This window comes from Streptomyces sp. NPDC031426 (assembly GCF_055581585.1).
This window is the reverse complement of the sequence record NZ_JBVIJE010000013.1, coordinates 56,280-113,950: the sequence shown is the minus strand read 5'-3', so window position 1 is coordinate 113,950 and position 57,671 is coordinate 56,280. Positions and strand designations below refer to the sequence as shown.

General features: G+C 70.2%; 45 protein-coding genes and 4 pseudogenes (2 of these 49 cut by a window edge). 19 read left to right on the top strand and 30 right to left on the bottom strand.

From position 1 onward, the window contains the following. On the top strand, positions 1–1,579 hold the 3' portion of the coding sequence (locus ACZ5NH_RS26505; RefSeq protein WP_468778631.1) for an alpha/beta hydrolase. The gene continues 62 nt to the left of window position 1, outside the view; only the last 1,579 of its 1,641 coding nucleotides appear in the window; its start codon lies off the left edge, out of view; the stop codon is at positions 1,577–1,579. 11 nt (positions 1,580–1,590) lie between these two features. On the opposite strand, the gene hemQ is transcribed toward ACZ5NH_RS26505, so the two are convergent. Together hemQ and hemG are read right to left on the bottom strand one after the other, a co-directional pair. Continuing rightward, positions 1,591–2,322 carry a hydrogen peroxide-dependent heme synthase gene (gene hemQ, locus ACZ5NH_RS26500; RefSeq protein WP_388624371.1) on the bottom strand — a complete coding sequence of 244 codons (732 nt, stop codon included), beginning with the start codon at positions 2,320–2,322 and terminating at the stop codon, positions 1,591–1,593. Between the two features lie 5 nt (positions 2,323–2,327). Then, on the bottom strand, positions 2,328–3,851 hold the full coding sequence (hemG, locus tag ACZ5NH_RS26495; protein WP_468778628.1) for a protoporphyrinogen oxidase: 1,524 nt from the start codon (positions 3,849–3,851) through the stop codon (positions 2,328–2,330). 139 nt (positions 3,852–3,990) lie between these two features. Here hemG and ACZ5NH_RS26490 point away from each other — a divergent pair, with 139 nt between their 5' ends. Continuing rightward, a complete protein-coding gene (locus ACZ5NH_RS26490; RefSeq protein WP_468778626.1) occupies positions 3,991–4,968 on the top strand; it encodes a DUF4349 domain-containing protein in 978 nt (325 codons plus the stop codon). A 27-nt stretch (positions 4,969–4,995) separates the two neighbouring features. Continuing rightward, on the top strand, positions 4,996–6,390 hold the full coding sequence (locus tag ACZ5NH_RS26485) for an FAD-dependent oxidoreductase (RefSeq protein ID WP_468778625.1): 1,395 nt from the start codon (positions 4,996–4,998) through the stop codon (positions 6,388–6,390). Here the strand turns inward: ACZ5NH_RS26485 and ACZ5NH_RS26480 are convergent. After that, entirely contained in the window at positions 6,387–6,656 is a 270-nt protein-coding gene (locus ACZ5NH_RS26480) for a hypothetical protein (RefSeq protein WP_388624380.1), read from the bottom strand. The genes ACZ5NH_RS26485 and ACZ5NH_RS26480 overlap by 4 nt on opposite strands. 91 nt (positions 6,657–6,747) lie before the next feature. Here ACZ5NH_RS26480 and ACZ5NH_RS26475 point away from each other — a divergent pair, with 91 nt between their 5' ends. After that, positions 6,748–7,572 carry a rhomboid family intramembrane serine protease gene (locus ACZ5NH_RS26475; RefSeq protein WP_451557099.1) on the top strand — a complete coding sequence of 275 codons (825 nt, stop codon included), beginning with the start codon at positions 6,748–6,750 and terminating at the stop codon, positions 7,570–7,572. A gap of 10 nt (positions 7,573–7,582) precedes the next feature. Here the strand turns inward: ACZ5NH_RS26475 and hemE are convergent, their stop codons facing one another. Continuing rightward, complete coding sequence (hemE, locus tag ACZ5NH_RS26470) at positions 7,583–8,623, bottom strand: uroporphyrinogen decarboxylase (RefSeq protein WP_451557101.1); 1,041 nt, start codon at positions 8,621–8,623, stop codon at positions 7,583–7,585. Between the two features lie 159 nt (positions 8,624–8,782). On the opposite strand from hemE, the gene ACZ5NH_RS26465 reads away from it, so the two are divergent. The 5 genes from ACZ5NH_RS26465 (at position 8,783) to ACZ5NH_RS26445 (ending at position 15,390) form a co-directional block, all read left to right on the top strand. Beyond that, complete coding sequence (locus ACZ5NH_RS26465; RefSeq protein ID WP_468778623.1) at positions 8,783–9,460, top strand: DUF3000 domain-containing protein; 678 nt, start codon at positions 8,783–8,785, stop codon at positions 9,458–9,460. A gap of 280 nt (positions 9,461–9,740) precedes the next feature. Then, a complete protein-coding gene (locus ACZ5NH_RS26460) occupies positions 9,741–10,397 on the top strand; it encodes a response regulator transcription factor (protein WP_055709811.1) in 657 nt (218 codons plus the stop codon). A 182-nt stretch (positions 10,398–10,579) separates the two neighbouring features. After that, positions 10,580–11,872 (top strand): ribonuclease D, encoded by a 1,293-nt coding sequence (locus tag ACZ5NH_RS26455; protein WP_468778621.1) that lies wholly within the window; start codon positions 10,580–10,582, stop codon positions 11,870–11,872. Between the two features lie 174 nt (positions 11,873–12,046). After that, entirely contained in the window at positions 12,047–13,264 is a 1,218-nt protein-coding gene (locus ACZ5NH_RS26450; protein ID WP_388624388.1) for a thiolase family protein, read from the top strand. Next, positions 13,261–15,390 (top strand): 3-hydroxyacyl-CoA dehydrogenase NAD-binding domain-containing protein, encoded by a 2,130-nt coding sequence (locus ACZ5NH_RS26445; protein WP_468778619.1) that lies wholly within the window; start codon positions 13,261–13,263, stop codon positions 15,388–15,390. The genes ACZ5NH_RS26450 and ACZ5NH_RS26445 overlap by 4 nt, the downstream gene beginning before the upstream one ends. A gap of 61 nt (positions 15,391–15,451) precedes the next feature. Here the strand turns inward: ACZ5NH_RS26445 and ACZ5NH_RS26440 are convergent, their stop codons facing one another. The 3 genes and pseudogenes from ACZ5NH_RS26440 to ACZ5NH_RS26430 form a co-directional block, all read right to left on the bottom strand. Continuing rightward, positions 15,452–15,844, bottom strand: coding sequence for a hypothetical protein (locus ACZ5NH_RS26440; protein WP_451552483.1), 393 nt, complete (start codon positions 15,842–15,844; stop codon positions 15,452–15,454). A gap of 10 nt (positions 15,845–15,854) precedes the next feature. Next, positions 15,855–16,296: pseudogene (locus tag ACZ5NH_RS26435) on the bottom strand (hypothetical protein). 195 nt (positions 16,297–16,491) lie between these two features. Next, positions 16,492–16,908: pseudogene (locus tag ACZ5NH_RS26430) on the bottom strand (CapA family protein); the annotation flags it as partial. A gap of 169 nt (positions 16,909–17,077) precedes the next feature. Here ACZ5NH_RS26430 and ACZ5NH_RS26425 point away from each other — a divergent pair. Both ACZ5NH_RS26425 and ACZ5NH_RS26420 read left to right on the top strand, forming a co-directional pair. Beyond that, entirely contained in the window at positions 17,078–18,043 is a 966-nt protein-coding gene (locus ACZ5NH_RS26425; RefSeq protein ID WP_468778618.1) for a hypothetical protein, read from the top strand. A 46-nt stretch (positions 18,044–18,089) separates the two neighbouring features. Further along, positions 18,090–18,488, top strand: coding sequence for a PIN domain-containing protein (locus tag ACZ5NH_RS26420; protein WP_468778616.1), 399 nt, complete (start codon positions 18,090–18,092; stop codon positions 18,486–18,488). Between the two features lie 147 nt (positions 18,489–18,635). On the opposite strand, the gene ACZ5NH_RS26415 is transcribed toward ACZ5NH_RS26420, so the two are convergent. The 9 genes from ACZ5NH_RS26415 to ngcE form a co-directional block, all read right to left on the bottom strand. Beyond that, positions 18,636–20,159, bottom strand: a complete 1,524-nt coding sequence (locus ACZ5NH_RS26415; protein ID WP_388624402.1) for an amino acid permease — start codon at positions 20,157–20,159, stop codon at positions 18,636–18,638. 155 nt (positions 20,160–20,314) lie between these two features. After that, positions 20,315–22,243, bottom strand: a complete 1,929-nt coding sequence (gene dxs / locus ACZ5NH_RS26410; protein ID WP_468778614.1) for a 1-deoxy-D-xylulose-5-phosphate synthase — start codon at positions 22,241–22,243, stop codon at positions 20,315–20,317. A 135-nt stretch (positions 22,244–22,378) separates the two neighbouring features. Further along, a complete protein-coding gene (locus ACZ5NH_RS26405; protein ID WP_451552477.1) occupies positions 22,379–23,671 on the bottom strand; it encodes a sugar ABC transporter permease in 1,293 nt (430 codons plus the stop codon). After that, complete coding sequence (locus tag ACZ5NH_RS26400; RefSeq protein WP_450983289.1) at positions 23,668–24,459, bottom strand: ATP-binding cassette domain-containing protein; 792 nt, start codon at positions 24,457–24,459, stop codon at positions 23,668–23,670. The genes ACZ5NH_RS26405 and ACZ5NH_RS26400 overlap by 4 nt, the downstream gene beginning before the upstream one ends. 186 nt (positions 24,460–24,645) lie before the next feature. Next, complete coding sequence (locus tag ACZ5NH_RS26395) at positions 24,646–25,743, bottom strand: sugar ABC transporter substrate-binding protein (RefSeq protein ID WP_388624972.1); 1,098 nt, start codon at positions 25,741–25,743, stop codon at positions 24,646–24,648. Positions 25,744–25,876: 133 nt separating this feature from the next. Next, positions 25,877–27,076, bottom strand: coding sequence for an ROK family transcriptional regulator (locus ACZ5NH_RS26390; protein WP_388624412.1), 1,200 nt, complete (start codon positions 27,074–27,076; stop codon positions 25,877–25,879). A gap of 204 nt (positions 27,077–27,280) precedes the next feature. Further along, on the bottom strand, positions 27,281–28,204 hold the full coding sequence (locus ACZ5NH_RS26385; protein ID WP_468778611.1) for a carbohydrate ABC transporter permease: 924 nt from the start codon (positions 28,202–28,204) through the stop codon (positions 27,281–27,283). Between the two features lie 4 nt (positions 28,205–28,208). Continuing rightward, positions 28,209–29,135: a carbohydrate ABC transporter permease gene (locus ACZ5NH_RS26380; protein WP_451552476.1), complete on the bottom strand. Its 927-nt coding sequence runs from the start codon at positions 29,133–29,135 to the stop codon at positions 28,209–28,211. Positions 29,136–29,164: 29 nt separating this feature from the next. Then, positions 29,165–30,616: an N-acetylglucosamine/diacetylchitobiose ABC transporter substrate-binding protein gene (ngcE, locus tag ACZ5NH_RS26375; protein ID WP_451552475.1), complete on the bottom strand. Its 1,452-nt coding sequence runs from the start codon at positions 30,614–30,616 to the stop codon at positions 29,165–29,167. A gap of 133 nt (positions 30,617–30,749) precedes the next feature. Here ngcE and ACZ5NH_RS26370 point away from each other — a divergent pair, with 133 nt between their 5' ends. Both ACZ5NH_RS26370 and ACZ5NH_RS26365 read left to right on the top strand, forming a co-directional pair. Further along, positions 30,750–30,974, top strand: a complete 225-nt coding sequence (locus ACZ5NH_RS26370; RefSeq protein WP_468778609.1) for a zinc ribbon domain-containing protein — start codon at positions 30,750–30,752, stop codon at positions 30,972–30,974. Positions 30,975–31,367: 393 nt separating this feature from the next. After that, positions 31,368–35,174, top strand: a complete 3,807-nt coding sequence (locus ACZ5NH_RS26365; protein ID WP_468778608.1) for a GH92 family glycosyl hydrolase — start codon at positions 31,368–31,370, stop codon at positions 35,172–35,174. 59 nt (positions 35,175–35,233) lie between these two features. Here ACZ5NH_RS26365 and ACZ5NH_RS26360 read toward each other — a convergent pair. From ACZ5NH_RS26360 to ACZ5NH_RS26350, 3 genes and pseudogenes are all read right to left on the bottom strand, one after another. After that, a pseudogene (locus ACZ5NH_RS26360) lies at positions 35,234–36,238 on the bottom strand (glycoside hydrolase family 92 protein); the annotation flags it as partial. 52 nt (positions 36,239–36,290) lie between these two features. Beyond that, positions 36,291–36,434 (bottom strand): annotated as a pseudogene (locus ACZ5NH_RS26355) (hypothetical protein); the annotation flags it as partial. A 114-nt stretch (positions 36,435–36,548) separates the two neighbouring features. After that, complete coding sequence (locus tag ACZ5NH_RS26350; RefSeq protein ID WP_468778607.1) at positions 36,549–36,704, bottom strand: hypothetical protein; 156 nt, start codon at positions 36,702–36,704, stop codon at positions 36,549–36,551. Positions 36,705–37,175: 471 nt separating this feature from the next. Between ACZ5NH_RS26350 and ACZ5NH_RS26345 the strand changes: the two genes are divergently transcribed. From ACZ5NH_RS26345 to ACZ5NH_RS26335, 3 genes are all read left to right on the top strand, one after another. Next, the gene (locus ACZ5NH_RS26345; protein WP_468778606.1) at positions 37,176–39,845 is read left to right on the top strand and encodes a SpoIIE family protein phosphatase; all 2,670 of its coding nucleotides are present in this window, start codon (positions 37,176–37,178) and stop codon (positions 39,843–39,845) included. Positions 39,846–40,022: 177 nt separating this feature from the next. Then, the gene (locus tag ACZ5NH_RS26340; protein ID WP_468778604.1) at positions 40,023–40,172 is read left to right on the top strand and encodes a hypothetical protein; all 150 of its coding nucleotides are present in this window, start codon (positions 40,023–40,025) and stop codon (positions 40,170–40,172) included. A gap of 3 nt (positions 40,173–40,175) precedes the next feature. Then, positions 40,176–40,463, top strand: coding sequence for a hypothetical protein (locus ACZ5NH_RS26335; RefSeq protein ID WP_468778602.1), 288 nt, complete (start codon positions 40,176–40,178; stop codon positions 40,461–40,463). An 89-nt stretch (positions 40,464–40,552) separates the two neighbouring features. On the opposite strand, the gene acnA is transcribed toward ACZ5NH_RS26335, so the two are convergent. Continuing rightward, entirely contained in the window at positions 40,553–43,270 is a 2,718-nt protein-coding gene (gene acnA / locus ACZ5NH_RS26330) for an aconitate hydratase AcnA (protein ID WP_468778600.1), read from the bottom strand. A gap of 379 nt (positions 43,271–43,649) precedes the next feature. Here acnA and ACZ5NH_RS26325 point away from each other — a divergent pair, with 379 nt between their 5' ends. Both ACZ5NH_RS26325 and ACZ5NH_RS26320 read left to right on the top strand, forming a co-directional pair. Next, positions 43,650–45,179, top strand: a complete 1,530-nt coding sequence (locus ACZ5NH_RS26325) for a helix-turn-helix domain-containing protein (protein WP_451552469.1) — start codon at positions 43,650–43,652, stop codon at positions 45,177–45,179. A 571-nt stretch (positions 45,180–45,750) separates the two neighbouring features. After that, positions 45,751–45,996, top strand: coding sequence for a hypothetical protein (locus tag ACZ5NH_RS26320; protein WP_468778598.1), 246 nt, complete (start codon positions 45,751–45,753; stop codon positions 45,994–45,996). Positions 45,997–46,198: 202 nt separating this feature from the next. Here the strand turns inward: ACZ5NH_RS26320 and ACZ5NH_RS26315 are convergent, their stop codons facing one another. The 9 genes from ACZ5NH_RS26315 to ACZ5NH_RS26275 all read right to left on the bottom strand — a co-directional run bounded on the left by ACZ5NH_RS26315 (position 46,199) and on the right by ACZ5NH_RS26275 (position 56,281). Beyond that, positions 46,199–47,392, bottom strand: a complete 1,194-nt coding sequence (locus ACZ5NH_RS26315) for an MFS transporter (RefSeq protein ID WP_468778597.1) — start codon at positions 47,390–47,392, stop codon at positions 46,199–46,201. Continuing rightward, entirely contained in the window at positions 47,392–47,895 is a 504-nt protein-coding gene (locus ACZ5NH_RS26310; RefSeq protein ID WP_468778595.1) for a GNAT family N-acetyltransferase, read from the bottom strand. The genes ACZ5NH_RS26315 and ACZ5NH_RS26310 overlap by 1 nt, the downstream gene beginning before the upstream one ends. 1 nt (position 47,896) lies before the next feature. Then, positions 47,897–49,165 carry an alanine racemase gene (locus tag ACZ5NH_RS26305; protein ID WP_468778593.1) on the bottom strand — a complete coding sequence of 423 codons (1,269 nt, stop codon included), beginning with the start codon at positions 49,163–49,165 and terminating at the stop codon, positions 47,897–47,899. Continuing rightward, a complete protein-coding gene (locus ACZ5NH_RS26300) occupies positions 49,162–50,454 on the bottom strand; it encodes a DUF6271 family protein (protein WP_468778592.1) in 1,293 nt (430 codons plus the stop codon). The genes ACZ5NH_RS26305 and ACZ5NH_RS26300 overlap by 4 nt, the downstream gene beginning before the upstream one ends. Further along, positions 50,451–51,485 carry a phytanoyl-CoA dioxygenase family protein gene (locus tag ACZ5NH_RS26295; RefSeq protein WP_468778590.1) on the bottom strand — a complete coding sequence of 345 codons (1,035 nt, stop codon included), beginning with the start codon at positions 51,483–51,485 and terminating at the stop codon, positions 50,451–50,453. Before ACZ5NH_RS26295 ends, ACZ5NH_RS26300 begins: the two co-directional genes overlap by 4 nt. A 97-nt stretch (positions 51,486–51,582) precedes the next feature. Beyond that, positions 51,583–53,070: a glycoside hydrolase family 3 protein gene (locus tag ACZ5NH_RS26290; RefSeq protein ID WP_468778589.1), complete on the bottom strand. Its 1,488-nt coding sequence runs from the start codon at positions 53,068–53,070 to the stop codon at positions 51,583–51,585. 8 nt (positions 53,071–53,078) lie between these two features. Further along, positions 53,079–53,909: a carbohydrate ABC transporter permease gene (locus ACZ5NH_RS26285; RefSeq protein ID WP_468778588.1), complete on the bottom strand. Its 831-nt coding sequence runs from the start codon at positions 53,907–53,909 to the stop codon at positions 53,079–53,081. Beyond that, the gene (locus tag ACZ5NH_RS26280) at positions 53,906–54,904 is read right to left on the bottom strand and encodes a carbohydrate ABC transporter permease (protein ID WP_388624616.1); all 999 of its coding nucleotides are present in this window, start codon (positions 54,902–54,904) and stop codon (positions 53,906–53,908) included. The genes ACZ5NH_RS26285 and ACZ5NH_RS26280 overlap by 4 nt, the downstream gene beginning before the upstream one ends. A gap of 99 nt (positions 54,905–55,003) precedes the next feature. Beyond that, positions 55,004–56,281: an extracellular solute-binding protein gene (locus tag ACZ5NH_RS26275; protein WP_468778587.1), complete on the bottom strand. Its 1,278-nt coding sequence runs from the start codon at positions 56,279–56,281 to the stop codon at positions 55,004–55,006. A 325-nt stretch (positions 56,282–56,606) separates the two neighbouring features. On the opposite strand from ACZ5NH_RS26275, the gene ACZ5NH_RS26270 reads away from it, so the two are divergent. After that, complete coding sequence (locus ACZ5NH_RS26270) at positions 56,607–57,410, top strand: GntR family transcriptional regulator (protein ID WP_468778586.1); 804 nt, start codon at positions 56,607–56,609, stop codon at positions 57,408–57,410. Positions 57,411–57,458: 48 nt separating this feature from the next. Here the strand turns inward: ACZ5NH_RS26270 and ACZ5NH_RS26265 are convergent, their stop codons facing one another. Next, positions 57,459–57,671: the 3' end of an MmgE/PrpD family protein gene (locus ACZ5NH_RS26265; RefSeq protein ID WP_468778584.1), read on the bottom strand. 1,356 nt of this gene lie beyond the right edge of the window; 213 of the gene's 1,569 nt are visible here — the last part of the coding sequence; its start codon lies off the right edge, out of view; it ends in the stop codon at positions 57,459–57,461.

Genomic DNA, 57,671 nt, shown 5'->3' with positions numbered 1-57,671 from the left:
CCCGGCGGGCGGTGCGGCCGGCGCGGTCGGGGAGCCCGCCGCCACGGCCGAGCTGCGCGGCACCGAGGTGGCCGCGGCCCGCGCCCGGGCGGCCGGCATCGACTTCGGCCCGTGTTCCGCCGCCGACGTACCTGAGGCGCCCCGCAATGTGCGGTGCGGCACGGTGACCGTCCCGCTCGACTACGCCCACCCGGACGGCACCCGGATCAAACTGACCGTCAGCCGGATCCCGGCGACGCAGAAGGACCCGCGCAACAGCAAGCGGAAGGTCCCCCGGCAGGGCGCCCTCGTCTACAACCCCGGCGGCCCCGGCGCGTCCGGCATGTACTTCCCGCTGAGCGGCGCGGTCCCGCAGTGGCAGCGGATCGCCGCCGCCTACGACCTGGTCGGCTACGCCCCGCGCGGTGTGGGCCGTTCGGCGCCGCTGTCCTGCGACGACCCGAAGCGCTTCGTCAAAACGCCCACCGCGGCGCCGGCCCACCCGACGGAGGCGTTCAAGCGGCAGCGCATCGCCGAGGCCAAGGCGTACGCGCGCGGCTGCGCCCGGCGCTCGGGGGGCAAGCTGCGCTTCTACACCTCGCTGAACAACGCCCGGGACCTCGATGTGCTGCGGGCCGCGCTGGGTGAGGACCGGCTGACCTTCGTGGGAGCGTCGTACGGCACCTACTTCGGCGCGCTGTACGCGGCCATGTTCCCCTCGCACGTACGGCGCATGGTGCTGGACTCGGCGGTGAACCCGGACCCGGCGAAGATCTGGTACCGCGACAACCTCGACCAGTCGGCCGCCTTCGAGGACCGCTGGGCGGACTTCCGGGACTGGATCGCCCGCCACGACGACGTCTACAGGCTCGGGAACACCGCGGCGAAGGTGGAGCGCAGCTACGACACCGCGGTCCGGCGCCTGGCCGCGAAGGCGGCCGGCGGGAAGGTCGGTCCCGGCCAGCTGCAGAGCGCGTTCCTGACGGCCGGGTACTACGACGACTTCTGGCCGGGCCGGGCCGAGGTGCTCTCGGCCTATCTGCACGGCAACCCGAAGCCGCTGGTCCGGCTGGCCACGCCGAGCGCGGAGACGGCCGCCGAGGCGGAGAACGGCAGCGCGGTCTACACGGCCGTGGAGTGCAACGACGCGCCCTGGCCCACGGACTGGAAGGTGTGGGACCGGGACAACACCCGGCTGGCCCGGGTGGCGCCGTTCGAGACGTGGGCCAACGCCTGGATGAACCTGCCCTGTGCGTACTGGCCGGCTCCCCGGCAGCAGCCGCTGGACGTGCGGACCGGGCCGGGTGAGCTGCCGCCGGTGCTGATCCTGGCGGCCGAGCGGGACGCGGCGGCGCCGTACCCGGGGGCGCTGGAGATGAACCGGCGGCTGGCCGGCTCGGTGCTGGTGACCGAGCGGGACGCGGGGACGCACGGGATCGGGGGCGGGCCGAACCAGTGCGTCAACGGGCACCTCGACGCGTATCTGCTGGAGGGGCGGGTTCCGGGGCGGCGCGCGTCGTGCGCGCCGCACCGGTTGCCTCCGGCGGCCGGGCCGGCGAAAGAGTCTCGGCGAGGCTCTCCGAGGGCCGGGCGGCGCTAGGAGGGCGCGGTTCAGGCCAGGCCGGCCACCAGGTCCGCGATGTCCTTGCGGCGGCCGGTGAAGAACGGGATCTCCTCGCGGACGTGCATGCGGGCCTCGGAGCCGCGCAGGTGGCGCATGAGGTCGACGATGCGGTGGAGCTCGTCGGCCTCGAAGGCCAGGATCCACTCGTAGTCGCCGAGGGAGAACGAGGCCACCGTGTTGGCGCGCACGTCCGGGTAGCCGCGGGCCATCTTGCCGTGGTCGGCGAGCATGCGGCGGCGGTCCTCGTCGGGCAGCAGATACCAGTCGTAGCTGCGCACGAAGGGGTACACGCTGACGTAGTCGCGCGGGGTCTCGTCGGCGAGGAACGCCGGGATGTGCGAGCGGTTGAACTCGGCGGGGCGGTGCAGCGCCATGTTGGACCACACCGGCGCGAGGGCGCGGCCCAGCTTGGTGCGGCGGAAGCGGTTGTACGCGTCCTGCAGCTGGTCGCTGGTCTCGGCGTGCCACCAGATCATGAGGTCGGCGTCGGCGCGCAGGCCGGAGAGGTCGTAGGTGCCGCGGATCGTCACGTCCTTGGCGGCGAGCTGGTCGAACAGCTCCTGGACCTCGTCGGCGTAACCCGCGCGGTCCTCCGGCAGTACGTCCTTCAGCTTGAAGACCGACCAGAGGGTGTAGCGGATGACCTCGTTGAGGTCCTTGGCCAGCTTGCCCTTGTTCGGGATCCTGCCGGACTCGGTGGTGGGGGCGTCGTCACTCATGGTCCCTATTCTCCCGCTCCGCCGTGGAGGCTCTGCACCGGGTTGGCCGCTAGCTCCCGGATTCCGCTCAGGTCGCCGCCGAGCTGGTCGACGGCCGCGTACGCGCTCGCGATGCAGGCCGGGATGCCGACGCCGTCGTACTGCGCGCCGCACACCGCGAGGCCCGGCAGCTCGGCGACGTGCGCGCGGATGCGGGCCACGCGCGCGTGGTGCCCGACGGGGTACTGCGGCAGGCCGTCGGTCCAGCGGGTGACCCGGGTCCGCAGGGGTACGGCGTCCAGGCCGGTGGCCTCGCGCAGGTCGTGCCGGGACACCTCGACGAGGGCGGCGTCGTCCCGCTGGAGGATCTCCGTCTCGCCGTGCCGGCCCACGGAGGTGCGCAGCACGAGCACGTCCGGGTCCTCCTCAGCGATCCAGCCCCATTTGCGGGAGGCAAACGTGGACGCCTTGATGGTGCGGCCGTCGACGGGGGGCACGAGGAAGCCGCTGCCCTCCGGGAGGTCGGCGTCCGCACGCCGGTAGGCGAGGGTGACCAGGGCCATCGAGGCGTACTCGACAGCGGCGAGTTCGGCCGCCGCGGCCGGGGCCTCGGCGCGCAGCAGGCCGGCGGCCGCACCGGCGGGCGCGGCGACGACGACCGCGTCCGCGTGCAGCACACGGCCGCCCGCGACCACGCGCCAGACCGTGTCCGGCCGCGCCGCCGCGAAGGGCTGCGTGAGCGGCGAGCCGTCGGCGCCCGCGCCTTCCGCCTCCGGCCTGTGCACCCTTCTCAGCTCCGTCACCGTGGTGCCGGTCAGGATCTCCCCGCCCCGCGCCCGCACCGACTCGGCGACCGCGAGCGGCAGGGTGCCGACTCCGCCCTCGATGCCCATGAAGACCGGCCCGGTCTGCTGGTTCGCCGCGGCCTTGGCCTGCATCTCGCGGACTGCCTCCGTGAGGGAGGTGTGGGTGCGGGCGGCCTGGAAGAGCTGGGGGACGGCCGAGCGCATCGAGATGCGGTACGCGTCGCCGGCGTACACCCCGCCGAGCAGGGGCTCGACGAGGCGGTCGACGACTTCGCGGCCGAGGCGTGCGGCCACGAACTCCCCCACGGCCACGTCGTCGCCGACCTCGGTGCGCGGCAGGTCGGCGTCGCGTTCGATGCGGGCGAGGCCCTCGTCGGAGAGCACTCCGGAGAGCGCGGCGGCGGTGCCGGGAACGCCCATCACATGGCCCTTGGGCATGGGTCGCAGGGCGCCGCGGGTCCAGATCGAGGCGGTCGCGGTGGCCGGCGGCCGGAGCCGCTCGGTCAGACCGACCTCGCGGGCGAGGGCCACGGCCTCGGGGCGGCGGGCGAGCATCGACTCGGCGCCGAGGTCGACCCGCACGCCCGCGATCTCGCCGGGGAGCAGCTTGCCGCCGACCCGGTCCGCGGCCTCCAGCACGGTCACGCGCGCGCCGCGCCCGAGCAGCCGGTGGGCGGCGGCCAGCCCGGCGACACCGGCACCGATGACGACGACATGCCCCGTGGGCGTACCCGTTGCGCTCATGCCCCCACTTTCTCAGACCCCACTGACACTCCGGCCAGGGCCTGAGGTCCCCCGCACCGGGGACCGTCGGCCGAACGTTCCGGCACGTCCGGCCGTCGTAGGAACGTCACAGGCCGCACAGCCCTCGGGGGTACCGCCCATGCGCACAGCACGTTCCGCACGACCCGCACGTCCCGCCGGGGCCCTGGCGGGGATCCTGCTCGTCGCCTCCCTCGCCCTCGCCGGGTGCGGCGGCGCCGCCGACGACAACACGGGCGGCGGCACCTCGGCGAAGTCCGCGGCGAACGGCGCCGACGTGGCCGCCGGCCCGCGCACGGCCGACGGCGCCGAGCCCGCGGCACCGAGGACACCGCGGCTCACCCAGAACGCGATCGCCCGGACCGCGTCCCTCACCCTCCAGGTGAAGGACGTGCCAAAGGCCCTGGACCAGGCCCGGACCACCGCTCAGGACGCGGGCGGCTACGTCGGCAAGGAGAGCACGAGCCGGGACGCCGGCGGCCATGAGCACACCCGGGTGGTGCTGCGGGTGCCCAGCGCGAAGTACGACGAGGTGCTCGCCGGACTCCAGGGCACGGGCCGGCTGATCGACCGCACGGCCCAGGCGGAGGACGTCACCGACCAGGTCGTGGACGTGGACAGCCGCGTCAGGTCGCAGCGGGCCAGTGTGGACCGGATCCGTGCGTTGATGGCCCGGGCGACCAAGCTGAGCGATGTCGTCGAGTTGGAGGGCGAGTTGAGCAGCCGTCAGGCCGACCTGGAGTCGCTGCTGGCCCGGCAGGCGTCCCTGAAGGACCGCACGAGCCTCGCCACCATCACGCTGTCGCTGTCCGAGACGCCGGTGAAGAAGGCGGCCGGTGACGACTCCCCCGGTGTCGTGGACGCCCTGTCCGGTGGTTGGCACGTGTTCGTGAGCATGCTGCGCTGGATCGTCCTGGCGCTCGGCGCCGCCCTGCCGTTCGCGGTGTGCGCGGCCCTGCTGACCGTGCTGTGGCTGCGGGTCGTACGGCCCCGGCTGCCGCGCCGGCCGGAGCCCGCGCCCGCGATGACCGCGCTGGGCCCGCTGCCGTCGGCCCGCCCCGCGCCGGAGTCCGCCGAGGAGCGGCCCGGCCGGGACTGACCTGCCCGCGCCCCGTAGCGTGGTGCCATGAGCGTGCGCGGTGGGCGTGGCGGGACGGAACGACTGGTCGTGATCGGCGGGGACGCCGCGGGGATGTCCGCGGCGTCGCAGGCACGCCGGCTGAAGGGGCCCGGCGAACTGGAGATCGTGGCCTTCGAACGCGGCCACTTCACCTCCTTCTCGGCGTGCGGCATCCCCTACTGGGTGGGCGGCGACGTCCCCGAACGGGACGACCTGATCGCCCGCACCGCCGAGGAGCACCGGGCGCGCGGGATCGATCTGCGGCTGCGTACCGAGGTCACGGAGATCGACGTGGCCGGAGCGCGGGTACGCGCGCGTGACGTCGATTCCGGCGCCGAGTCCTGGACGTCGTACGACAAACTCGTCATCGCGACCGGTGCGCGGCCGGTCCGCCCGGGCCTGCCCGGCGTGGACGCCCCCGGGGTGCACGGCGTGCAGACCCTGGACGACGGCCAGGCCCTGCTGGAAACGCTGGCACGCACGCGTGGCCGCAGGGCCGTGGTCGTGGGGGCCGGCTACATCGGCGTGGAGATGGCGGAGGCGCTGATCAACCGCGGCTTCGAGGTGACGGTCGTCAACCGCGGCAAGGAGCCCATGTCGACGCTCGACGCGGACATGGGCCGCCTGGTGCACCGGGCCATGGAGGGCCTCGGCATCACCATGGTGAACGACGCCGAGGTCACCAAGATCCTCACGGGGGAGGACGGCCGGGCCCGCGCGGTGGCCACGGAGGACGCCGAGTACCCGGCGGACGTCGTCGTCCTCGGTATCGGCGTCCGTCCGGAGACCGCCCTCGCGAGGGCCGCCGGCCTCCCCCTCGGCACGCACGGCGGCCTGCTCACCGACCTCGCGATGCGGGTGCGCGGCCACCGGAACATCTGGGCGGGCGGCGACTGTGTGGAGGTGCTCAACCTGGTCTCGGGCCAGGACCAGTACGTGCCGCTCGGCACCCATGCCAACAAGCACGGCCAGGTCATCGGCACCAACGCCGGCGGCGGTTACGCCACCTTCCCGGGCGTGGTCGGCACGGCGGTCAGCAAGGTCTGCGACCTGGAGATCGCCCGCACCGGTCTGCGCGAGAAGGACGCCGACCGGGTGGGGCTGCGGTACGAGACGGTCACCATCGAGTCCACCAGCCGCGCCGGCTACTACCCGGGCGCCTCCCCGATGACGGTCAAGATGCTCGCCGAACGCCGCACGGGCCGGCTGCTCGGCGTCCAGATCGTCGGCCGGGAGGGCGCGGCGAAACGGGTCGACATCGCCGCGGTGGCGCTGACCGCGCAGATGACGGTGGAACAGATGACGGCCCTGGACCTGGGCTACGCCCCGCCCTTCTCCCCGGTGTGGGACCCGGTCCTGGTGGCGGCGAGAAAGGCGACGACGAAGGTCCGGGTCTCCTAGGCCGTTCCGCTGATGCGGGGCAGAGCCGAGACGGCCGCCGGCGGCTGCTCCCCCGCCGGTTTCGCGTGCGTGGCGGTGGGCCGGGTCGACCGCAGCCGATAGCTGACCGCCTCGTCCAGTGTCACGGGCCGCTGCATCTGCGAAGCCAGCCGTCCGGCCTCCTGGCCGAGCCGTGCGACGTCCTCCCAGGGGAGCCGTACGACCAGGGAGATCTCCGCCTCGCCGTCGGGCAGCGCATGCATCGGAGGAATGATTCGTTCACTCATCGCCTGTCCTCACGTCGGTTGACGAGAGATACGCACACTCGTCCCGCGCCGTTCACCGATTCGCCCGCCGCATCCCGGGCACTACTTCTGTGTGGTCATCCCCGTCCATGACGTGAACCCGGTGCGCCGCACGCCCTGGGTGACGTACGCCCTCATCGCCGCGAACGTCCTGGTGTTCGTCACCACGCCCGGCATAGCCGGTTCCGTGGCCGGCGGCAGCGACCTGGCGCAGTTGTGCCATCTGCAGGCCTTCATGGACCACTACGCGGCGGTCCCCCGAGAGCTGATCCACCATCAGGTGCCCAGGCTGGTCCCGACGGGCGGCGTCGGTGTGGGCCCGCACGGCCCGGGCTGTGTCGTGGCGCCGCCGGCCTACGACAAGTCGCCGCCGCTGTCGGTCTTCACGGCCATGTTCCTGCACGGCAGCTGGCTGCACCTGCTCGGGAACATGCTCTTCCTGCTGATCTTCGGCAACAACGTCGAGGACCGGATGGGCCACATCCGCTTCTTCCTCTTCTACGTCGTCTGCGGTTACGCGGCCGGATACGGTTTCGCGCTGCTCAACGACAGCTCGGGCGACCCGCTGATCGGCGCTTCCGGTGCGATCGCGGGGGTGCTCGGCGCCTATATCGTGCTGTGGCCGAGGGCGCGGGTGTGGGTGCTCGTCCCGTTCCTGGTGTTCCTGCCGCTCCGGCTGCCCGCCTGGCTGGTGCTGGGCTTCTGGTTCCTGCTGCAGGCGGTCTACTCGTCCGGGCACGGCGTGTCCGGGGCGGGCACGGTGGCGTACGCGGCGCATGTGGTCGGATTCGTGGCCGGCATGCTGCTGGCCTGGCCGCTCAAACCCGGCACGCCACCCCCGCCGGAGCCGCGCGGCCTGCTGTTCGGCAGGCGGGCGCGGCCCCGTTACACCTGGTGAGTGGGACGCGTCAGCGGGCCGTCGCGGTGTGGACGTACTCCACGAGCCGCGTCAGCGCGTCCGGGTCGGTGTTCGGCAGCACGCCGTGGCCGAGGTTGAAGACATGGCCCTCCAGACCGGCGGCCGCGTCCAGCACCTCGCGGGCCCTGGCCTCGACGGTGTCCTTGTCGGTGAACAGGACCGTCGAGTCGAGATTGCCCTGGAGCGCCTTGCCGGGTCCGACGCGGCGCTGCGCCTCGTCCAGCGGGACGCGCCAGTCGACGCCGACCACGTCCGCGCCGGCCTCGCCCATGAGCTTCAGCAGCTCGCCGGTGCCGACACCGAAGTGGATGCGCGGGACGCCGTAGCCGGCGACGGCGTCGAAGACCTTCGCCGAGGCGGGCATGGCCGAGCGCCGGTAGTCCGCCGGGGCGAGGGCGCCGACCCAGGAGTCGAACAGCTGGACCGCGCTCGCGCCGGCCTCGATCTGCACCTTCAGGAAGGCGGCCGTGATGTCGGCCAGGCGGTCCAGCAGGTCGGCCCACAGCTCGGGGTCGCCGTACATCATCGCCTTTGCGTTCTCGTACGTGCGCGAGGGGCCGCCCTCGACGAGGTAGCTCGCGAGGGTGAAAGGCGCGCCCGCGAAACCGATCAGCGGGGTGCTGCCCAGCTCCTTGGTGAGCAGGCCGATGGCCTCGGTGACGTAGGGGACGTCCTCGGGTGTGAGGTCGCGCAGCCGGGCCAGGTCGGCGCGGGTGCGGATGGGCTCCTCGACGACCGGGCCGACGCCCGGCTTGATGTCGAGGCCGAGGCCGACGGCCTTCAGCGGGACGACGATGTCGCTGTAGTAGATCGCCGCGTCCACGTGGTGGCGGCGCACCGGCTGCAGCGTGATCTCGGTGACCAGCTCGGGCCGCATGCAGGACTCCAGCATGGGGATGCCCTCGCGCACCTTGCGGTACTCGGGCAGGGAGCGGCCGGCCTGGCGCATGAACCACACGGGGGTGTGCGGCACGGGTTCGCGCCTGCACGCCTTGAGGAAGGCGCTGTCGTACGTCGCTGTCGGCTGCATGCTGGTCTTGGCGGTCACAGGGACAAGTTTCGCATGCCGTCGGACGCGGTTCGCCCCTGACCGGTGGCGGCCGGGAGTCGGGGCGCTCGCCCGCAGCCACGTGCGTCGCGGTGGTGTCTTGCCCTGCACGAAGGCCCGGTTCCCCTTACTCTTCCCCGCATGGCTGCGGCTCACGGACGAATGTCGGACAGCGCTGACGGAATGGACGACGTGAAGGACACCGAGGAGGCGGACCGGCGTTCCGGAACTTCGGGGCCGCCGGCGTTCCAGGCCGCTGTCGACGCCCTGCGCAGCAGCCGGCTGCGGCCGCAGGTCGAAGTGGAGCCCACGCCCGCCCCGCAGCGGCTCGCCCCGTACGCGTACGCGCTTGAGGCCGTGGTGGTCGACGGCGAACAGGAGCTGGCCGACGGACGCCTGGTGCTGCTGCACGACCCGGCGGGGCACGACGCCTGGCGCGGCACCTTCCGGCTGGTGACGCTGGTGCGCGCGGAGCTGGAGCCGGAGATGGCCGCCGATCCGCTGCTGCCCGAGGTCTGCTGGTCGTGGCTGACCGGGGCGCTGCAGGCGCGCGGGCTCGGCTACGGCGAGCCGAGCGGGACGATCACCCGCGCGAGTTCGCACTACTTCGGCGGGCTGGCCGAGCGGCCGGCGGCCTCGCAGATCGAGATCCGGGCGTCCTGGACGCCCCGGGAGGGTCTCGGCGGCGTGCCGGACACCGCCTCCCATCTGGCCTCCTGGTGCGATCTGCTGGCCCAGGTCGCGGGGCTGCCGCCGGCCGGTCCGGGCGACACCTCAGTGGTGACGCTGCCGCAGCGCAGGGGTCCGCAGTCACGGTGAGCGCGGCCGGCGAACCGGCGCTTCATCCGCATGGGCGCCTTATTGACCATCCCTTTGTCGATACGGCCACTTTCCGACCTCGAATGGCACCCTCTCGGACCGATTCGATCTTCGGATGATCGATCGCGTGTCCGAATTGCACGGATTGTTACTCACTAGATCGTGATCATTCTCTAAAGGCGGACGACTTTGCTGCCGAAGACGACTGTGACCTTGAAAGCACGGTTCGTCCCGGCTTCCTCCCCACAAGCCGGCCCCGTCCCCCCACCCAGGAGGCCTGGTGTCCGTTCTCCTCGAGCAGCCCGCAAGCCTGGTCGCCTACCGCCCGAACAAGCCGACCGCCATGGTGGTCGTGGCCGACCCGCGCGTCCGTTCCACCGTCACCCGCCACCTGTGGGCGCTCGGCGTGCGCGATGTCATCGAAGCCTCGTCCATCGCGGAGGCTCGTCCCCGCATCGGCAACCCGCGCGACATCTGCGTCGCCGACGTCCATCTGCCCGACGGCTCCGGCCTGACCCTGCTGTCCGAGACCCGCGCCGCGGGCTGGCCCAACGGGCTGGCACTGTCCGCCGCCGACGACATCGGCGCGGTGCGCAACGCCCTGGCCGGCGGGGTCAAGGGGTACGTCGTCACCGGCACCCGTACCAACCTCGGCCTGCCCACCCGGCCCGGCGCCGCTCCCCTCGGCGCCGCCCGGATGCACCGCCGCCCCCCGGGTGCCCCGAGCCACCCGGGCGGCTACCGCGAACTGTCCGGCCGCGAGGTCGAGGTGCTGCGACTGGTCGCGGAGGGCCAGTCGAACAAGGCGATCGGCGTGTCCATGGGCCTGTCCGCCCTGACCGTCAAGAGCCACCTCGCCCGCATCGCCCGCAAGCTGGGCACGGGCGACCGGGCCGGCATGGTGGCCGTGGCCCTGCGCACGGGGATCATCCACTGAGCCGAGCCGAGCATCCAAGCGATCATTGTCCACCGAGCCGCCCATTGAGCCGTTCAGAGCAGCGGACGGTTCACTCACGTGAACCGCACCTTTCACCGACCTGACTGGTTTGCGACCCTCCAGCGCCCGCCGACGGAACGTTCCGTCGGCGGGCGCCGTCCACACACGGATACCCTTGACAGGTGACCGACGCCCAAGAGACCGCAGCAGACAGCTCCCTGCGCATCACCGGAGGCACTCCTCCGGACGACGCCGGATCTTCTGTGATGGGGGCGCCGACACCGCTTCTCGAACCGCGCGAGGGGATTCCGCCCGTCGTCGCCGACGAGGCCTCGCTCGCCAAGGTGGTCGCCGCCTTCGCCGCGGGCTCCGGCCCGGTCGCCGTCGACGCCGAGCGGGCCTCGGGCTACCGCTACGGCCAGCGCGCCTACCTGGTGCAGCTGCGCCGCGAGGGCGCGGGGACCGCGCTGATCGACCCCGTCGCCTGCCCCGACCTGTCCGGGCTCGGCGAGGCGCTGTCCGGCGTCGAATGGGTGCTGCACGCCGCCACCCAGGACCTGCCCTGCCTGCGTGAAATAGGCATGGTCCCGGCTCGGCTCTTCGACACCGAGCTGGCCGGAAGGCTCGCCGGGTTCCCCCGGGTCGGCCTCGGCGCCATGGTCGAGAACGTGCTCGGCTTCGTCCTGGAGAAGGGCCACTCCGCCGTCGACTGGTCGACCCGGCCGCTGCCCGAGCCGTGGCTCAGGTACGCCGCGCTCGACGTGGAACTCCTCGTCGACCTGCGCGACGCCCTGGAGAAGGAGCTGGACCGGCAGGGCAAGCTGGAGTGGGCCCTGCAGGAGTTCGACGCCATCGCGGCCGCGCCGCCGGCCGAGCCGAGGAAGGACCCCTGGCGCCGCACGTCCGGGATGCACAAGGTGCGCAGGCGCCGGCAGCTCGGTGTCGTACGGGAACTGTGGGAGACGCGGGACCTGATCGCCCAGCGGCGGGACGTCTCGCCGGGCAAGGTGCTCAGTGACGCCGCCATCGTGGAGGCGGCGCTCGCCCTTCCGGCCAACGTCCACGCGCTCGCGGCGCTGAACGGGTTCGGGCACCGGGCGGGGCGGCGGCAGCTGGAGCAGTGGCAGGCGGCGGTCGACCGGGCCAAGGCCCTGCCGGACTCCGCGCTGCCCCAGCCGGGCCAGCCCGTGACCGGGCCCCCGCCGCCGCGGGCCTGGGCCGACAAGGATCCCGCCGCCGCGGCCCGGCTGTCCGCGGCCCGGGCGGGGGTCACCGCTCTGGCCGAGCAGCTCAACATGCCGCAGGAGAACGTGGTGTCCCCGGACACGGTCAGGCGCATCTGCTGGGAACCACCGAAGGTGATCGACGCCGGCTCGGTGGAGACCGCACTGGCCGGATACGGGGCGCGGGCGTGGCAGGTGGAGCTGGTGACGCCGGTGCTGGTCGCCGCGCTGGCCAAGAACCAGGGTCCCTGACCGCCGTAGGGCTTGATCGCGTTCGGCGCCCGCACGTCGAGATCAAGCCATACCTCATGCCGCGGCGGTGTGACCTTCGCCGCTCCAGCGGAGGGGACTGGGCAGCAACATTACCCATGAGTAGCATGGGCTTAAGCAAGCGCTCAGCGTCCCGCACCCTGGAGGAGAGCCATCGTGCCTCGTACCGTCAGGGACGTCGTCTTCGTCGACGGCGTCCGCACCCCGTTCGGCAAGGCGGGCCCGAAGGGCATCTACCACGAGACCCGCGCCGACGACCTCGTCGTGAAGGCGATCCGGGAGCTGCTGCGCCGCAACCCCGGTCTGGACCCGAAGAAGATCGACGAGGTCGCCATCGCCGCGACCACGCAGATCGGTGACCAGGGTCTGACCCTGGGCCGTACGGCCGGCATCCTGGCCGGGCTTCCGCAGTCCGTGCCCGGCTACTCGATCGACCGCATGTGCGCCGGCGCCCTGACCGCCGTGACGACCACCGCCGGTTCGATCGCGTTCGGTGCCTACGACGCCGTCATCGCCGGTGGTGTGGAGCACATGGGCCGCCACCCGATGGGCGAGGGCGTGGACCCGAACCCGCGGTTCGTCTCCGAGAAGCTGGTCGACGAGTCCGCCCTGTTCATGGGCATGACGGCGGAGAACCTGCACGACCGCTACCCGCACATCACCAAGCTGCGGGCCGACGAGTACGCGGTGCGCTCGCAGGAGAAGGCCGCCAAGGCGTACGCCAACGGCAAGATCCAGCAGGACCTGGTGCCGATCTCGGTGCGCCGCACCAGCCCCGAGGCCGGCGAGACCGGCTGGGGCCTGGTCACCGCCGACGAGCCGATGCGCCCGGGCACGACCCTGGAGAACCTGCAGGGCCTGAAGACGCCGTTCCGTGTGCACGGCCGGGTCACCGCCGGCAACGCGGCCGGTCTGAACGACGGCGCCACCGCCTCGATCATCGCCTCCGAGGACTTCGCCCGCGAGAACGGCCTGCCGGTCAAGATGCGGCTCGTCTCCTACGCCTTCGCGGGCGTCGAGCCGGAGGTCATGGGCTACGGCCCGATCCCGGCCACCGAGAAGGCCCTCGCCAAGGCGGGCCTCGGCATCTCCGACATCGGCCTGTTCGAGATCAACGAGGCCTTCGCCGTCCAGGTCCTGGCCTTCCTCGACCACTACGGCATCGCGGATGACGACGAGCGCGTCAACCAGTACGGCGGCGCCATCGCCTTCGGTCACCCGCTGGCCTCCTCCGGCGTCCGTCTGATGACGCAGCTGGCCCGCCAGTTCGAGGAGCAGCCGAACGTCCGCTACGGCCTGACCACCATGTGCGTCGGCTTCGGCATGGGCGCGACGGTCATCTGGGAGAACCCGCACTTCGAGGGGGACAAGTGAGCACCACCGCCGAGCTTCTGAAGCAGGCCGCCCAGCAGTTCCCCGACGAGGTCGTCACCAGTGCGCACGTACGCCACTTCGACCTGCCGTTCGGCGCCGGCCGCTTCGCGCTGATCACGCTGGACAACGGCTTCGACCACACCAAGCCGACCACCTTCGGCCCGGGTTCGCTGGCGAACCTGAACACCGCCATCGACCAGGTCGAGAAGGAGGCGGCGGACGGCGAGATCGTCGGCGTCGGCATCACCGGCAAGCCGTTCATCTTCGCGGTCGGCGCCGACCTCAAGGGCGTCGAGGTCCTCAAGGAGCACGAGCACGCGCTCGCCATCGGCAAGGGCGGCCACGACGTCTTCAAGCGTCTGGCGGGCCTGGCCGTCCCGACCTTCGCCTACTACAACGGCGCGGCGATGGGCGGCGGTGTCGAGGTCGGTCTGCACTGCACCTACCGCACGGTGTCGAAGGCCGTGCCGGCGTTCTCGCTCCCCGAGGTCTTCCTCGGCCTGGTCCCCGGCTGGGGCGGCTGCACCCTGCTGCCGAACCTGATCGGTGCCGACAAGGCCGTCTCGGTCATCATCGAGAACTCGCTGAACCAGAACAAGCAGCTGGGGGGCAAGCAGGTCTTCGAGCTCGGCGTCGCCGACGCGATCTTCGAGGGCGCCGACTTCCTGGAGCAGTCGCTGCTGTGGACCGCGCAGGTCCTCAAGGGCGACGTCCAGGTCGAGCGCCCGGTGATCGACCGCGGTGAGGCCTGGGACCAGGCCGTCGAGCGGGGCCGGTTCATCGCGGACTCCAAGGTGCACGGCGCGGCCCCGGCCGCCTACCGCGCCCTCGACATCATCGCGGCCGCCAAGAACGGCGACCTGCAGCAGGGTTACGACGCCGAGGACCGGGCCCTCGCGGACCTGATCATGAGCGGCGAACTGCGCGCCGGTCTCTACGCGTTCAACCTGGTCCAGAAGCGCGGCAAGCGTCCCGCCGGCGCCCCGGACAAGAACCTGGCCCGCCCGGTCACCAAGGTCGGTGTCGTCGGCGCCGGTCTGATGGCCTCCCAGCTCGCCCTGCTCTTCCTGCGCCGCTTGGAGGTGCCGGTCGTGCTGACCGACATCGACCAGGAGCGCGTCGACAAGGGTGTGGGCTACGTCCACTCCGAGATCGACAAGCTGCTCGGCAAGGGCCGGATCAACCAGGACAAGGCCAACCGTCTCAAGGCGCTGGTCACCGGTGTGCTGGACAAGGCCGAGGGCTTCTCCGACGCGGACTTCGTCATCGAGGCCGTGTTCGAGGAGATCGGTGTCAAGCAGCAGGTGTTCGCGGAGGTCGAGGCGGTCGCCCCGGCGCACGCGATCCTCGCGACCAACACCTCCTCGCTGTCGGTGACGGAGATGGCGTCCAAGCTCAGGCACCCCGAGCGGGTCGTGGGCTTCCACTTCTTCAACCCGGTCGCGGTCCTTCCGCTGCTGGAGATCGTCCGCGGCGAGCAGACCGACGACGCGTCGCTCGCCACCGCGTTCGCCGTCGCCAAGAAGCTGAAGAAGACTGCGGTTCTCGTCAAGGACGCCCCGGCGTTCGTCGTGAACCGCATCCTGACCCGCTTCATGGGCGAGATCCAGAACGTCATCGACGAGGGCACCCCGGTCGAGGTGGCCGAGAAGGCCGTCGAGCCGCTCGGTCTGCCGATGTCCCCGCTGGTGCTGCTGGAGCTGGTCGGTCCCGCGATCGGCCTGCACGTCTCGGAGACCCTCAACCGGGCCTTCCCGGACCGCTTCACGGTCTCCCCGAACCTCAAGGCGGTCGTGGAGGCGGGCAAGCGCGGCTTCTACGTCTACGACAGCGGCAAGCCGGAGCTGGACCCGGAGGTCGCCGCGCTGCTGAAGCAGGGCGATGTCGTGCTGACCGAGGAGCAGGTCCGCGCCCGGGTCCTGGACGCGGTGGCGCAGGAGATCGGGCTCATGCTCGACGAGGGCGTCGTCGCCGAGGCACAGGACATCGACCTCTGCCTCATCACCGGCGCCGGCTGGCCCTTCCACCTGGGCGGCATCACGCCGTACCTGGACCGCGAGGGCGTCTCGGAGCGCGTGAACGGCAAGAAGTTCCTGGCGCAGGGCGTGGCCAGCGTCCCTGTGTAGGGCACCGCATACGGTCATGGGATGCCCGGCACACCGACTGGTGTGCCGGGCATCGGCGCTGTCAGCCCGCGCCCTGGCGGCCGTCCTCGACATGGACGACGTGCAACTCCGTGCCGTCCAGGTCGCGCCGGGAGCGGCCGAGGATGCCGACGGCCAGGTGCGTGGGATCGTCAGGGTCGTCCAGTGGGACGAAGGTGACGACGTCCGGGTGGTGGCCGGTCACCAGCCAGCCCTCGCCGTTGTGCAGTTCCAGCACCCGGAAGTCGCCCGCGGGGCCCCCGACTCGTACCGGCCCGAACTCCCGCAGGATCTCGGTGGCTTGGGCGGCGAGGTCCCCGGCGGGCCGTTCGAGCACCACACAGGTACCGTGCTCGAACAGCACCCACGTCTTTCCGGAGCCGGCGAGGAGACGCCGCCAGGCGTCGATCAGAGTCTCGGTGTCCACGCCGGCCATCATGGCGCACTCAGACCTGCCGCCACGCCTCCAGGGCCAGTCCCGGCTCCGACTTGCGGCGGGTCAGCATGAGTTGGCCGGTCGACGGAGACAACGTTGCCGCCGCCACCCGGCCGTCCGCGTCCGTGGTCAGGGACACCGTCGCGTCCACCGGCAGTCGCGGGCCCGACTCGGTCCACCAGGCGCCCGCCGACTCCGCCTCGGTGGGGTACGCGGCGAAGGCGACGCGGCCGCTCGCCGAGCGCTGGGCGAGCAGGGGCCAGATGGGCGTAGCCGTCGGCGCCCTGGCCGATCGCGAGCACCGGGTGCAGCTTCTGGTCGCCGCCCACCGTGCGCGAGGTGGTCCAGGGGCCGCCGGGTTCGCGCTCCGCCCGGCACAGGACGGCGTCGCCCGACAGCTGGTAGACACTGAGCCGGCCGTCCCGGCCGCGCACAAGCCAGTCGCCGTTCATCGGTTCACTCCAGCCGCGGGCCGCACGGACACCCTCGCCGCCCCTGGTCACAGCCGCTTCGCAGTGCGGAAGAGCCCGGCGTAGAAGCCGTTTCCGTCGAGGCGCGAGACACCGCCCTGGTCGCCGATCGTGGGGCCGTTCTGCTCCTTGCGGCTGATTGGCCGTCCTTGGGGAGCTTGTGCGGCTCGTTGAAGCCGTAAGCGAAGGAGATCTGCGCCCGACGCCCTTGACGTCCATGATCAGCGGGGTGTTCGCCTCCTTCGCGGTGCGGGCGGAGCCGGTGGGCTTCAGGCCCGCGGCGTCCAGGGTGTCGAGGGTGCGCTTCACGCCGTCGTAGCCGTGGTCGAGGGTGTGGTTGGAGGCGGTGGAGCAGGTGTCGTAGCCGATGTCCTTGATGGTCTTCGCCTGCTGCGGCGGCACCTGGAAGTCCGGGAAGCCCTCGAACGGCCCCCGCACCGGGCCCATCACCGGCTCGAAGTGGCAGATCGCGAGGTCGGCCTTGCTGATCAGCGGCTTGATGCCGGCCATCATCGGCCCGAAGTCCAGCCCGTCCACGCCCTTGCCCGTGCGCCCCGCGTCCTTGCGCGCCTGGTCGACCAGTTCGGGGTGCATGAGGATGTCCCCGGCGGCCGCGACGGTGAAGGAGCGCCCGCCGCCCAAGGCACCGGCGTCGTCCGAGAGGAGTCCGCAGCCGGAGACGGCGACGAGGAGGAGAGCGGGATCAGCAGGGACAGCAGGGTCCGGCTACGGCGTCTGCTCACCGGGATATCTTGGTACAACCATGAGAGCCCATCGCTCACGCCTCATAACGATCGCAACACTGCTGCTGGTCGTCACCGGTCTCGCGGCCGGTCTCACCGTCCTCCTGCGCACCCCGGGCGGTGCCGTGGAGGATGCCCGCCGGCCCGCGCCGAAGGGGGCCGAGCAGATCGACCTGGCCCGCGAGGTGGCGGACTACACGAGCCGGTTCGGCCCCGGCCGGGGCTATCTGCCGCCCGGCCGGGCCGACCGCGAGGACATCGCCGCGGCCATCGGCCTGTTGCTCGACGGTCACCGCTCACAAGCGGAACAGCGGCTCTCACAGCGGGACTTCACCGTGCGCACGGTCTTCGACCGGCCCTCCGGCCACCGCTATACGGAGGTGGCCGACCGCACCGACTCCGCCGTGAGACCGCGCGGCTGGGGCCGGATCTACCTCGATCTGGACCATCGCCCGAGCTGGTCCGTGCAGGTCCCGCATCCCGGCTTCGATCTGGGTACCGAGCAGCTCGGCGTGCGGGTGCTGCGCGGCTCGCCCGGTGGGGTCCTGGTGATCGCAGGAGCACATCGCAAAGCCGGAATCGGTAACGCGGCGGACGTGGCACACCGGGAGGACACCGTTTTCCACGCCGTCTGCGCCGAGCTGGCCCGCCGCGGGTTGCCCGGGATCCAATTGCACGGCTTCGCCGCCTCCGCCGCGCCCGGCTACGACGTCATCGCCTCCACCGGCGCCGGGTCGGCGGGCCGGCAGGACGGCCGCGACCTGGCCGACGCCCTGAGCGGCCATGGTTTCCGGGTGTGCCGGGCCTGGGCCCGCTCCTGTCCGCTGGAGGGCCGGACGAATGTGCAGGGCCGGGCGGCCGACGCCGACCATGTGCCGTTCCTGCACGTCGAGTTCTCCCCCGGGGTGCGCGCGGGCGGGCGGCCCGCCGAGCGCGCGGCCGCCGCGATCGCCGGGATCACGGGCCGCTGGGCGAGGAACCCGTGACAGACTGAGTCCGCCAGGGACACGGCAGAACAGGGCTGTCACCGATATGACGGACACTTCGGGTGTTGCGCGCGGAGCGCTCCCGCTGCTCATCGTCGACGGCGCGAACGTCGTCGGGTCGGTGCCCGACGGCTGGTGGCGGGACCGCCGCGGTGCCGCCGAGCGCCTGCGCGACCGGCTGGCGCCCCTGGCCCGGTCCGGCGTGGCCGGCCTGCCCGGTCCGCTGGAGCTGGTCCTGGTGGTGGAGGGCGCGGCCCGGGGCGTGGAGTCGGTGCCCGGGGTGCGCGTCGAGGACGCGCCCGGCAGCGGCGACGACCACATCGTGGCCCTCGCCGCGGCGGCCGGCGACCGCCCATGCCTGGTCGTCACAGCCGACCGCGCACTACGGCACCGGGTCACCGAACACGGCGCACAGGTCACCGGGCCCCGCACAGTACTGGCCTGACCGGCCCGGCCACACGATCCGGCGCCCGGCAGCGGCGACAACCACATCACGGTCCCCGCGGCAGCGGCCCGCGACCGCCCGTGCCTGGTCGTCACGGCCGACCGCGCACTACGGCACCGGGTCACCGAACACGGAGCCTGTGGACGGTTACGGCGCGTTTCCGGCGGACGGCCGCTGGGGCTCTTTGGTGGCGGGCTGCCCGCCAGGGGCCAGTCGGCTGTGGGTGCGGCCGTAGAAGAAGTAGACGGCGAAACCGATCACCATCCAGATGGCGAACCGCAGCCAGGTCTCGGCCGGCAGATTGAGCATCAGCCACAGCGAGGCGCACACCGACAGGATCGGGATGACCGGAACCCACGGGGTACGGAAGGCGCGGGGCAGGTCGGGGCGGGTGCGGCGCAGGATGATCACGCTGATCGCGACGACGACGAACGCGAAGAGCGTGCCGATGTTCACCAGTTCGGCCAGCGCGCTGAGGCTGGTGAAGCCGGCGACGATCGCGATGATCACGCCGAGCAGGATGGTCGGCCGGTGCGGGGTGCGGAAACGCGGGTGGACGCGGGAGAAGAAGCGCGGCAGCAGTCCGTCGCGGCTCATCGCGAAGAACACCCGGGTCTGGCCGAGCAGCAGGATCATGCACACGGTGGTCAGGCCGACGGCCGCGCCGAAGCTGATGACACCCGCGAACCAGGGGTGTCCGATGGCCTTGAAGGCGTCGGCCAGCGGGGCCTCCACGGACAGCTTGGAGTACTTCTCCATGCCGGTGACGACGATGGAGACGGCGACGTAGAGCACGGTGCAGATGAACAGGGAGCCGAGAATGCCGCGCGGCATGTCCCGCTGCGGGTTGCGGGTCTCCTCGGCGGCCGTGGCCACGATGTCGAAGCCGATGAAGGCGAAGAACACCACCGAGGCGGCCGTGAAGATGCCCATCACACCGAAGTTGGCCGGTGCCCAGCCGAACATCAGCTGGATCAGCGGGGCCCTGAGGTTGCCGCCGGCCGGCACCGGCTGGGGCTTGGGGATGAACGGCGAGTAGTTGCTGCCCGTGATGAAGAAGGCACCGGCGACGATCACGATGAGCACGACGATCACCTTGATGGCGACGACGAGTGAGGTGATCCGGGCCGAGAGTTTCATGCCGAGGACGAGGATGCCGGTGAGCACCAGCACCAGGGCCGCGGCGAGGATGTCGAAGCCGAAGCCGGAGGCCGTGTCCCGGCTGGCCAGATAGTCGGGCAGATGCCAGCCGACGTTGTCCATCAGGGAACGGATGTAGCCGGACCAGCCGACCGCCACCACCGCCGTACCGAGCGCGAACTCCAGGACCAGGTCCCAGCCGATGATCCACGCGGGCAGCTCACCCAGGGAGGCGTAACTGAAGGTGTACGCCGAGCCCGCCACGGGGACCGTGGACGCGAACTCGGCGTAGCAGAGGGCGGCGAGCGCGCAGACCACGCCGGCCACCACGAAGGCCAGGGACACCGCCGGGCCGGCGTTGTTCTTGGCGACCTGTCCGGTGAGGACGAAGATGCCGGTGCCGATGATGACGCCGACGCCGAAGACGGTCAGATCGAGCGCGGAGAGGGACTTCTTGAGCGAATGCTCGGGTTCCTCGGTGTCCTGGATGGACTGCTCGACGTTCTTCGTCCTGAACAACGCGCTGCTCACGTACCTGCCTCCCACGCTTGGGGGCCCCTCGCCGCGGCCCGTCATGATCGAGAGGGTCGGGATGCGTATGCCCCGGCACAGGCAGGTTCACGCAGACGGGCCGGTTCCGCCACCGCAAGAGTGGCGTGACCGGCCCGTGAAGGGCGTGTTCCGGGTCAGTCGCGCGCGGGCTCGACCGAGTCCACCTCCGCGGCCGTACGGTCGAACCTGCCGTCCAGCCTGGCGACCAGCCCGGTGACCTGGCGGGCGATGTCCGGGGCGGTCAGGCCGATCTCGGCGAGGACCTCGCCGCGGGAGGCGTGGTCGAGGAAGCGCGGCGGGATGCCGAAGTCGCGCAGCGGCACGTCCACGCCGGCGTCGCGCAGGGCCTGGGCGATCGCGGAGCCGACACCGCCGGCCCGGCTGTTGTCCTCGACGGTGACGACGACCCGGTGCCGCTCGGCCAGCGGGGCCATCGCCTCGTCGACGGGCTTGACCCAGCGCGGGTCGACCACAGTGGTGGAGATGCCCTGCTTGTCGAGCAGGCCGGCGATCTCCAGGCACATCGGGGCGAGGGCGCCCACGGAGACGAGCAGCACGTCCGGCCGGTCGGTGCCGGGCTCGCGCAGCACGTCCATGCCGCCGATCCGGCCCACGGCGGGTACGGCGGGGCCGACGGCGCCCTTGGAGAAGCGCACCACGGTCGGGGCGTCGTCCACCGCGACGGCCTCCCGCAGCTGGGCCCGCACCTGCTCGGCGTCCCGCGGGGCGGCCAGCCTGAGGCCCGGCACGACCTGCAGGATCGACATGTCCCACATGCCGTTGTGCGAGGCACCGTCCGTTCCGGTGACACCGGCCCGGTCCAGCACGAAGGTCACCCCGCACTTGTGCAGCGCCACGTCCATGAGGACCTGGTCGAATGCGCGGTTGAGGAAAGTGGCGTAGACGGCGAAGACGGGGTGCACCCCGGCGTACGCGAGGCCCGCGGCGGAGACGGCGCCGTGCTGCTCGGCGATCCCGACGTCGTACACCCGTTCGGGGAAGTGCTTGGCGAACCTGTCGAGTCCGACCGGCTGGAGCATGGCGGCCGTGATGGCCACGATGTCCTCGCGCTCCTCGCCGAGCCTGACCATCTCGTCGCCGAAGACGGAGGTCCAGTCGGCGCCCGAGCTGGCGATCGGCAGACCGGTGTCCGGGTGGATCTTGCCGACCGCGTGGAAGCGGTCCGCCTCGTCCTGCAGGGCAGGCTGGTAGCCGCGGCCCTTCTCGGTGAGGCAGTGCACGATCACCGGTCCGCCGAACCGCTTGGCGCGGGCCAGGGCGGATTCCAGCGCCTCGATGTCGTGGCCGTCGATCGGGCCGACGTATTTCAGGCCCAGGTCCTCGAACATGCCCTGCGGTGCGATGAAGTCCTTGAACCCCTTCTTCGCCCCGTGCAGGGTCTCGTACAGCGGCCGGCCGACGACCGGGGTGCGCTCCAGGAGTTCCTTCGTGCGGGCGAGGAACCGCTCGTAGCCGTCCGTCGTGCGCAGGGTCGCCAGGTGGTTGGCGAGGCCGCCGATGGTGGGGGCGTACGACCGCTCGTTGTCGTTGACGACGATGACGAGCGGGCGGTCCTTGGCGTCGGCGATGTTGTTCAGCGCCTCCCAGGCCATGCCGCCGGTGAGCGCCCCGTCGCCGATGACCGCCACGACATGGCTGTCCCGCTTCTTCAGCTGGTTGGCCTTGGCGATGCCGTCGGCCCAGCCGAGCACCGTGGAGGCGTGGCTGTTCTCGATGACGTCGTGCTCGGACTCGGCCTGCGAGGGGTAGCCGGACAGGCCGCCCTTCATCTTCAGCCTGGAGAAGTCCTGCCGGCCGGTGAGCAGCTTGTGCACGTAGGACTGGTGGCCGGTGTCCCAGAGCACCTTGTCCTTCGGCGAGTCGAAGACCCGGTGCAGGGCGATGGTCAGCTCCACCACACCGAGGTTGGGGCCGAGGTGGCCGCCGGTCTTGGAGACGGCGTCGACGAGGAAGGTCCGGATCTCCTCTGCCAGCTGGTCCAGCTGCTCCAGGCTGAGCCGGTCCAGATCGCGCGGTCCCCTGATGCGGGTCAGCAGCGGCACCCGTGCCTCCTTGCAGTAGAGCTGATCGAGCTTTCGCCGGGCTCGCCAGAGTCTAATGTTCCGGCTTTGCACGACACGACAGCGCCCGGCACGTTTCGATGTGCCGGGCGCTGGTCAACCTGTGAAGACCAGGCGTTATGCACGCCCTGCTGTCTTCTGGGTCTTGCGCGTCACCGCGTCGATCACGACCGTGGCCAACAGCACACCACCGGTGATCATGTACTGCACCGGCGAGGCGATGCCCTGCAGCGCGAGGCCGTACTGGATCGAGACGATCACCAGCACGCCAAGGAGCGCGTTCCAGGTGCGGCCACGGCCACCGAAGAGGGACGTGCCACCGATCACGGCCGCCGCGATCGCGTTCATCAGCAGGTCACCGCCGCCGGCGCCCTGGTTGGCAGAGGCGATCTTGGAGGCGATGAACAGACCGCCGATCGCCGCGAACGTGCCAGAGATGGCGAACACCGAGATCCGGACCATGTCCACGTTGATACCGGCACGGCGGGACGCCTCGACGCTGCCGCCGAGCGCGAAGACCTTGCGGCCGTAGGAGGTGCGGCGCAGCACGAAGTCCGTGATGAACAGCACGGCGACGAAGACCACCACGGCCAGCGGCAGGCCCTTGTACTGGTTGAAGACGACCGCGGCGGCGAAGGCCACGACGGCCAGCAGCACGGTGCGCAGGACGGTCTCGCTCAGCGGGCGGGACGGCACGCCGGCGGCCTCGCGGCGCTTGTTGCCGAAGTAGGAGCTGAGGAAGAACAGCACCGTCACCGCGATGGCCAGGCCGTAGGCGGCGGCCACGTCGGAGAAGTAGTAGCTGGTCAGCTTGGCGACCAGGCCGTTGTCGTTCAGGTTGATCGTGCCGTTGTCGCCCAGGATCTTGAGCATGAGGCCGTTCCAGAACAGCAGACCGGCCAGGGTCACCGCGAAGGCCGGCACGCCGATCTTCGCGAAGAAGAAGCCCTGCACCGCGCCCGCGACCGTACCGGTGAGGATCGACAGCACCAGGGCCAGGATCTCGTTCATGCCGTGGGTGACGTTCAGCACCGCGAAGGTGGCGCCCGCGACACCGGAGAGCGAACCGACCGACAGGTCGATCTCGCCGAGCAGCAGGACGAACACGATGCCGACGGCGATCATGCCCGTGCCGACCATGGCGACGGAGATGTCGGAGAGGTTGCCCGCGGTCAGGAAGTTGGAGTTCAGGCTCTGGAAGATGATCCAGATGACCGCCAGGCCGATCACGACCGGGATGGAGCCGAGGTCACCGGCCTTCATCTTGCGCTTGAACTCGGTGACGTAGCCCGCGAGGCCCTGCTCGCGCACCAGCAGACGGGGGTCGACGGCGACGTCGGAGCCGCGTGCCGCCTCGGGGTTCTCCACGGGGGTGTCCTCGGGGGGCGTGGAGGTCTTGTCGATGCTCACTTCTTGATCTCCCCATTGCTGCGCGCCGCACGACGGGTCACGGCGTTGTCCGTGGCGCCGGTGATGGCGGAGATGATCTCTTCCTGCGAGGTCGACTTGACCTCGAAGACGCCGTTGTTCCTGCCCAGACGCAGCACGGCCACCTTGTCGGCGACGGCCTTGACGTCGGCCATGTTGTGGCTGATGAGGATCACGGCGTGACCGCGCTCCCGCAGCCTCTCCACCAGGTCGAGGACCTGGGCGGTCTGCTCGACGCCGAGCGCGGCGGTGGGCTCGTCGAGGATGACCAGCTTGGGCTCGCCGAGCATGGAGCGGGCGATCGCCACGACCTGGCGCTGACCGCCGGAGAGCGAGGCGATCGGGATGCGGACGCTGGGAATGCGGATGGAGAGCTGGTCCAGCAGCTCGCGCGAGCGGCGCTCCATCTCGACCTCGTCCAGCACACCGCGGCGGCGGATCTCCCGGCCGAGGAACAGGTTGCCGACGACGTCGATGTTGTCGCACAGCGCGAGGTCCTGGTACACCGTCGCGACGCCCAGGTTCTGGGCGTCGTGCGGCTTGTTGACCTGGACGGCCTTGCCTTCCCATTCGATGACGCCTTCATCGATGGGGTGCACGCCGGCGATCGTCTTGACCAGCGTGGACTTTCCGGCACCGTTGTCGCCCACCAGGGCGACCACCTCACCGGCGTGGACCTCAAGCTCTACGTCGGTGAGCGCCTGAACGGCACCGAACCGCTTGGAGACCCCGCGCAACGCCAGCACGGGCGTAGCGGACACGTGAACCATCTCCTTCGCCGCCTGACCCGGCGGGAGGTTGTGCAGAAGTTTGGGGGGTAGTTCCGTCCGGCGCCCCGCACCGAGCTTGCGGGGCTGGGTGTGTGCGCGGGGCGCCGGAGGAGCCTGTGGGCGCCTTCCTCCCGCTAGGGAAATTCAAGGGTGAATTCCCCTAGTTGGAAAGGCGCGTGCGGCTGCTTACTTCAGACCGATCTTGTCGCAGGCGGCCTTGTACTGCGAGGTGCAGATGTCGGCGACCGTGTAGACGCCGTCCTTGATGACGGTGTCCTTGATGTTGTCCTTGGTCAGCGCGGTGACGGGCACCAGGACCGAGGGCACCTGCTTGGTGGTCGGGCTGTCGACCTTGTCCTTGGCGACGGAGTCGAGCGACTTGCCCTGGGCGAGGTCCACGGCCATCTCGGCGGCGGCGGCGGCCTCGGGAGCGTACGGCTTGTAGACGCTCATGTACTGGTCGCCGGTGACGATGCGCTGGACGCCCGCGAGCTCCGCGTCCTGGCCGGTGACCGGGACCTTGATGCCCGCCTGCTTGAGGGCGGTGATGATACCGCCGGCCATGCCGTCGTTGGCGGAGTAGACGCCGATGATGTTCTTCTTGCCCAGAGCGGAAATGGCGCCCTCCATGTTGGAGTTGGCGTTCTCCGGCTTCCACTCCTTGGTGTCGTACTCCTTGCCGACGTTCACCTTGCCGTCGAGCACCTCGTGGGCGCCCTTCTTGAACTGCGCGGCGTTCGGGTCGGTGGAGGAACCGTTCATCATGACGATCTTGCCGGACTTGGCCTTGGAGCCCAGGGCCTTCAGCAGGGCCTCGCCCTGGGTCTTGCCGACCGTCTCGTTGTCGAACGAGGTGTACGCGTCGATCGGGCCCTGCGCCAGGCGGTCGTAGGCGACGACCGGGATGCCGGCGTCCTTGGCCTTCTGGACCGAGTTCTTGATGGCCGCGGCGTCCACCGCGTCCACGATCAGGACGTCCACCTTGTTGGTGATCATGGTGTCGACCTGCTGGTTCTGCAGCGTCGCGTCCTGCTTGGCGTTGGCGTAGACGATCTTGCCCTTGCCGCCCGTGAGCTCCTGGACCTTCTTCTCGATCAAGGGCTTGTCGAACTTCTCGTAACGAGCGGTCTGGTTCTCCGGCAGGAGCAGACCGACCGTGATCGCGTCGCCCTTCTTGGGGCTGGACGACTTGGAGGAGCCGCCACCGGACTGCTTGGCGCTGCCACAGGCAGCGAGCGAGACGGCCATGGCACCAGCAGCAACGGCGAAGGCCGCACGACGCATACGCATGTTCACTTCAGAAACCTCCCTGACGAGGCCGCGTCGTTGCGGCCGAGGTGGCTGGAAGTCAACTCGGCCACACGTGCGACGTCAAGAAGTAAATCCTTAACGAGATGGCAACGGTGCCATCCGTTTTCTAAGTGAAGGCAGGGGCCGCCATGGACAGCGAACCGTCCAAAAGGGTCGAATCACCCATCTCGCTGAGGGCGAGGGCGAGCGCTCCGAGCACCTCGGCACGACCGCCAAGTGCCCCCGGGAGAACGGTCAGTTGGCGCGCCGCGCTGGGAATGGCGTAGCGGCCGACGGACTCCCTGATCGGCCCGAGCACCAGCTCACCGGCCTCGGCGAGATCACCGCCGAGGACCACCCGGCTCGGGTTGAGGAGATTGCAGAGATTGGCCACTCCGCTGCCGATGTGGCGGCCGACGTCGGCGATCACCCGACGACAGCCCGGGTCTCCGTCCCTGGCCAGCCGCACGACGCCCTCCATGGTCAGGTCCGGGCCATGACTGGGCTGGAGCAGCGGCAGCACATAGCGTGCGGCCGCGAACGTCTCCAGACAGCCGCGGTTCCCGCAACGGCAGACCGGGCCGGATTCATCGAGTGTAATATGTCCGATTTCCCCGGCCGTGCCGCCCGGACCCCGGTAGATCTTCCCGTCGATCACCAGACCGGCACCGACACCGCTCGCGACCTTGATGTACGCAAGGTCACGGACCCCCTTGCCGGCCCCCCAGACCAGCTCGCCGAGAGCGCCGAGGTTGGCGTCGTTGTCCACGTGCACGGGCACACCGAGCCGCTCGCGCAGCTCCTCGGCGGGCTTGGCGCCGGTCCAGCCCGGCAGGATCGCGGTGGAGCCCAGCGTCCCCGACTCCACGTCGATCGGGCCCGGCACACCGAGCCCCACGCCGGCCACCTTCGACCGGCTCACGCCCGTGACCGCGATCAGGCGGCTGACCAGCTCCTCCGCCCGGTCGAAGCCCTGCGCGGCGGAGGCGTCGACGTCCAGCGGCTCGGCCTCCTCGGCCAGCACCTGGTGAGCGAGGTTCCCGATCGCGACGCGCAGATGGGTGTGCCCGAAGTCGACGCCGATCACAATCCCGGCGTCCCCGCTCAGGCTGACGCTGCGGGCCCTGCGCCCGCCCGCCGACGTGGGCGTGACCTCGACGGTTCCGCCGTCCTTCAGCTCCCGCACGATGTTGGAGACCGTCGCGGCGGACAGACCGGTCGTCCGCGCGATCTCCGCCTGCGTGAGGGACCCGGCCAAGCGCACGGCCCGTACGACCCGCTCCAGGTTGGCTCGGTGCAGCGACGACTGCGACCCTGGAGTCTCCACGACGACCTCCTGAGCGCGAGGCCGCTCCGGCGAGGCCCCGCGTATGTCCAACTAGTGAACTCTAAGCTGAGCCGTTCGGGGTGTCTTACGTCAAGAGGTTGAACCGCATCCGGGTACCCGGACACACGTGTGCACACCACTCCGAGGCCCGGAACGGCGTGCACACGGACGGATGCGAGGCGTCACCCCAGTAGGGCGGAGGGGCTACTTCAGCGCCCCTGCGGTGAGCCCCTGAACCACCTGCCGCTGGAAGACGATGTACGCCCCGAGCACCGGCAGCATGGCCATCACCAGGCCCGCGAAGAGCCCGGACCAGTCGCCCTTGTAACCCTGGCTGACCGCCAGCTGTACCAGGCCCTGGGTGAGGACGCGCTTGTCGGGGTCGGTGTTGAGAACCGTGGGCAGCATGTACTGGTTCCACTGCCCGAGGAAGTTGAAGATCCCCACGCTGATCAGGCCGGGCTTGGCCATCGGGAGCATGATCTGGAAGAACGTACGCGTGTGCGAAGCACCGTCCACGAAGGCTGCCTCCGCCACCGAGGTGGGCAGCGTGCGGAAGAAGGCCGTCAGGAAGAAGACAGTGAACGGTAGCGAATATGCGATGTAGACCAGGATCAGGCCGTGGATCGTGTTCAGCAGCCCCATGTTGTTCACCACGTAGAACAGCGGGACCAGGGCGAGCATGATCGGAAAGCTCATGCCGCCGATGAACAGGTAGTAGATGAAGCGGTTGCCGGGGAAGTCGAAGCGGGCGAGGACATAGGCGGCCATGGAGCCGAGGACCAGGGTGCCGATGAGCGAGCCGCCGACCACCAGGACGGTGTTGAGGAAGTAGTCGCTCATGTTGGCCTGGGTCCAGGCCCGCGACCAGTTGTCGAAGTGCAGCTTGTCCGGCAGGGACCAAGGCGAGTCGAAAATGGACCTGTCGTCCTTGAAAGACGTCATCACCGCCCACAGCAGCGGCGTGACCACCATGATCGCCCAGATGATCAGCACGCCGTGAGAGAAGGCGTTGAGGACACCGCCTTCCTTCTTCTCCCGGGCGGGCTTCAGGGCCGGTACGTCGACCTTGGAGACGCTGGCGCCGGACTCGGCCGGCAACGGTGCGGGGGTCTCGGTCGTCTTCATCGCTTCAGAACTCCAGCCGCTCGCGACGCCCCAGCCGCATCACGACCGCCGCGAAGGCGAGCGTGACGACGAGCAGGGCGACGCCGATGGTCGTGGCGTAGGCGGCCTGACCGTCCCGGAAGGCCTTCTGGTACACGTACAGGACCATCACCGTGGTCGAGTAGTCGGGCCCGCCCGGCCCCGTCGTCATGATCTGTACGACCGCGAACGACTCGGCGCCGAGCGCGAGGATGCCCATGTAGACCCAGCCGGACTGCACGGTGTCCCACAGCAACGGCAGGGTGATCCGGAAGAAGGTGGTGGCCCGGCCGGCGCCGTCGAGCAGCGCCGACTCGTAGAGCTCGGTCGGGATCGAGGCCATGCCCGCCGAGAACAGGACCACGAAGAAACCGACCGTGGACCAGACGAGCACCGCCATCACGCACCACAGCGCGAGGCTCGGGTCGCCCAGCCACAGGGGCTGGACGTGGTCCAGGCCGATGCCCCGCAGGATCGAGTTGATCGCGCCGCTGTCCGGATTGTATGCGAAGGCGAACAGCAGTGAGACGATCGCGATCGACAGGACCTGCGGGAAGAAATAGACGATTTTGTAGAAGGACGAGCCCCGGACACCCGAGATGACGGGGCCCCCCCTTCTCCGGCGTCCGCCCACATTGATCATGAAGGCGAAGAACAGCGCCAGACTGATCGTCACCAGTGGCAGAACCAGGGCGAACAGCAGACTGTGCTCCAGCGACTTCCAGAAGATGTCGTCGTGGAACATCCTCTTGTAGTTGTCGAAGCCGACCATCTTGAATTCGGGGCTCAGGCCTGTCCAGTCCGTGAACGAGTAGTAGATGGACTGGATGAACGGCCATACCACGAAGAGCGCGTACAGTCCCAGGGGCAATGCCAGAAACCCCACAATGAACCGGTACTTGCCGTGCTGCATCGCCACTCCGGTGCGGTCAGGGGTGCTGGTTACTGATGCTTGTAGTGCTTGATCGAGCTGTCCTTGGCCGTCTCGTCGGCAAATCCCTGGATCTTCTTGATGGCCTCGGCCGGGGTGAGCCGGCCCGCCATCATCTCACCGAGACCGGCCACACCGATCTTCTCTTTCTGCAGCTGCACATACCAGTCCTGCAGCCGCGGATTCACCACGTTGGATCCGGCCAGCTGCAGCGCCGCCACGCCCGACTTCAGCCCCGGGGTGAGCGAGATGCCGGTGGTGCCACCGTTGTAGGCGGTCAGTGACTTCACCTTGGTGGTGAAGTTCTTCGAGGACGCCTCGGAGAGCATGATGCGCAACTGCTCCATACCGCCCTCGGGGTTGGCGGCCTTGGCCGGCACGATGAACGGCTCACCGCCGGAGGCCCAGATGGTGCCGAACGGCATCTTGTCGCTGTTGTCGATGCCGGTGGGCGCGGAGACGGCGAGGTTGAAGTCCTTCGGGATGACGTTGGCCGACTCGTTCTCCACCCAGGAACCGTTCGGAATGAACAGCGCCTTGCCCTGGGCCCAGGCGGTCTGCGACTGGATGTGGTCCAGGCCCGGGGTGCCCTGGAGGATGTATCCCTTCTTGTACAGCTCGTAGTACGCCTCGAAACAGGCCTTGACGGCCGGGTGCTTCCAGGCGTTGGGCTCCAGGTTGTCGATGGCGTCGAGCACCTCGCGGCCACCGACCTTGCCGATCATCGGATAGAGCGAGAACGGGATGTAGTAGGGGTACTTGCCCGCGTACGTCCAGCCCGCCATGCCCTTCTTCTTGGCCTTCGCGCAGACCTGCAGCATCTCGTCCCAGGTCTTCGGGTACTCGACCCCGAGCGAGTCCAGGGCCTTCTGCGAGTACCAGACGCCGTACACCGTGTAGGCGTAGTACATGATCCACACCGGGTTGCCGTCGAACTGGCCCATCTCCACGATGCCCGGGCGCAGCGTGTCGCGGACCTTCTTGTTCGGGTCGTCGTACGACGGCGCGTCCAGCAGGGGGGTGAGGTCGGCGAGCTGGTTCTTGCCGACGAGCACACCCATGTCCATCTGCTCGGCACCGGAGTTGTCGATGAGGTCCGGGGGGTTGCCCTGGTTGAAGCGGGGCTGGAGCGTGGACTGGATCTTCTGGGTGGCGGAGAACTTCACCGTGGCCTTGGGGAAGTCCTTCTGGTAGATCTTCACCGCGTCCTGGGCGTACTCCTTGCCGAAGCCGCCGTCGAAGAGGACGAATTCCATCTTGGCGGTCTCGTTGACGCCGAGCGGGTTCTTGGCGGTCTTCTTCCCCGCCTTGTCCTTCTTCTGCCCGCCCCCGCCACTGCTCGCGCAGGCGGACAGCAGGCCCATTCCGGGAACCGCCACCAGGCCCAGCGCTGCCGAACGCTTGATCAGATTGCGGCGGCCGACGCCTTCGGAACCGGTGTTCTCGGCGGAAGTGAATTCCATCAGATTCCTCTCAAAGGGACGACCGGCCGCAGCCGGTAGGGGCATCGCATCGTCAGCCGCGCCACGGCCTGGTGCCGTACACGGCAGGCGACAGTCACGAAACGTATGCGAGTGAACACGCAGTGCCTATACAGTGCGGGCTGAGAGTGCCGGTCGTCTCGTGATCCCGGTGAACGCCCTCAACACCTCCCGCACATGCCCCGTATGCGGGCACATCGTGAAGGGGAACCGCGTCACCCAGTCGAGATTCGAGTGCGCGTCCTGTGGCTTCGCCGCGAACGCCGACCACGTAGGCGCTCTCAACATCCGCAACAGGGGTGGGCCGGCCCTCTGCGACGCCGGTCCGGCGGCGGCGTAGGAAGCCCGCGCGGTGACGCATGGGTGGAGTCACGCTCAAGTCCTCGCCTTCTCCAGGACTCAGGCGGTGAACCGGATCCTCCCCGGCACCGCGGTCGGGTAGTGCTGGGTCGTGCAGAGTAGTGCTGGATCGTGCTGGAAGTGCCGACAGGTATAGTCCACTTCCCGTCAGCGGAGCAAGATCGAATGCACGGTTCGCGATGGGTCTTTTCCGAGTTGAGACCTGGCGGAAATATGAGCCCCCTGTGGAGCGCCTGGTGGAAAACCCGCGCCATAAGCGCCTGAATGCCACACCCAACACCCTTGACACCACGGGTCACTTGACGCACTACTGGTTCCTGCGCACCGAAGTTGACAACGTTGTCCAGAGCGGTCGCAGGAGGGGAATCCGTAGATGCAGCGGAGAACTCGGCACAGATGGGGTCCGGCGGTCGTCCTCACGGCCGCCTTTGTCATGGCCGTCGGCGCTCAGGGCGCGGCGGTCGCCCTGCCCGCCAAGGCTCCGGCAACCGACCGGGAGTTCGCATCCTCGTTCGAGACGGGCGATCCGGCGCCCGACTGGCTCAATACCGTCGACACCGCGCCGGACGGCACCAAGCGCGCCTCGGGGGTCGACGGCGGCTACAGCACCGGCATACCGGGCAATGTGAACGACCATGTCACCGAGGTCCGGGCGAGCGGCGAGAACACGGGTGCGGGCGAGGTCAAGGAGAATCTGGTCGACGGCGAGTCCGGCACCAAGTGGCTGACCTTCGAGCCCACCGGCTGGGTGGAGTTCGACCTCGACAAGCCCGTCAAGCTGGTGACGTACGCGCTCACCTCGGCCAACGACTACGCCGAGCGCGACCCGAGGGACTGGACGCTGCTCGGCTCCACCGACGGCAAGGACTGGAAGACGGTCGACACCCGGGCGGGCGAGACCTTCTCCGAGCGGTTCCAGACCAAGTCCTACGACCTGGCCGAGCCCGTCGAGTACCAGCACTTCCGGCTGGAGATCACGAAGAACTCCGGCGCCGACATCCTGCAGCTCGCCGATGTGCAGTTCTCCACCGGTGGCGGAGGCGGTCCGGTGCCGCAGGACATGCTGACGCTGGTCGACAAGGGTCCGACCGCCTCGCCGACGGCCAAGGCCCGGGTGGGCTTCACCGGGAAGCGGGCGCTGCGCTACGCCGGGCGGCACGCGGCGGGCGGCCGGGCGTACTCGTACAACAAGGTCTTCGACGTGAACGTGAAGGTCGGCGGCGACACGGAGTTGTCGTACCGGATCTTCCCGCAGATGGCCGACGGCGACCGGGACTACGACGCCACGAACGTCTCCCTGGACCTGGCCTTCACCGACGGCACGTATCTGAGTGATCTGGGCGCGCTGGACCAGCACGGGTTCCCGCTGTCGCCGCGCGGGCAGGGCGACTCGAAGTCGCTGTACGTGAACCAGTGGAACAACGTTGTCGCGCGGATCGGTTCGGTGGCGGCGGGCAAGACGGTCGACCGGATCCTGGTGGCGTACGACTCCCCCGCCGGGCCGGCGAAGTTCCGGGGCTGGATCGACGACGTGGCGATCAGGCCGGTAGCGCCCGAGAAGCCGAAGGCGCATCTGTCGGACTACGCGCTGACCACGCGCGGCACCAACTCCAGCGGCAGTTTCTCGCGCGGCAACAACTTCCCGGCGACGGCCCTTCCGCACGGTTTCAACTTCTGGACGCCGGTGACCAACGCGTCGTCGCTGAGCTGGCTGTACGAGTACGCACATGCGAACAACGACGACAACCTGCCCACGATGCAGGCGTTCAGCGCGAGTCATGAGCCGAGCCCGTGGATGGGTGACCGGCAGACCTTCCAGGTGATGCCGTCGGCGGTGTCGGGCACTCCGGACACCGGCCGCGAGGCGCGTGAGCTGCCGTTCCGGCACGAGAACGAGACCGCGCGGCCGTATTACTACGGGGTCCGCTTCGAGAACGGTCTCAAGGCGGAGATGACGCCCACCGACCACGCGGCGATGCTGCGCTTCACCTATCCCGGCACCGACGCGAGCGTGCTGTTCGACAACGTCACCGAGCAGGCGGGCCTGACGCTCGACAAGGAGCACGGGATCGTCACCGGTTTCTCGGACGTGAAGTCGGGCCTGTCGACCGGTGCGACACGGCTGTTCGTGTACGGCGAGTTCGACCGGCCCGTGACGGACGGCGGATCGAGCGGGGTGAAGGGTTACCTGCGCTTCGACGCGGGCGCGGACCACACCGTCACGCTGCGCCTGGCGACCTCGCTCATCAGCGTGGACCAGGCGAAGGACAACCTCCGCCAGGAGATCCCGGACGGCACCTCCTTCGACACGGTCAGGGAGCAGGCCCAGCGCACCTGGGACAAACTGCTCGGCAAGGTCGAGGTGGAGGGCGCGACCCCGGACCAGCTGACCACGCTGTACTCCGGCATGTACCGGCTGTACCTGTACCCGAACTCGGGCTTCGAGAGGGTGGGCGGCAAGGACCAGTACGCCTCGCCCTTCTCCCCGATGCCGAGCCAGGACACCCCGACCCACACCGGTGCGAAGATCGTCGACGGCAAGGTGTACGTCAACAACGGTTTCTGGGACACGTATCGGACCACGTGGCCGGCGTACTCCTTCCTCACGCCGTCCCAGGCGGGTGAGATGGTCGACGGGTTCGTGCAGCAGTACAAGGACGGCGGCTGGACCTCGCGCTGGTCCTCCCCCGGCTACGCCGACCTGATGACCGGCACCTCCTCGGACGTGGCGTTCGCCGACGCGTATGTCAAGGGCGTGAAGTTCGACGCGAAGGCCGCCTATGACGCGGCGCTGAAGAACGCGACCGTCGTGCCGCCGATGTCGGGCGTGGGCCGCAAGGGCATGAGCACCTCGCCGTTCCTCGGTTACACGAGCACCGCCACCTCCGAGGGCATGTCCTGGGCGATGGAGGGCTACGTCAACGACTACGGCATCGCGAAGATGGGCGAGGCGCTGTACCGGAAGACGGGCGAGAAGCACTACAAGGAGGAGTCCGACTACTTCCTCAACCGCGCCCGGGACTATGTGAACCTGTTCGACCCCAAGGCGTCGGGCGGCTTCTTCCAGGGCCGTGACGCCAAGGGCGACTGGCGGGTGGACTCCGCGTCGTACGATCCGCGCGTGTGGGGGTACGACTACACGGAGACGAACGGCTGGGGGTACGCCTTCAGCGTCCCGCAGGACAGCCGGGGCCTGGCCAACCTCTACGGCGGCCGGCAGGGTCTCGCCGAGAAGCTGGACGCGTTCTTCTCCACCCCGGAGACCGCTTCCCCGGACTTCGTCGGCTCCTACGGCGGTGTCATCCACGAGATGACCGAGGCGCGGGACGTCCGGATGGGCATGCTCGGGCAGTCCAACCAGGTCGCGCACCATGTGTCGTACATGTACGACGCGGCCGGCGAGCCGTGGAAGACGCAGGCGGCGGTCCGGGAGATCCTCTCGCGGCTGTACCTCGGCAGCGAGATCGGGCAGGGCTACCACGGCGACGAGGACAACGGCGAGCAGTCGGGCTGGTACCTCTTCTCCGCGCTCGGCTTCTATCCGCTGGTGATGGGCAGTGGCGAGTACTCGATCGGCTCCCCGCTGTTCAAGAAGGTCACCGTGCACCTGGAGAACGGCCGCGACCTGGTGGTCAAGGCGCCCGCCAACAGTGCCAGGAACGTGTACATCCAGGGCGTGAGGTTCAACGGCAGCCCCTGGACGTCGACTTCGCTGCCCCATTCGCTGCTGTCCAAGGGCGGGGTGCTGGAGTTCTCCATGGGTGCCGAGCCGTCGACCTGGGGCACGGGCAAGAACGCGGCCCCGGTCTCCATCACCCGGGACGACAAGGTGCCGGCGCCCCGCTCGGACGTGCTGAAGGGTGACGGCGCGCTGTTCGACGACACCTCGGCGACGGACGCCACGGTCACCTCGGTGGACCTGCCGGTGGACGGGGCGGTGAAGCCCGTCCAGTACACGCTGACGTCGTCGGCGGACCACACCAGGGCGCCGACCGGCTGGACCCTCCAGGGCTCCACGGACGGCACGACCTGGCGGACCCTGGACCACCGCTCCGGCGAATCGTTCACCTGGGACCGTCAGACCCGGGCGTTCACCATCGCCGCGCCGGGGACGTACTCGAAGTACCGGCTGGTGCTGGACGGCGAGTCGACGCTGGCGGAGGTGGAGCTGCTGGCCTGACCCGGGCGCATGACAAGGGGGCGGGCCCGTTCGGGTCCGTCCCCTTGCCGTGTGATCGGTCAGCCGGTGGCGAGGGTGAACACGTGCAGGTCGCCGTTCTGCGGGAGCCGGACGCTCGCGACGGTCTTCCCGTCCGGTGCGGTGAAGGGCCTGGTGGCGGCGACGTAGGTGGCCACCGGGTCCTTGTCGGCGCCCGCGACATTGCGGTACGTGGTTTTGGCGACGACCTCGTTGCCGTACTGGACGGTGCCGCCTCCGCCGCCGATGGTCCAGTCGGTGAAGGAGAGGTCGACGGTGTCGGTCGTGCCGTTGGTGTGGGTGACGGTCGCCGTGGCCCGCTGGTTGCAGTTGACCGCGCTGTCGATGAAGGACAACATGCCGGCGGGGTTGGTGAGTTGGATGGTTTGGCCGGTTCCCGAGGCGTTGTCCGGGCGGCCGTCGGGTGAGTTTGGCCAGGTGAAGACGAGGCCGTCGACCGTGCCCGGCCCGCCGGGCGTCAGGCCGGCCGCGGCGAGGGCCTGGCGGGAGTAGCTCCAGCCGCCGCCGTCGTAGTCGGCCTCGTCGTGCTCGCCCGTGTCGTCGGAGATTCCGGTGTCGTCGTAGGCGGCGAGCGGGGTGCCGGGGGCGGCCACGGTGAGCGTGACCGGCTGCCGGTAGGAGGTGTCGCCCGAGGTCACCGTGATCGTGACGGCGGCGAAGCCGTGTGCGGCGGTCCTCGCGGCGGTGAGGGTGATCTCCTGGACGCCATCGGTGACCGCCGTGCCCTCGGCGGGCGTGGCCCTGACACCGGCCGGGGTGTCCACCCGGAAGCGCACCTCGGGGCCGGTGCCGCCGTTCGGGGACAGCGCGCGGACGACGGTCCTGGTGCTGTCCCCGGGGGCGAGCGTGGCGGCGGGGGGGCCGACACCGATCTGGTACGGCTGCTCGCCCTCGTGGAAGGACGGCGGGGCGGACCCGGGGTCGCTGCCCCAGGTCCGGTTCGGAGTGCCGGAGAGGGTGTAGTCCACGGTGCCGCCGTCGCGGACGAAGGCCGCCGGCAGCCAGAGGCGGTCGCTGCTGCGGCCGGTTGGCGGTGCGCGCCAGCAGCGAGGCGGGCTTGCCGGGCGGGAAGGCGAAGCGGGCGGAGCCGGTGCGCGCGGTGGCGGTCAGGCCGGCGGTGACCCCGGAGGCGAGGCCCACCTTGTAGTGGGCGGGCTCGGCGGTCTCGTCGGCGTGGCCGAAGCCGGAGGCGTAGACGGCGTCCTCGCTGAAGCCCCGGATGCGGGTGGCGTCGTACTGGTAGCCACCGGGGACGGCGGTTCTGGTGGCGCCCCTCTGCTGTTCTCGGGGCTCCAGGAGAGCATGCCGAAGGGCGCGACGGCGCCCGGGAAGACATCACCGCCGTTTCCTAAAGCCGATCAGCGGATCGACGTACCCGGTGGGGTCCTTGACGAGGCCGGGAGGTGCGGTGGTCGCCGCGGGGGCGGGGGTGGCGGCGGCGCCGGTGGTGAGAAGCGCGGCCAGCAACAGCGACAGGGGGCGGAAACGCATACGCGGCCTTTCCTCCTTACGGCCGGGTCGCGCACCACGGGTCGCACAAGCCGCAGTGACGGTTAGGCGCCCCAGCGGTACCACGGAAGACCGCCGAAGAACGCGTTTGCCTGGGCAGGCGCACGCCTGGATCACTCGGTCGGGTTACCACAAGTGGGTTGACATCGTTGTCGGTTGGCGCGGTAGAGTCATGTACAGACCATAAGACAACGTTGTCGCGCACTCGGCGCACCCCACAAGCCAGCACCACCCGGGCGGGTTCCCAACACCCCCCTCACCCGCCCGGCTCGCGGACCCGGTGCACGAACACCGGGTCCGCCCAGAGCGGTTCGGGCACCGAATCCCCCGGCCACCTCCGGGCCCGCCCCGACGGCGTGACCAGGGACGATCCGTGCCTCTGGGGAGGCGACACGCGTCCGACTCGTGGAACGGCCATAGCCACCCGGGTGAAGCCGGTGCTACAAAGGCCGCATGTCGGACATGACTGACCGGCTCAGGCGTCACTCCTGGCGGTCTGTGATCGGCAAAAGCCCGCGGAGCGTCGCCGGGCAGGTCTTCGTGCTGCAGGTGGCGCTGGTCGTGGCACTCGTGCTCTGCGCCGTCCTCGCCCTCGTCCTGCAGTCGCAACGGGACACCAGCACCGAGGCCAGGCGACGGTCGATCGCCGTCGCCCAGACCTTCGCGCACTCCCCCGGCGTCCTGCAGGCGCTGCACGCGCCCAACCCTTCCAAGATCCTCCAGCCGCTCACCGAGGCGGGGCGCAAGTCCGCCGGCGTCGACTTCATCGTCGTCATGGACACCCACGGCATCCGCTACACCCACCCGATCCCCAGCAAGATCGGAAAGCGGTTCGTGGGCCGGATCGGTCCGTCACTGGCCGGCAAGGTATACACGGAGAGCGTGCACGGCCCGCTGGGCCACGAGGAACAGGCGACCGTGCCGATCGACGACCCCCACGGCAAGGTGGTCGCGCTCGTCTCCGCCGGGATGAAGGTCAAGAACGTCACCCATGAGGTGAACCGGCAGCTGCCGATCATCCTCACCGCCGGGGCTGCGGCGCTCGTGGTGTCGACCGGGGGCACGGCGCTGGTGGGCAGGCGGCTGCGCAGGCAGACCCACAGCCTGGCCCCGGACGAGATGACCCGCATGTACGAGCACCACGACACGGTGCTGCACTCGGTGCGGGAAGGCGTGCTCATCGTCGGCGCCGACGGGCGGCTGATGCTGGTCAACGACGAGGCCAGGCGACTGCTGGAGCTGCCCGCCGAGGCCGAGGGGCACCATGTCTCCGGGCTGGCGGGCCTCGATCCCGAATTCGCCGACCTGCTCGCCTCCGGGCGCATGGCCACCGACGAGGTGCTGTTCGCCGGGGACCGGCTGCTGGCGGTCAACCAGCGGCCCACGGACCGGGCCGGAGGCCCCAGGGGCACCGTGGTGACCCTGCGCGACACGACCGAGCTGCAGGCACTGTCCGGACGGGCGGAGGTCGCCAGGGAGCGGCTCAAGCTGCTGTACGACGCCGGTCTCGGCGTCGGCACCACGCTGGACGTGGAGCGTACGGCGGACGAGCTGGCGCGGGTCGCCGTGCCGCGCTTCGCGGACTTCGTCACCGTGGATCTGGCGGACGCCGTGCTGCACGGCGAGGAGCCCGCCGCCACCGCCACGGACATGCGGCGTATCGCCGTCCATGGCGTCCGGGACGACCATCCGCTCTACGAGAAGGACCGGCTGATCGACTTCCTGCCGTCCACGCCGCAGGCCCGCGGGTACGGCAGCGGCCGCTCGGAGCTGGTGGTCGATCTGTCCGCCGCGGAGGGCTGGCAGGCCCAGGATCCGCGGCGCACCAGGGAGATCCTCGACTACGGCATCCAGTCGCTGATCGTCGCCCCGATCCGGGCCCGCGGTGTCGTGCTGGGCATGGCGAACTTCTACCGGGCCAAGCGGGACCCCTTCGACGAGGAGGACCTGTCGCTGGCGGAGGAGCTGGTGGCCCGCGCCGCGGTGAGCATCGACAACGCCCGCCGGTACGCCCGTGAGCACGCGGTGGCGGTCACCCTGCAGCGCAGCCTGCTGCCGCGGGCGCTGCCCGAGCAGAGCGCCCTCGACGTCGGTTACCGCTATCTCCCCGCGCAGTCGGGGGTGAGCGGGGACTGGTTCGACGTGATCCCGCTGCCGGGGAGCCGGGTGGCGCTGGTCGTCGGTGACGTGGTCGGCCACGGTCTGCACGCGGCCGCCACCATGGGACGGCTGCGCACCGCGGTGCACAACTTCTCCACCCTCGACCTGCCGCCCGACGAGCTGCTGGGCCATCTGGACGACCTGGTCGGCCGCATCGACCAGGACGAGGGCTGCGCGGGGGCGACCGGGGAGATAGCCGGTGCCACCTGTCTGTACGTGATCTACGACCCGGTGACCCGCCGCTGCACCATGGCGCGGGCGGGGCACCTGGCACCGGCGCTGGTCCGCCCCGACGGCAGCGTCGCCTTCGCCGACCTGCCGGCCGGGCCCCCGCTCGGCATCGGGGGCATGCCGTTCCAGACGGCGGAGTTCCAGCTGGCCGAGGGCACCGAGCTGGTGATGTACACCGACGGTCTCATCGAGGACCGTGCCCGCGATCTGGACGTGGGCATGGAGCTGCTGGCGCAGTCCCTCGCGGGCCATCCCGGCCGGGCACCGGACGCGAGCTGCCAGGCGGTGCTGGACGAGCTGCTGCCCGGGCGGCCCACGGACGACGTCGCGCTGCTCGTCGCGCGCACCCGGGCACTGATGCCCGACCAGGTCGCCGAGTGGGACGTGCCGCCCGATCCGGCGGCCGTGTCGGACATGCGCCTGGCCGTGTCCGGGAAACTGGACGAGTGGGGCCTTGCCGAGCTGGGCTTCGCCACGGAACTCGTGCTCAGCGAGCTGATCACCAACGCCATCCGCTACGGCGGCGAGCCGATCCGGGTGCGACTGATCCGTGACCGCACGCTGATCTGCGAGGTGTCCGACGGCAGCAACACCTCGCCGCATCTGCGGTACGCCGCGACCACCGACGAGGGCGGCCGGGGTCTGTTCCTGGTCTCGCAGATGACCGAGCGCTGGGGCGTTCGGTACAGCCCGCAGGGCAAGGTGATCTGGGCGGAGCAGGCACTGCCGTAGGCGCACGGCCGGGCGGGTCGGGCCGGGCTGCGCAGCGGACCGGGACACCACCGCGGCACCGGACGGCGGCTCGGCGGCCGGGAGTCCGACGCGGAACTCGGTGCGGCCAGTCCCGCCAGGACTCGGATGCCGCTCGCGTCGAGGGCGGTGACCCGGTAGGCGCCGCGTCCGGGGACCGTGCGGTGTGGGCCGCGCGCCGTCGTCGGGGAGGCCGGCGAGGGCGACGCGCTGGGCCGCGGTGAGCGGAGCGGGCTGGGCGTCCCGGCGGACGACGGCGGCCGCGAGAATGTGCCCGCCGGTGTCGAACCGGGCGGCGTGCAGCCCTGACGGATGGCCGCCGGTGCCGAGGAAGGCGAGGTCGGCGGGGCGTTCGGGGTGCCGCGCGGCCCCGGTCACCCCGTGCACGGCGGCGTCACTCACCCGGTCGTCCAACTCACCCATCACATAGGCGCGTTGGGCGAGGACGGTGGTGAGCACGAGCGCGGCGCACACGCAGTCGAGGACGGCGCTGAGGAGGAGCGGCAGGCGGGTGCGCAGGGGGCGCCGAGTCATCCGGACCTCCCCGTCGGCGGGGTGGGTCCGGTGGGGGCCGGTCCGTCGTGGCTGTGTTCCGGATGAGCCGGGCCGATGACCCGGTCGCGGGACGGACGGCGAAGGGCCGCACCCCCGGTGCCGGGGGTGCGGCCCTGAACCGCTGTGCCTGCCGCCTACTTGCGGATCAGGTTGCGCAGCACGTACTGCATGATGCCGCCGTTGCGGTAGTAGTCGGCCTCACCGGGGGTGTCGATGCGGACGACCGCGTCGAACTCGACACCGGTGTCGGTGGTGACCTTGACCGTGCGCGGCGTGGTGCCGTCGTTCAGCTCGGTCACGCCGGAGATGGAGAAGGTCTCCTCGCCGGTCAGACCGAGGGACTCGGCGGTGGAGCCCTCCGGGAACTGCAGCGGCAGGACGCCCATGCCGATGAGGTTCGAGCGGTGGATGCGCTCGTACGACTCGGCGATGACGGCCTTGACGCCGAGCAGCGCGGTGCCCTTGGCGGCCCAGTCGCGGGACGAGCCGGAGCCGTACTCCTTGCCGGCCAGGACGACCAGCGGGATGCCCTGCTCGATGTAGTTGCGGGAGGCGTCGTAGATGAACGACACCGGACCGCCGTCCTGGGTGAAGTCGCGGGTGTAGCCGCCCTCGGTGCCCGGCGCGATCTGGTTGCGCAGGCGGATGTTGGCGAACGTACCGCGGATCATGACCTCGTGGTTGCCGCGGCGCGAGCCGTAGCTGTTGAAGTCGCGGCGCTCGACGCCGTGCTCCGTGAGGTACTGGCCGGCCGGGGTGTCGGCCTTGATCGCACCGGCCGGGGAGATGTGGTCGGTGGTGACCGAGTCGCCCAGCTTGGCCAGGACCCGGGCGCCGGCGATGTCCTCGACCGGGGCCGGCTCCATGCCCATGCCCTCGAAGTACGGGGGCTTGCGGACGTACGTGGACTGCGGGTCCCACTCGAAGGTGTTGCCGGTCGGGACCGGGAGGGACTGCCACTGGGCGTCGCCCGCGAAGACATCGCTGTAGGACTTGACGAACATGTCCTCGCCGATGGCGCTCGCGACGACGTCGTTGACCTCGGCCTCGGTCGGCCAGATGTCCTTCAGGTAGACCGGGTTGCCGTCCTGGTCGGTGCCCAGGGCGTCACGGGTGATGTCCACCTTCATGGAACCCGCGATGGCGTAGGCGACGACCAGCGGCGGGGACGCCAGGTAGTTCATCTTGACGTCGGGGTTGATCCGGCCCTCGAAGTTCCGGTTGCCGGACAGGACCGAGGTGACGGCGAGGTCGTGGTCGTTGACGGCCTTGGAGACCTCCTCCGGCAGCGGGCCGGAGTTGCCGATGCAGGTGGTGCAGCCGTAACCGACCAGGTTGAAGCCCAGCTTGTCCAGGTACGGGGTGAGGCCGGCCTTCTCGAAGTAGTCGGTGACGACCTTCGAGCCCGGGGCGAGGGTGGACTTGACCCACGGCTTGCGGGTCAGGCCCTTCTCGACCGCCTTCTTGGCGACCAGGGCGGCGCCGATCATGACGTACGGGTTGGAGGTGTTGGTGCAGGAGGTGATGGCCGCGACCGTCACCGCACCGTGGTCCAGCTCGTAGGTGGTGCCGTCGGGGGCGGTGACCGGAACCGGGTTGGACGGGAAGCCGTTCGGGTGGACGGCCGGGGCGTCGGAGGCCGGGAAGGACTCCTTGCCCGCCTCGTCGATGTCGTCCACGTAGTTGCGGACGTCCTGCTTGAACTGCTCGGCGGCGTTGGCCAGGACGATGCGGTCCTGCGGGCGCTTCGGGCCGGCGATGGACGGGACGACGGTCGACAGGTCCAGCTCGAGCTTCTCGGAGAAGTCCGGCTCGGCCTTCGGGTCCAGCCAGAGGCCCTGCTGCTTGGCGTAGGCCTCGACCAGGGCGACCTGCTGCTCGGAGCGGCCGGTCAGGCGCAGGTACTTCAGGGTCTCGTCGTCGATCGGGAAGATCGCGGCGGTGGAGCCGAACTCCGGGGACATGTTGCCGATGGTGGCGCGGTTCGCGAGGGAGGTGGCAGCGACGCCCTCGCCGTAGAACTCGACGAACTTGCCGACCACACCGTGCTTGCGGAGCATCTCGGTGATGGTGAGCACGAGGTCGGTGGCGGTGGTGCCGGTGGGCAGCTCACCGGTGAGCTTGAAGCCGACGACGCGCGGGATGAGCATGGAGACCGGCTGGCCGAGCATGGCGGCCTCGGCCTCGATGCCGCCGACGCCCCAGCCGAGGACGCCGAGGCCGTTGACCATCGTGGTGTGCGAGTCGGTGCCGACCAGGGTGTCCGGGTAGGCCTTGCCGTCGCGGACCATCACGACACGGGCCAAGTGCTCGATGTTCACCTGGTGGACGATGCCGGTGCCCGGGGGGACGACCTTGAACTCGTCGAAGGCGGTCTGGCCCCAGCGCAGGAACTGGTAGCGCTCCTTGTTGCGGCCGTACTCCAGCTCGACGTTCTGCCTGAAGGCGTCGTTGGTGCCGAACTTGTCGGCGATGACGGAGTGGTCGATGACCAGCTCGGCCGGCGCCAGCGGGTTGATCTTGGCGGGGTCGCCGCCGAGCTCCTTCACGGCCTCACGCATGGTCGCGAGGTCCACGACACAGGGCACGCCGGTGAAGTCCTGCATGATCACGCGGGCCGGCGTGAACTGGATCTCCTGGCTGGGCTGGGCCTGGGAGTCCCAGTTGCCGAGGGCGCGGATGTGGTCGGCGGTGATGTTCGCGCCGTCCTCCGTGCGGAGCAGGTTCTCCAGCAGGACCTTGAGGCTGTACGGCAGGCGGGCCGAGCCCTCCACCTTGTCCAGCCGGAAGATCTCGTACGACTCGTCGCCCACCTGCAGCGTGCTGCGGGCGTCGAAGCTGTTCGCCGACACGACAGTCTCCTTCATTGATGTGCGCGTACCACCGTCAATCGTGCCGCCACCCCGGCTGGGCCGATCCGCTAAGGTAAGGCTAAGTTAGGTAACCCTTAGTGGGTGGCGGTTGCGGTGCGCCTGGCAGATATCTCGATGTCGAGATAACTCTAGTACATGGGCGCCGGCTGGTCATGCCCGGCCGGGCCGGACCGTGTCGTTTTTCCTCGGCCGCACGGGAATGACGGACGGTACACACGGGAAGCCGAATAACGGGACACCCGGGGATGAATCACCCACATGTACGACATCCCCCGTGAACCCGCAGGCCACTGACATGCCGTCACCCGAATGGACCCCCCGGCGGGCGCCATCTCATATCTGAGATAACCTCAACCTCATGGCAGACGACTACCTCGTACGCATCGGCAAGCTCATCCGTGACGCCCGGCAACACCGGGGCTGGACACAGACGCAGCTCGCGGAGGCGCTGGGCACCAGCCAGAGCGCGGTCAACCGGATCGAGCGCGGGAACCAGAACATCAGCCTTGAGATGATTGCCCGCATAGGAGAAGCCCTGGACAGCGAGATCGTGTCGCTGGGGTACGCGGGCCCGATGCATCTGCGCGTGGTCGGCGGCCGCCGTCTGTCGGGCGCCATCGACGTGAAGACCAGCAAGAACGCGTGCGTCGCGCTGCTGTGCGCCTCGCTGCTGAACAAGGGGCGCACGGTGCTGCGCCGGGTGGCCCGCATCGAGGAGGTGTACCGCCTGCTGGAGGTCCTCAACTCCATCGGCGTGCGCACCCGCTGGATCAACGACGGCGTCGACCTGGAACTGGTGCCGCCGGCCCAGCTGGAGATGGCGGCGATCGACGCGGAGGCCGCCGTACGCACCCGCTCGATCATCATGTTCTTCGGTCCGCTGCTGCACCGCATGGACCACTTCAAACTGCCGTACGCCGGCGGCTGCGACCTCGGCACGCGGACCATCGAACCGCACATGATCGCGCTGCGCCGGTTCGGCCTGGACATCGCGGCCACCGAGGGCCAGTACCACGCGCAGGTCGACCGCGCGGTCCGTCCCGACCGTCCGATCGTGCTGACCGAGCGCGGCGACACCGTGACCGAGAACGCGCTGCTGGCCGCCGCCCGGCACGACGGCGTGACGGTCATACGCAACGCCTCCTCCAACTACATGGTCCAGGACCTGTGCTTCTTCCTGGAGGCCCTGGGCGTCAAGGTCGAGGGCATCGGCACCACCACGCTGACCGTGCACGGCGTGCCGAACATCGACGTCGACGTCGACTACTCCCCCTCCGAGGACCCGGTCGAGGCGATGAGCCTGCTGGCCGCCGCGGTCGTGACGGAGTCCGAACTGACCGTGCGCCGCGCCCCCATCGAGTTCCTGGAGATCGAGCTGGCGGTCCTGGAGGAGATGGGCCTCGACCACGACCGGTCGCCCGAGTACTTCGCGGACAACGGCCGCACCCGCCTGGTCGACCTGACCGTCCGCCCCTCCAAGCTCGAAGCCCCGATCGACAAGATCCACCCCATGCCCTTCCCGGGCCTGAACATCGACAACGTTCCGTTCTTCGCGGCGATCGCGGCGGTGGCGCAGGGCAAGACCCTGATCCACGACTGGGTCTACGACAACCGCGCGATCTACCTCACGGACCTCAACCGCCTCGGCGGCCGCCTCCAGCTCCTCGACCCGCACCGGGTCCTGGTCGAGGGTCCCACCCGCTGGCGCGCCGCCGAGATGATGTGCCCGCCCGCCCTGCGCCCCGCGGTGGTCGTCCTGCTGGCGATGATGGCGGCCGAGGGCACGTCCGTGCTGCGGAACGTGTATGTCATCAACCGGGGTTACGAGGATCTCGCCGAGCGGCTGAATTCGATCGGGGCGCAGATCGAGATCTTCCGGGACATCTGAAGTTCTTCTGAAGCGCGCTCCGTCACGACCGAATCCGAGACGGGGCCGTTGGCTGGGCAGACCCGAGGCTGTTGCCCCACAGAGACGTGTCGGTGCTCTTGAGGCTGGAGACGCCACCGTAAGTGCCGCCGTCGACGGTGACGAGCGGGGCCCGCAGCTGCGGGCCGCTTGCCGTCCTGTACAGTGGCTGGAATCCGGTCTCAGGGTCGCCGTGCTCGGCTGTCCAGTGCGCCAGGGCCTGCCAGAGCCAGGCGGTGTGCGGACGGGTGTTCTCGTCGTAACAGTCCGCCGCCGACGTTCAGTCGAGCTTTCGGCCGCGTCCCGGCGGCAGCGGCCGCGCGTTCACTGATTTCTTCACCACTTCCCCCGGCGTGCCGCGCTGAAGAATTCCCCACATCCTGCCAGGTCGTGGCGGCCGGTAAAGGCGTTTCGTGGGGTGCGGCCGGGCGGGGCGGGCGAAGAAACGCGGTGCCGGGGTGGTCTGTGGGGGCCGGTCGCCGATCGGCCTCTCCCCAGGACCAGTTGAGGCCCAAGCGCAGGGAGAGCCCTCGTTCGGACCAGGAGCCGAAACATGGCACTCGACACGATCCTCGACCTGCTGCACGCGCTGCCGCACGCCTCCGGGCCGGCCGGTGGCGTCACCGCCGCGCTCGTCCTCGCGCGGACCGCGGTGCGGCACCTCTCGCTGATCTGGCTGACGCGCGGGGCCATTCCGCAGGAGCGGGCGCTCATCCTCGCCTCGATGCACAGCCGGCCGCGGCCGTCCTGGCGGGCCCGCGGCAGGCGGCTGGTACGGCGCCTGCCGCGCCGTCGGTGACGTGGGGTGCGGGGCTGCCGGGTGGCGACACTCCACTGTGTGCCGCCGCCCGGACAGTGGCAGTGATCCCGAGGAGGGCACCTGGGCGGGTCACCGGGCCGACGCAACCCTCACGGCAGCCTTCTCGGGCGCTCGCGCTGTGCCGGCGGAGCCGGTGCTATTGCGCTCGGCATCATGCAGTACCGCCACTGCCTGGAGATCCTCACGGACCGCTGAGCGAAGGGCGGGGTTCGGCCGCGGGTGATGGGGTGCGGTGGTCGGGCCAGGGGATCCGGAACGCGGTCAGCGTCACGATCAGGGCCGACGCGGCGACGGTCGCCATGCCGAGGGTGAGGCTCGTGGCGCCCGCGACGAAGCCGATCAGGGCCGGGCCCGCCAACAGGCCGGTGGTGCCCATCGCGGCGACCAGCGCCAGGGCGTCGGAGCCGTGGCCGGCGGCCGCGACGTAGACGCATGGGGTGACGGCGGCCGCGCCGAGGCCGACGCAGGCGAAGCCGAGCAGCGTGGGGACCAGCCCGCCGGCGAGAAGGGCGAGGGCCAGTCCGGCGGCGGCCACCGCGCTGCCGGCCCGGACCACCCGGCCGTCGCCGAACCGGGTGCGCCAGCGGTCGGCGCACACCCTGGCCAGCAGCATCATCGCGGAGACGACCGCGATGCCCAGCGGGGCCACGGACGCCGAGGCCTTGACGGCGTCCTTCAGATAGAGCGTCGACCAGTCGTTCATCGCGCCCTCGGTGATGGTGCCGAAGGCCATGGCGCAGCCCATCAGCAGGGTCGTCCAGGAGGGAAGGCCCCGGCGGCGGTTCCGCTTCGGCTCGTCCGGCGTCCCCGGTTCCGTCTGGGTGAGCAGCCCGGAGCGTGCGCCGGCGAGCAGGAGCAGCAACAGGGCCCCGGCCACGGTGAAGTGCGCCGGCACCGACGCGGTCAACGTGGTCACGCCCGAGGTCAGCAGGGCACCGGCCAGCAGACCGGCGCTGAACGTGGCGTGCAGCTGGGACATGGCGGTGCGCCCGTACGCCTTCTCCAGCGCGGCGCCCTGGGCGTTCATGGCGACGTTGAGGCAGCCGACCGCGACTCCGTCGGCGCAGACGGTCAGGAGGGCGAGCGGGTAGTTCGGTACGGCGGACAGGGCGGCCAGGACCGCGATGAGGCACGCGGCCGAGGCCAGGGACAGCCGCCGGGAGCCGAGGCGCCGCATCAGGGCGGCGACCAGCGGGAAGGAGGCCGCCGCGCCGGCCCCGCAGGCCATCAGCAGCAGGCCCACCTCCCCGGCGCCCAGGTCCAGCCGGGTCTTCAGCGCGGGCAGGCGGGAGACCCAGCTGCCGTACTGGAGGCCGAGGAAGCAGAACAGAGCCGCGATGGACCACTTGGCGCGCGGAAAGGAGGGGGTGGGCATCAGCTCGCCTTCCGCACGGTGGCCACCTGCGCCGACATGTACACCGCGCCGCTGCCGTAACCGGCCGGCAGGCGTGCCTCGTGGTGCGGGCGGTAGCCGTTGGCCCGCCAGAAGGGTTCCTTGCCCGCGACCGCGATCAGGGACGTGGTCTCGAATCCACGGGTGCGGGCCACGTCCGTCAGATGGCGGGCCATACGGCTGCCGAGCCCTCTGCGCCGCAGGGGCGCGGTGACGACGAGGTCGTGCAGGTGGAGGTTGGAGGAGCAGTGGGGGGTCTTCTCGGGCCGGGCCAGGTCGGGGTAGCGGAATCTCGGGTAGGGCAGGGCCAGTGCGTAGCCCGCGATCCGGCCGTCGAGGTCCAGGACGAGGCAGGTGCCCGCGAAGGCCCGGGAGCGCAGCGCGGCCTCCCCCTCCGTGAGCCCGGTGTCCGCGTAGGCCTCCGCTTCCAGGGCCACCACGTCGGGCCAGTCGGCCTCGGTGATGCCGCGTATCAGGTGTGTCATGTCAGTGATGTCCTTCCTGGCCGCGCACGCACACGCAGGGCAGCGGACCGATGCCGTTGAAGCCCTGGGTCGTATAGCTGGTGGCGTAGGCGCCGGCGGAGAGGATCCACACCGGGTCGCCGGAGCTGACGGACGCCGGCACGCGCACCGGGTACCGGCCCTCGCCGTAGGCGTCGTCGCTGTCGCAGGTGGGGCCGGCGACGATCGCGGAGACGTGCTCCTGTGCTCCGAGGTGGTCCGGGAACACCATGCGATGCGTCAACTGGTCCATCTCGTAGAGGCCGTTGAACTTACCGCAGCTCAGGTAGAGCCAGTGGGCGTCGGTGCCGTCCGGCTGCCTGCGGCGGGTCAGGCGGGAGACATGGGCGCGGACGGCACCGTGGTCGGCGACCAGGTGACGGCCCGGCTCCATCACGAAGTGGAGCGGGGAGGGGGTGCGGGCGCGCAGCCGGTCCATGCCCTCGCGGAGCACGGTGAAGATCTTGTCCAGGGGCGGGTCGAGGGGGTTTCCATGGCGGTCCCGGTAGCCGAGCGCGGGCAGGCCGCCGCCGAGGTTGACGTGGTCGGGTACGATCCCCCGCCCGGCCAGCGCCGTCAGCGTCCCGGCGAGGGTGTCGAGGGCCTGCTGCCAGGCCTCGCCGGTCATCTGCTGGGAGCCGACGTGCACGGACAGGCCGGCCGGGGTGAGTCCGGCCGCGCGGGCCGCCGCCAGCACCCGGACGGCGTCGTCGGGGGTGCAGCCGAACTTGCGGTTCAGGCCCCACAGAGCGCCGTCACCTCCGGTGGCCAGGCGGCAGAACACCCGTGCCCTTGGGGCGTGGGCGGCGATGGCGGTGACGTCCTCGACGCTGTCGGTGGCGAACGTGCGGACACCTAGGCGGTGGGCCTCGGCGATGTCTCGGTCGGACTTGATGGTGTTGCCGTAGTGGATGTGGTCTGGGTGCGCGCCGGCGTGGATGGCCTGGGCGATTTCGGCGGGGCTCGCTGCGTCGAATCCCGATCCACGGGTCGCGAGGGTGTGCAGGACCTCGTCCACGGGGCAGGCCTTGAGGGCGAAGCGGATGTGGGTGCCGGGCAACTCGGCCAGGAGGGCGTCGTATTGCTGCTCTATGCCGGTGAGGTCGTAGATGATGCGGTCGGATCCGGCTTCGGCGAGTGCGGTGGCGAGGGGGTCACTGAGTGGTCCTCTGCGGGTCCATCGTGGTTGATCGCGCCCACGCGGCGGTAGCCGCATATCAGGCAGGGCCCCGCGCCCCTTCGGGGCGCTCATGTGCGGGTCGCTTCCATCAGCGCCGGCCAAGCCTCGACCAGGTACGCGTAGTCCGCGATGTCAGACTCGGCCTCGTCCAGTAACCGGTCGCGCTCCTCGGCGAGTTGCTCGGCGAATGCGGCGTAACGGCCGCCCAGTTTGCGGTACGCCGTGTCCACGCGGTCCAGTCGCCAGACGTTCTCGGCGCGGTCCAGGCCGGTGCTCTCCCGCAGGAACTCCACAATCCGGTCGGCCCGCACCTGGTGCCGCTCGTCCAGCAGCTCGGCGCCTTCGGCCGCCATGCGGTCGTACACGTGGTGGAAGTAGAGCATCGACAGCAGGAACTTCACGAACCGCCGCTGGTAGGCCGGGAAGCCGGTGTCGGTGCGGCGTTCGGGGGTGTGGAAGTTCTCGATGTGGCGGTTGTGCATGATGCCGGGCAGGGCGGCGTCGTGGACCAGGTGGAGGAGGAAGTAGTCGCTGCCGATGGTGTCGGTGGCGGGCGGGAGTGGGACGCGTGCGTAGATCGCGTGGTCGAAGGCGATGTTGCACATGTCGACGCGCATCGGGTCGACCACGGTGAGGGTCGCCCGGTCGCCGGTGAAGGGTGCCGTGCCCGCGCCGGTGAAGGACTCCTCGACCAGGTGCCGCTTGCGTTCCTCGGGCCAGTCGGCGGGCGCCCAGAGGCTGACGACGTCATGGTGGATGCCCTCGTCCAGGCGCCGTATCTCCCCTATGTCCACGGAGAGTTCGCCGATGAAGGAGGCTCCGGCCAGGGACACCGGACGGTCCGGCAGCGCCGGGTCGAGGTCGGTGGGCACGCCGTCGGCCGTGGCCTCGGCGGCGGGACGGCCCAGCCAGGGCAGCTCGTGGTGGACGGGGTACACCGGCTGTCCGGCGTGGAGTTGGTAGGTGCTGTCAGAGTCCCTGCGGTGCAGCGAGCGGCAGCCGAGGGCGGCGGCCAGCAGGAAGGCGCGGTTGGTGCAGGCGCCGTAGGAGACGGTCGGCGGGAGCATGAGGTGGAGCAGGCGGTCGGGCTCGGGGAGGCCCGCGCGCTCGATCGTCCGGCGCAGGAAGGCGCGCTGCTCGGACTCGTCGAGGTGGTGGACGGTGACTCCGGGCGCCGGGTGGAGTCCGGCGACGACCCGGGCGTGTTCGGCGCGGGTGGGGTCGTCGGAGGAGTCGAGGATCAATAACTGTACGTCGGCGCCGAAGCGCCGGGCGGCGTAGGCGGCCTCGTCGTTGATCGCGGTGAGGGTGGCGGAGCAGGCCCGGTTGGTCGGCAGGCAGAGGCAGATCCGGTGGTTCACTGCGCCTCTTTCGCCGTGACGGTCCAGGAGTCCAGGCCGAGCAGTCTTCTGCCGAGCGGGTTGAGCGTGGCGGGCCCGTAGCGGTCGGCCTCCGGCTCGCGGGCGTCGCCGAGGAGGGTGGCGTTCCAGTCGGGGGTCGCGAGGGTGCGCCAGGAGGCGATCCTGGAGTCGCGCAGGGTCGTGTGCTCCTCCAGTGCGGGCATCATCGACAGGTACTGGACGGCTCGGACAGCGTTGTCGGAGAGGTTCGGTGCCACGCCGTGCGCCAGCAGCCCGTTGAAGATCAGCAGGTCGCCGGCCTGGAGGTCGGGGCGGATCACCGGGAACTCGGCGCGGTCGGTGCCGGGCCGGACCGGGTCGCGGCCGGGCGGCTGGGCCACGCGCCACTCCTCGAAGCGGCGGAAGAGCTCGGGGGCGCACTGGAAGCCGCCGAGTTCGGGCCGGGTGTCGCCCAGGGCGATGATGCCCTGGACGCGCTGCGGGAGGACGGCGAGGGTGGTGTCGACATCCCAGTGCAGCTCGATGTCGAAGCCCTCGTCGGTGGGTTCGATCAGGGAGCGGGAACGGGTGCGGGTGTTGGGCGGGTTGAGGTTGAGCCGGTCCAGGGTGACCCACAGCTCCTCGCAGTCCCATACGTCCACGAACGCGTCGTAGACCCGCCGGGTCTGCCGGCTGTCCCAGATGAGCTGGTGGTGGTAGGCCTCGACGAAGCCGTAGATGAACAGGTGCCGGTCGAGTTCGGAGCGGAACTCCGGTTCCTCGTACCAGGTGTCGGGGCGGTCGGGGTCGAGACCCTGGAACTGCCAGGCGAAGTCGAGGAGTTGTTTGGCCTCGCCGGGGGTGATGGCCTCGCGGACGATGACGTAGCCGTAGGTCTGCCAGAAGGCGAAGTCCTCTTCGGAGAGCACCCTGAGGGGCTGGGACTTCTCGATGTGGCGCAGGGGCGTCGGGGCGAGGTAGGTCTCGCCGTCGGCGCTGAAGTAGGGGCGGGCGGAGACGGCTCGGTGGAGGTGGGGGTGGGGCGTCTGCATGCGATTCCTCTGGAACACAAGGTGCGGTTGGGATCCGGGGAAAGGGCAAGGTGGAGCGGGCCGCCCGCGCCTGCGGGCGGCCGGTGGAGAAGGTGCGTCAGCCCGCGACGACGGCCTCGGCCGCCGCCACACCGCAGACCCGGGCGGCGCCGTAGGTGGCGATGTGCAGGGCGCCGCGCGGGGCGGCCTGGGGCAGGCCCATCTCGACGACGACGGTGTCGGGGCGGGCGGCGAGCAGGGTGTCGAGGGCGGCGCGCATCCAGTCGTGCCGGTGCTCGTCGCGGACCACGGCGACGATCCGGCGGCCGTCGGCCGCCGCGAGGGCCGCCTCACCGGCGCCCTCGCCGGTGAAGGAGCCGGAGTCGGTGCCGGGCAGCAGCCGCTCCAGCTCGGCGGCGACGCCCCAGGGGGTCTGGTCGCCGACGGCGATGTTGCGGGCGGGTTCGAACTGGGCGACGTAGGCGGGTTTGTCGACCGGTACGGCGGTGCCGGCGCGGGTCACTCGCAGCGCGCGGCGGGCCGCGACCAGGCCGACCTCGGGTTCGGGCACGGTCCCGGACGCGGCGGCGCGCGCCCCGGCGGTCCACGCGGCCAGGTCCCGTACCCGGGCGGCCGCGTCGGCGAGCCGTTCCTCGGGCAGTTCGCCGGAGCGTACGGCGGCCACGAGCGCGTCCCGCAGCCTGAGCACGGTGCCCTCGTCGCACAGCCCGCCGCCCACGCAGATGGCGTCGGCGCCGGCCGCGATGGCGAGGACCACTCCGTGCTCCAGGCCGTAGGTGCCGGAGATCGCGCGCATCTCCATGCCGTCGGTGACGATCAGGCCCCGGTAGCCGAGTTCCTCGCGGAGCAGTTCGGTGAGGATGCGGCGGGAGAGGGTGCCGGGGCGGTCCGCGTCGAGGGCGGGCACGAGGATGTGCGCGCTCATGACGGCTCGGGTGCCGGCAGCGATGGCCGCGCGGAACGGGGGCAGTTCCCGCTCGTACAGGGTCCTCGCGTCGACGTCGATGCGGGGTACGGCGTGGTGGGAGTCGACGTTGGTGTCGCCGTGGCCCGGGAAGTGCTTGGTGCAGGCCGCGACGCCGGTGGACTGCAGGCCCTCGACCCAGGCGGCGGTGTGCCGGGCGACCAGGTCGGTGCTCGCACCGAAGGAGCGCACTCCGATGACGGGGTTGTCGGGGTTGGCGTTGACGTCGGCGGACGGGGCCCAGTCGAAGTTGACGCCGCAGGCGGCCAGACGGCGGCCGAGTTCGCGGGAGACGGCCCGGGTGAGGGCGGGGTCGTCGACGGCGCCGAGCGCGTGGTTGCCTGGGAAGGAGGAGCCGGTGCGCACATCCAGGCGGGTGACGTCGCCGCTCTCCTCGTCGATGGCGACCAGCAGGTCGTCCCGTTCGGCCCGCAACTGCGCGGTGAGCGCGGTGACCTGGCTCTCGGTGACGACGTTGCGGCCGAACAGGGCGACGGAGGCGAGCCCCTCACCGAGGCGGCGGCGCACCCAGTCGGGCGCGGTGGTGCCGTCGAACCCCGGCTGGAGCACGGCCAGGGCGTCGCGGGTGAGGGTGTCCGGGCCGGTGGCGAGTGTGGTCATCGGCGGTGTCATCCCTTCACGGCGCCGTCGGTCAGGCCGCTGACGGCCTTGCGTTGCAGGAAGATGAAGAGGATCAGGATGGGCAGCGCGAACAGGGACGAGGCGGCCATCGTGGCGCCCCAGTCGTCGCCGAAGGCGGTCTGGAACTGCGACAGCCACAGCGGCAGGGTCTGCTTGTCGATGTCCTTGTTGAGGATCAGGACGAGCGGGTACTCGTTCCAGGCCGTGATGAACCCGAACAGCGAGGTCGCCATCAGACCGGGGGCCAGCAGCGGGAAGATGACCCGGACGAACGCCTGTGTGCGGGTGCAGCCGTCGACCATGGCCGCCTCCTCCAGGTCCTTCGGTACGGCGGCCACATAGCCGCGCAGCGTCAGGATGGTCAGCGGGAGCACCATCATCGTGTAGAACACGGTGAGCGGCACCAGGCTGTCCAGCATGTCGTTGTCGCGGACGATCATGTAGATGGCGATGATCAGGACTTCCCAGGGGGCCATCTGCGCCAGCATGAACGTCACGATGAGCCCGCGCCGGCCCCGGAACCGCATCCGGGCGAGCGCGAAGGCCGCGAACAGGGCGATGACGAGGGAGAAGACCACCGACAGCACCGTGACGGTGACGGAGTTGACGACCAGTGTCCAGAAGTGGTCGGCGTGGATGGCCTTCTTGAAGTGGCCGAGGGTGACGTTCGTCGGGAACCAGACGGGGTTGTCGGAGATGATGTCGCCGGTCGGTTTGAAGGCCGTGGCGAACATCCAGTAGACGGGGAACACGAAGCCGACGAAGAGGACCACGGCGGTCGCGTTTGGCCAGATGCGGCCGAAGAGCGAGCGCTTCACAGCTCGTCCTCCTCTTGCTTGAGCACCATGCGCAGGTAGTACGAGGTGATGACGAGCAGCACCAGGATGGTCAGGAAGGAGATCGCCGCGCCGACTCCGAAGTGCTGGTTGCCGACGCCCTCGACGAAGGCGTAGATCGGCAGGGTCTCGGTGAGGCGGTCGGGGCCGCCCTGGTTGATGGCGAAGATCTGGGTGAACGCCTTGAAGACCCAGATGACCTCGAGGAAGGTCGTCGCGTAGAGGAAGGGCCGCAGGAAGGGCAGGGTCACCGAGGTGAAGCTCTGCCAGGCACCGGCGCCGTCCAGGGAGGCGGCCTCGTACAGTTCCCTGGGGATCGTGGTGGTGGCGGCGTACAGGTTGATCGCCACGAACGGGATCGACTGCCACACGATCAGCAGGACGACCACGGAGAAGGTGGAGAACTGGCTGCCCAGCCAGTTGTGGTCGGCCATGGAGTGCCAGCCGAGCTTGTCCAGCGTCCAGTTGACGACACCGAAGCGCTGGGCGAACAGCCACTGGTAGACGGTGGTGGCGGCGATGGGGGGCATCGCCCAGGCCAGGACGAGGCCCACCAGGAGCAGCAGCCGCATCCGCTTGCCGAGCCGGGCCAGCAGCAGCCCGATCAGGGTGCCGAGCACCATGATGAGCACGACGTTGGCGGCGGTGAAGAAGACGGTGCGCTCGACGACATGCCAGAACTCCGGCTCGGACAGCACCTGCCGGTAGTTGTCGACGCCGTTCCACTCGGTGAGGTGCTGGATGAGCTGCCGCGGGTTCAGGTTCTGGAACGACAGCATGCCGTTCTTGACCAGGGGCCAGCCGAGCAGGACCACCGTGGCCAGCAGCGCGGGCAGCAGCAGGAGGTAGGGGGCGGCGGCACCGCGGCGGGACGGGGAACTGGAGTCACGCTCCGCCCCCCTGGGCGGCCCCGGTGTCCGGGCCTTGCGGACAGCGGGTTCCCCGGCCGTGTCCGTGCCTTGGGTCTGCACTGACATGAGTTGCCATCTCTTCCGTGGCCGTACGAACTCCCCGTGCCGTATGTGCGAACGGCACGGGGAGCCGGGGGCGCCTGTGGTGGCGCCCCCGGCGGGTCATCAGTTCTGCTGGGCCAGCCGCTTGTTGATCTCGCCCTCGACGTCCTTGGCGGCCGCCGCGGGAGCCTTGCCGTTCAGCACCGCGGTCATGTAGGACTTGATCGGGTTGGGGGTGTTCTCCACCGCGGCCCACGCCGGGATCAGCGGGGTGGTGCCGCCGACCGCGGCGCCGGGGGCCGCGGCCTCGGCGGCGGCGTTGCCCGTGAGGTTGCTCTGCAGGGCCGTCTTGTTGGGGACGATGCCGTTGAGCTTGGCCAGTTCGCCCTCGTACTGGTCGGACAGGGCGATCTTCAGGAACTCCTTGGCCAGGGACTGCTTCTTGCTGTTCTGGGCGACGGCGAGGTTGGAGCCGCCGAGGAAGACGCCCTCGGGCTTGTCGGCCGTCGCGCCGGGGATGGTGAAGTAGCCGAGGTCCTTCTCGATGGCCTTGTTGGCCTGGACGGCGGTGCCGGCCTCCCAGCCCATGCCGATGAACGCGCCGGTCTTGCCCTTGGCGAAGATGGTGGCCTGCTGCGGGGTGGCCTCGTCCTTGTCCTTGGGTGCCTTGGAGTAGGACGCGTACTTCTTGTAGGTCTCCATGGCCGCGGCGACCTTGGGGTCGGCGAGGTTGGAGACGTACTTGTCGCCCTGCTTCTTCACCAGGTCGCCGCCCTGGCCGATGATCAGGCCGTCGAGGAAGTACCAGTTCTGGCCCGGCAGGTAGAGGGGCTCGGCGTCGGTCTTCTTGCCGATGGTCTCCAGGTCCCTGAAGAACTCGTCGCGGGTCTTCGGGGTGGACTTGATGCCGGCCTTCGCCCAGATCGCCTTGTTGTAGATGACGACACGGTTGGCGAAGTACCACGGGGCGGCGTACTGCTTGCCGTCGTACACGGAGGACTGGGAGACGGACGGCGTCCAGTCGGCGCCGATCTCCTTCTTGAGGTCGGCGAGGTCGGCGAGGCCGCCGGTGGCCGCGTAGGCCGGGGTCTGGGTGTTGCCGACCTCCAGGACGTCCGGCGGGTTGTCCTCGGAGAGGGCGGTGGTGATCTTCTGCTGGATCCCGTCCCACTTCTGGATCTCGAACTTCAGCTTCGCGCCGGTCTTCTTCTCGAAGGCGGCCTGGACGTCCTTGCTCCACTGCGGCGGCGCGGAGCCGTCCATGGTCCAGACGGTGAGCGTCTGGCCCTTCCAGCTGTCCGGCCCCGCGTCCTTGCCGCTGTCCTTGCCGTTTCCGCCACACGCCGCAACGGAGACCATCATGCCCGCGATCACGATCGCGGCAGCGAGCTTGCGCTTCACGCCACCCTCCTCAGGGATGCCACTAATCCCCCCACGCCCTCGGCGGTGACCTGCGTACGACGCTGTTGCACGTAGGGCTCGGGACCTGGCCACTAATGGTGTAGACCAGTAGGGTGGAGCTTGGCCTAGACCTTTCGGGGTGTCAAGGGTGGTCCGGGAAGCCGATTCCGGCCGTTACGAGAACGTCACCGGAGCGCGTCCGTCCGCATCCGCCCGATTCATCCGGCCATCGGGCCGGCCCGGACCCGAGCGCGCGGGTTGGACTAGACCATAGGGCAGTTGCTCGCTATAACGGGAGACCGTCGACACAGCCGGGAAGGCAGGCATGACCACCGACGTCAGCAGCGCCCAGCCGCACGGAGGGGCGTCCGGCCGCACCGCGCGCGTGCCGAAGTACTACCGGATCAAACAGCGACTGCTCGCCATGGCCGAGGAGTTGCAGCCCGGCTCGGCGATGCCGGCCGAGCGGCTGCTCGCCGTCCGGTTCGACACCTCCCGGACCACCGTCCGGCAGGCGCTCACGGAACTCGTCGGCGAGGGCCGCCTGGACCGGATCCAAGGCAAGGGCACCTTCGTCTCCCAGCCCAAGCTGTACCGCACGCTCCAGCTGACCTCGCACACCGAGGACATGCGCGCCCAGGGCCTGACCCCCGCCTCGCAGGTGCTGGACATCGGGGAGGTCCCGGCCGACCAGCGGCTGGCGGAGCTGCTCGGCATCGGCCTCGGCGAGCCCGTGCTGCGCATCGAGCGGCTGCGGCTGGCCAGCGGCGATCCGATGGCGATCGAGACGACCCACCTGTCCGCGCGGCGCTTCCCCGGCCTGCGCCGCTCGCTGGCGACCCAGCCCTCGCTGTACACGGCCCTCGCCGAGGTGTACGGCGTCCATCTCGCGGAAGCCGACGAGACCATCGAGACCTCGCTGTCCACCCCGCGCGAGGCGCAGTTGCTCGGCACCGACGTGGGGCTGCCGATGCTGCTGCTGTCCCGGCACTCGCGGGACGCGCAGGGCACGCCGGTGGAGTGGGTGCGCTCGGTGTACCGGGGCTCCCGGTACAAGTTCGTGGCCGCGTTGCGCCGTCCGGCGCAGGGCAACGGCGATACGGCGGGCGGGCGGCTCCCCGTGCAGTGACGACTGTTCCGCCGTGCTGCCGGCCGTCGGGGTGCCGTAGCCGTACCGTCAGTCCAGGAACGCCGTCTCGATCCAGCGGCGCACCGCCCGCGGACGCATCCGGTGCAGCCGGTCCACGGTGTCGGCGACCTCCTGCGCGCCGCCCACCGAAAGGAACTTCTCCCGCACCAGCTCGGCATGGCCCGCCCGGGTCTCCGGGCCGGCCGCCCCGACCGGGATCAGCCGGGTGCGCGAGACCGTACGGCCGTCCGTCAGACGTAC

What these genes read in the sequence shown, in the direction of transcription:
- hemE (WP_451557101.1), bottom strand. Translation starts at nt 8,623, where the DNA reads ATGCAGCCGACAGCGACGTACGACAGCGCCTTCCTCAAGGCGTGCAGG.
- ACZ5NH_RS26270 (WP_468778586.1), top strand. Translation starts at nt 56,607, where the DNA reads ATGACCACCGACGTCAGCAGCGCCCAGCCGCACGGAGGGGCGTCCGGC.
- ACZ5NH_RS26490 (WP_468778626.1), top strand. Translation starts at nt 3,991, where the DNA reads ATGCGCACAGCACGTTCCGCACGACCCGCACGTCCCGCCGGGGCCCTG.
- ACZ5NH_RS26465 (WP_468778623.1), top strand. Translation starts at nt 8,783, where the DNA reads ATGGCTGCGGCTCACGGACGAATGTCGGACAGCGCTGACGGAATGGAC.
- ACZ5NH_RS26400 (WP_450983289.1), bottom strand. Translation starts at nt 24,459, where the DNA reads ATGGTTCACGTGTCCGCTACGCCCGTGCTGGCGTTGCGCGGGGTCTCC.
- ACZ5NH_RS26345 (WP_468778606.1), top strand. Translation starts at nt 37,176, where the DNA reads ATGTCGGACATGACTGACCGGCTCAGGCGTCACTCCTGGCGGTCTGTG.
- ACZ5NH_RS26365 (WP_468778608.1), top strand. Translation starts at nt 31,368, where the DNA reads ATGCAGCGGAGAACTCGGCACAGATGGGGTCCGGCGGTCGTCCTCACG.
- hemQ (WP_388624371.1), bottom strand. Translation starts at nt 2,322, where the DNA reads ATGAGTGACGACGCCCCCACCACCGAGTCCGGCAGGATCCCGAACAAG.
- ngcE (WP_451552475.1), bottom strand. Translation starts at nt 30,616, where the DNA reads ATGGAATTCACTTCCGCCGAGAACACCGGTTCCGAAGGCGTCGGCCGC.
- ACZ5NH_RS26425 (WP_468778618.1), top strand. Translation starts at nt 17,078, where the DNA reads ATGAGAGCCCATCGCTCACGCCTCATAACGATCGCAACACTGCTGCTG.
- ACZ5NH_RS26290 (WP_468778589.1), bottom strand. Translation starts at nt 53,070, where the DNA reads ATGACCACACTCGCCACCGGCCCGGACACCCTCACCCGCGACGCCCTG.
- ACZ5NH_RS26485 (WP_468778625.1), top strand. Translation starts at nt 4,996, where the DNA reads ATGAGCGTGCGCGGTGGGCGTGGCGGGACGGAACGACTGGTCGTGATC.
- ACZ5NH_RS26440 (WP_451552483.1), bottom strand. Translation starts at nt 15,844, where the DNA reads ATGGCCGGCGTGGACACCGAGACTCTGATCGACGCCTGGCGGCGTCTC.
- ACZ5NH_RS26305 (WP_468778593.1), bottom strand. Translation starts at nt 49,165, where the DNA reads ATGAGCGCCCCGAAGGGGCGCGGGGCCCTGCCTGATATGCGGCTACCG.
- ACZ5NH_RS26480 (WP_388624380.1), bottom strand. Translation starts at nt 6,656, where the DNA reads ATGAGTGAACGAATCATTCCTCCGATGCATGCGCTGCCCGACGGCGAG.
- ACZ5NH_RS26395 (WP_388624972.1), bottom strand. Translation starts at nt 25,743, where the DNA reads ATGCGTCGTGCGGCCTTCGCCGTTGCTGCTGGTGCCATGGCCGTCTCG.
- ACZ5NH_RS26385 (WP_468778611.1), bottom strand. Translation starts at nt 28,204, where the DNA reads ATGAAGACGACCGAGACCCCCGCACCGTTGCCGGCCGAGTCCGGCGCC.
- ACZ5NH_RS26335 (WP_468778602.1), top strand. Translation starts at nt 40,176, where the DNA reads ATGGCCGCCGGTGCCGAGGAAGGCGAGGTCGGCGGGGCGTTCGGGGTG.
- ACZ5NH_RS26325 (WP_451552469.1), top strand. Translation starts at nt 43,650, where the DNA reads ATGGCAGACGACTACCTCGTACGCATCGGCAAGCTCATCCGTGACGCC.
- ACZ5NH_RS26310 (WP_468778595.1), bottom strand. Translation starts at nt 47,895, where the DNA reads ATGACACACCTGATACGCGGCATCACCGAGGCCGACTGGCCCGACGTG.
- ACZ5NH_RS26420 (WP_468778616.1), top strand. Translation starts at nt 18,090, where the DNA reads ATGACGGACACTTCGGGTGTTGCGCGCGGAGCGCTCCCGCTGCTCATC.
- ACZ5NH_RS26315 (WP_468778597.1), bottom strand. Translation starts at nt 47,392, where the DNA reads ATGCCCACCCCCTCCTTTCCGCGCGCCAAGTGGTCCATCGCGGCTCTG.
- ACZ5NH_RS26320 (WP_468778598.1), top strand. Translation starts at nt 45,751, where the DNA reads ATGGCACTCGACACGATCCTCGACCTGCTGCACGCGCTGCCGCACGCC.
- hemG (WP_468778628.1), bottom strand. Translation starts at nt 3,851, where the DNA reads ATGAGCGCAACGGGTACGCCCACGGGGCATGTCGTCGTCATCGGTGCC.
- ACZ5NH_RS26380 (WP_451552476.1), bottom strand. Translation starts at nt 29,135, where the DNA reads ATGCAGCACGGCAAGTACCGGTTCATTGTGGGGTTTCTGGCATTGCCC.
- ACZ5NH_RS26280 (WP_388624616.1), bottom strand. Translation starts at nt 54,904, where the DNA reads ATGTCAGTGCAGACCCAAGGCACGGACACGGCCGGGGAACCCGCTGTC.
- ACZ5NH_RS26295 (WP_468778590.1), bottom strand. Translation starts at nt 51,485, where the DNA reads ATGCAGACGCCCCACCCCCACCTCCACCGAGCCGTCTCCGCCCGCCCC.
- ACZ5NH_RS26350 (WP_468778607.1), bottom strand. Translation starts at nt 36,704, where the DNA reads ATGCGTTTCCGCCCCCTGTCGCTGTTGCTGGCCGCGCTTCTCACCACC.